The sequence below is a fragment of the Chishuiella changwenlii genome (genome assembly GCF_900142565.1).
In the GTDB taxonomy this organism is placed as follows: Bacteria; Bacteroidota; Bacteroidia; order Flavobacteriales; family Weeksellaceae; genus Empedobacter; species Empedobacter changwenlii.
In genome coordinates this window covers 1-57671 of sequence record NZ_FRBH01000007.1, presented here as the reverse complement: position 1 = coordinate 57671, position 57671 = coordinate 1, and the positions used below count along the sequence as shown (strand labels likewise).

Here is a 57671-nt window from a genome sequence, read left to right as displayed (position 1 = left end):
TTTAGGTAATATTTCTCATGAATTAAAAACTCCATTATTTTCTGTACAAGGTTACCTTTTAACATTAATTGAAGGTGGAATTGATGACGAAAATATTCGAGACAAGTATTTAAACAGAATTAATAAGTCTGTTGATCGACTAATATATCTTGTAAAAGATTTAGATATGATTTCTGAATTAGAAAAAGGTCGTATCAATATAGAATTCTCAACTTTTAATATAACAGCTCTTACTCAAGATGTAATTGATTTATTAGAGATAAAAGCAGAAAAAAACAATATTAAATTAACACTTAATCATCCTGCTAATCAGCCCGTAAAAGTCGTTGGTGATATTCAGAAAATACAACAGGTTTTAATTAATTTAGTCGTTAACGCTATTAATTATTCTAATGCCAATACCGAAGTCGTTATTGACTTTACGAGTGTAGATGATAAGATTAAAATTTCTATAAAAGATCAAGGCGTTGGTATTAAACAAAATGATTTAGACCGAATTTTTGAACGTTTTTACCGCGTAGATAAATCACGAAATCGAAACAATGGAGGTTCTGGTTTAGGTTTAGCAATTGTTAAACATATTCTTGAAGCTCACAAAGAGCGAATTCATGTAAACAGTAAAGTAAATATTGGTTCTACTTTTTATTTTTTCTTGAAAAAGGGTTAGCAGATTCAACAAATTTTAATGTTGTTCCATTCTTAAAAAACTTTAATGTATCATTCTTAGCTTCTTTCCAAATATAGAATGGAGGCTTAACATTTAATGCACTTCCTTTATTTACAATTAAAGAATCGCTAAATAAATCTGCATATAAAATAGAATCTTTTTCTTTTAAAGAGCTTTCAGAATTATCGGCTAAATAATAACCTTTTCTCAAATAAAGAGGATCTTTTATTCTTAGAGTAGAATCTCTTTCATCAACAGACCATTTAATGTAAATAGGATTAAATCCATCATTGTATCCGACAAAAACACGTGTTGTATTTACTATATATCTCACAGAGAAGATTAATACAGTAAAAAATACGAGTATTCCAATGTAGTAAATTATTAATTTCTTTTTCATATTGAGGTTTATTAGGTGTTGATTATTAGTACACAAATATCGTTAAACTAACCATAATGACACATAAAAAATGTAAATTTGTGAAAATTATTAAACTTAATATTACATAATGCAATATAATCCAAAAGAAATCGAGCCAAAATGGCAAAATAATTGGATCGATAAAAAAACTTTTAAAGCTGATAATGAATCTGATAAACCTAAATTTTATGTCTTAGACATGTTTCCTTATCCGTCTGGTGCAGGATTACATGTTGGTCATCCATTAGGATACATTGCTTCAGATATTTATTCTCGTTATAAGCGACTAAAAGGTTTTAATGTTCTTCACCCACTTGGATACGACTCTTTTGGCTTACCAGCAGAACAATATGCAATTCAAACTGGTCAACATCCTGCAGTTACAACAAAAGTAAATATAGAAGGTGGAGTTGATAAACAAGGAAACGAAATTTCTGGTTACGAAAATCAATTAAAGAAAATTGGTCTTGGATATGATTGGGACAGAGAAATTCGTACTTCAAATCCAGAATATTACAAATGGACACAATGGATTTTTAATCAATTATTTGATTCTTATTACGATAATGATACAAATAAAGCTGAATCTATTAGTCAATTAACTAAAAAATTCTCTGTTGAAGGAAATGCGAGTGTAAATGCTGTCGCAGATGAAGATGTAGAAATTTTTACAGCTGAACAATGGAATACTTTATCTGAAAAAGAGCAACAAGCAATCTTATTAAAATATCGTTTAACTTTCTTAGCAGAAGCAGAAGTTAACTGGTGTCCAGATTTAGGAACTGTTTTAGCAAATGATGAAGTTATTAATGGATTATCTGAGCGTGGTGGTTATCCTGTTATTCGTAAAAAAATGACACAATGGATGATGCGTATCACAGCTTATGCAGATCGTTTATTAAGCGGATTAGATACAATTGATTGGTCTGATGCTATAAAAGAAGCACAACGTAATTGGATTGGAAAATCTCAAGGTGCTAGTATCTTTTTTGGAATTGATGGTCATGATGAAAAAATAGAAGTTTTCACAACTCGTCCTGATACTGTTTTTGGAGTTTCTTATGTTACTTTAGCTCCAGAACATCCTTTAGTATCTGAAATAACGACAGCAGAAAATAAAGAAAAAGTGGAGGCTTATGTTGATTATACTTCGAAACGTTCGGAGCGTGATCGTTTAGCTGATGCAAAAAATATTACGGGAGAATTTACAGGCGCTTACGCTATTCATCCATTCACAGGAAAACAAGTTCCTATTTGGATTGGTGACTATGTTTTAGCTTCTTACGGAACGGGAGCTGTAATGGCTGTTCCTTGTGGTGATGAACGTGATTTTGCTTTTGCTAATCATTTCGATTTACCAATTATAAATATCTTCAAAAATCAAGATATTTCTGAGGCCGCTTTTACAGAAAAAGGTGGTTTCGAATTACAAGATTCTGATTTTTTAAACGGATTAAGCTATAAAGAAGCTGTTGCAAAAGCTATTGCAGCATTAGAAGAAAATGGTTTTGGAAAAGGAAAAACAAACTTCCGTTTACGTGAAGCTGTTTTCTCTCGTCAACGTTATTGGGGTGAGCCAGTTCCAGTTTATTTTAAGGACGAAATGCCTTACACAATTCCAACAGAGGCTTTACCTATTATTTTACCAGAAGTTGACGAATATTTACCAACAAAAGATGGTGAGCCACCATTAGGTCGAGCAACAGAATGGGCTTTTGATACATTAACTAATAAAGTTGTTGATAATAGCTTAATTAATAACGAAACTATTTTTCCAATAGAATTAAATACTATGCCAGGTTGGGCAGGTTCTTCTTGGTACTGGTTACGTTATATGGATGCAGATAATGACAAAGAATTTGTATCTAAAGACGCCGTAAATTATTGGGAAAATGTAGATTTATACATGGGTGGTTCTGAGCATGCAACAGGACATTTATTATATTCTCGTTTTTGGCAAAAATTCTTATTCGATAAAGGTTTTGTTCCTACTGACGAATATGCTAAGAAACTGATTAACCAAGGAATGATTTTAGGGATGAGTGCATTTGCTTACCGTATTAATGGTACAAATACTTTTGTTTCTAAATCTTTAAAAGATCAGCACGAGACAACTCCAATTCACGTAGATGTTAACATCTTAAAAGACGGTGGAGATGAATTAGATTTTGATAAATTTAAAGCTTGGCGTGAAGATTATGCAAATGCAGAGTTTATTTTAGAGGATGGTAAATACATCACTGGACGTGAAGTAGAAAAAATGTCAAAATCTAAATACAACGTTATTTCACCTGATACGATTTGTGACGAATATGGAGCAGATTCTTTACGTTTATATGAAATGTTTCTAGGTCCATTAGAGCAAACTAAACCATGGAACACACAAGGTTTATCTGGTGTTTATTCGTTCTTGAAAAAATTCTGGCGTTTGTATCATGGAGCAGAAAACGAAGCATTCTTTGTTTCTGATGACGAGCCAACGAAAGAAGAAATGAAAGTTTTACATCAAACTATAAAAAAGGTAGATGAAGATGTTAACAATTTCTCATTTAATACTTCTGTTTCTACATTTATGATTGCTGTAAATGAATTAGGAAAATTAAAAACAAATAAACGTTCTATTTTAGAGCCTTTAGCAATTATTATTTCTCCTTATGCACCACACATTGCAGAAGAATTATGGGAGAAATTAGGTCATGAAACATCTATTGCGAATGAAAGTTTCCCAGCTTTAGAAGAGAAATGGTTGGTTGCAGATGCAAAAGAATATCCAGTTTCTTTTAATGGTAAAATGAAGTTCTTATTAGAATTACCTTTATCATTATCTAAAGATGAGATACAAGAAATTGTAATGAAAGATGAACGTACAATTAAACAATTAGGAGATCGTACACCAAAGAACATTATTATTGTTCCTGGAAAAATTATCAACATTGTTGGATAAGAAGTTCTAATAAATATAAAAACCCCCAATATCTTTAAAAGATATTGGGGGTTTTATTATGTGTTATTTTAATTGTATTAACGACTAATTTCCAACCGTAGAATCTCGTCGGATTCGAGCAATTTTATAGATAGCTATTAGCCCGAATACTAACATTGATATAACTTGAGCTAAGTAAAGTATCAATCCAAAATAGTCTCCAATAGCTCTTCCCTCTTGCTCATCTCCTCCTTTTGTAAAATAAACAGCAGAAAATGCAATGGACATAACATACGGATAAGCTAAACCTCCAGAAACGGGTAAAATCATTCCTAATGAGCCTGCTATTAATAAGAATAATCCTTCTGGAATTCCAAAGTTTTTAGTATCGGGAAATGCAAAAAAGACAAGGTAAGTCATTAAGAAATAACATATCCAAAGTGCGAAAGAATAAAAAATAAATAAACCTCTTTTTTCTAGTTTAGAAATAGATTTTATTCCTTCCCAAAGACCAAGTAAGAATTTTTTTATTTTTTCAAAAAAGGATAATTGAGTTATTTTTTTCCAGAAAAAAGTGATGATTAAAACTCCTAAAACCAGAATCCCAATAGCGATGTAATATTTTACATAAGATGGCTCTTTTGTATCAATTGATGAGTTTTCTTTATCGCCTAATTTTATAAAGTGAATAAGAGTTTCATAATTAAATAGAAGTGTTAAACCGAAAGACAATCCTAAAAATAAAAGATCTATCACACGTTCCAATACAACAGTCCCAAAAGATTTTTCGAATGGAACTCTCTCCATTTTATATAAACTTGTTGCACGCGCTACTTCCCCACTTCTTGGAATTGTTAAATTCATAAAATAAGCAAAAGAGATTGCCCAAAACCCTGAAGATGTTTTGGTGTGATACCCCATGGGTTTAAGAAGAAGATTCCAACGAGAAGCACGAATACAATAGGTTAAAATACTAATTGCCATTGAGGCAAAAATCCAAAAATAATTGGTTTCTTTTAAAACGGATGCAACTCGTTCGAAATCAATTTGCTTCACTGTTATTACAATAAAAAAAATAGCTAACAGCGAAGCAATGATTAAGAAGAGTGATTGTTTAATCTTACTCTTCATGTATAATTAAAAATTAATTTCTTTAATCTAAACGATTGTTTTCGTTCGGAAAAACAATTGTCGGTTCGTAGGTTTTAGCCTCTTCAAAATCCAACATTGCATAAGTAATGATAATAATTGTATCACCAACTTGCACTCTACGAGCTGCAGGACCATTTAAACAGATTTCTCCGCTCCCACGTTTACCTTTAATAATATATGTTTCAAATCGTTCACCATTGTCTTGTACAACGATTTGCACTTTTTGCCCAACAACCATATTTGCAGCATCAATTAAATCTTCATCAATTGTGATACTTCCAATATAGTTTAATTTTGCATCTGTTACCTTAACTCTATGTATTTTAGAGTGAAAAACTTCTACCATCATAATTTTACAAAGTTACGTTTAACAAAATAAATTCAAAAGCTATTCTAAAAATTTTAAAATATTTTAATATAAAAAATTAATTTATTTAAAATTTGATGTTATCTATTAAACGAATATCTCCTGCATAAGCCACAACAAATCCTCTAACATTTTTTGCCTCTTCAAAATGCTCTATTGATAATAATGTTTCTTCGTTTGTTATTTCAAAATATTCTAATTCGAATGGAGATTGAGCAAATTCTTTCTCAACAAAATGTTTAATTTCTGCAACATCTTTCCCTTCACTTTTAAGTGCGACTGCTTTAGAAAGAATTTCATAAATCTGTGGTGCATCATTTAATTGTTTCGAAGATAAACGAGCATTTCTAGAACTAAGTGCTAAACCAGAAACAGCACGATATATTGATACAGGGACAATTTCTACATCTAGTTTTTCTTGTTTAACCATTTCTTGAATAATACGAATTTGTTGAAAATCCTTTTCTCCAAAGTAGGCTTTTGTAGGTTGAACAATGTTAAATAATTTAGAAACTACTGTTGCTACTCCATCAAAATGTCCAGGTCGAGAAGAACCTTCCATTACTTTATCAATTGTACCAAAATCGTAATGTTTTGCTTTCTCATTTTCCTCATATAAATCGCTAACAGATGGCATATAGACAAAATCACAGCCATTTTTTATTAACAATTCGATGTCTTTTTCTTCTGTTCGAGGATATTTTTTTAAATCATCTGGATTATTAAATTGAGTAGGATTGACAAAAATACTTACAATTGTATAATCATTTTGGGCTTTAGAAACATTTAATAAAGACATATGTCCATCATGCAGAGCGCCCATTGTAGGGACAAAACCAATCGTTTTGTTTTGTTTTTTTAACTCGATAATTGTTTGAGTTAATTTTTCCTTTTCGTTAAATATATCCATGATGTGGATTTGTTAAAAAAAAACTAATATAGGCGCAAAGCTACTATAAGCAAATAATATATCAACATTTTTTTGTAAATTTGTGCCTTATTATTCATTAGGAAAAGAGAGTATAGAAATTATGGAAGGAAAGCGCATATTGTATGTAACAACAGAAATGGTACCTTACTTTCCTGAAAATCCGATGTCTTCACAAGCATTAGACTTGCCAAAAATCATGCAAAGTAATGGCGCAGATGTAAGAATCTTTATGCCAAGATTTGGAGCAATAAACGAAAGAAGACACCAATTACACGAAGTAATAAGACTTTCAGGTATGAACATGATTATTAATGATTTGGATCAACCATTAATCATTAAAGTAGCATCAGTTCCAGGAGAGCGTTTACAAGTGTATTTCATCGATAACGAAGAATATTTTAAAAGAAAAGATGTTTATGGAGAAAACAATACTTTGTTTTCTGATAATGATGAACGATCTATCTTCTTCGCAAAAGGAATTTTAGAAACAGTAAAAAAATTAAACTGGAAACCAGATGTCGTTCATGTTATGGGATGGATGTCAAGTTTAGTACCTTTATATCTAAAAAATTATTATGCTGACGATCCATTTTTTCAAGATGCTAAAGTTGTCGTTTCTTTATTCGACAATGCTTTTGAAGGAGAGTTAGACAAAGAATTAGTTAATAAATTAGCTTTTGACAATGTTGAGGCTGATGTAAAACAGTATTTAGAAAACCCTACACATTTAGGAATGATTCAAGCTTCTTTGCATTATGCTGATGCAGTTGCAAAAGGAGAAGATGTAATTCCAGAAGATGTAAAAAATTATATCAACCAACAAGGTATTCCTTTATTAGAAAATTGTTCTAAAGAGCAAGCAAAAGAAGTTTACAATAACTTTTATGTAGAAGGAGTATTAAACTCTAATTAAAATCTGTTGAGATTAATGAAAAAATTTTTGAATATCCTATCTGTATCTATCGCAATGATGATTGGAATGGGAGCAATTGTTTCATGTGAAGATGAAACATTAGGTTTAGGTAATGGTGTTATCGGAGGCGAAGCCGAAGGAAATGTTAAAACATTAGATGTTATTGCCTATAACAGTAAGTTTGATACTTTACGAACAGATAAGTTTGTTTTAAAAAATGGTGCTTTTGGTGCTTATAATGAAAATGTTTTTGGAACAACTTCTTCTAAATTCTATACACAATTAAGACCTACAACTATTGGAAATGCAGATTTTGGAACAGAAACAAAAATAGATTCAGTTAATTTATATATTCCTGTTTATTTTAATGCTTCTAAAGATCCAGTATCTAAAGACACTATTAATTTATCTAAGCCTAATCAAAAAGCAACAGATAACGATACAATATTAATTACAACAAAGTATGCTGTTGATTCTTTATATGGAAAAAAAGACATGAACATGACTTTGAAAGTTAGAGATATTAATACACCTATGTATACAAGCTCTAAGTACTTTTCAAAATTAGATGGCTCTGAATCTTTATTTTCTGTTAATTCACCAGTAATTGGAACTGCAACTATTGGTAAAACAGTTAGTAATAAAATTGTAAAAGTAAGAAGTGCTACAACTAATATTTTTCAAGAAACTGTAGGATATAAAGTAACTTTAGATAAGCAATATTTTGATGATAAAATCATTAAAAATGCGAAAACAGGTTTACTTTCTGATTATTCAACATTTATTCGTGAAAATATAAGAGGTTTTGAATTCTCTGTTGATGAAACAGATGGATTTATTGTTAATTTTAATCCAAATGGTTTAAACTTAAACATGTATTATTCGTACAAAAATCCTACTGCTAAAACAGAAGGACAAACGAATTACAAAGAAAGATTAACAGGTACTTATGGATTTGATTTTACAAATATATGGAATGCATCACTTGCAGGTTCTAATGTAACAGCAAGCCAAATTGTAAATAATTACGCTGGTACTACATACGAAGCTGCTATGGCAAATGTTAATACAGAATTAGGAGATGCACGCATATTCTTAAATGGAATGAGTGGTAGTTATGCTAAATTACGTTTTAATCAACAACAATTAAGTGATTTGAAAACAGAAATGTCTTCTAAAAACATTACAATTATTGGTGCTAAATTAAAATTCTTTATAGACGACGCATACAAATTAACAAAACCTCCATACATTGTTGCTTGGAATGAATATACAAAAGATGGTAAAGCTATTAGCGAATTATATGCTGATGTTTTAGAGTTTTATAATGCTTATCCAAATTCTGTTCATTTTAATCCTATTGTAACTGGAAGTACGGATTTTTATACTATTGATATTACAAAACATTTAAAAAGCATGTTAGAAAAGAATAATGAATTCCAAAATCAAACAATGCTAATTACAATGGGTAATTTTGTTACATCTTCTAGTGATGCAACTACTATTAATAGTACAAATCCTTACCAAAATAATAGAGCATACAATCCTTATAGAATTGTATTACATGGAAATAACTCAGAAGTTGAAGCTAAAAAGCTAAAGCTTTTAGTATATTATTCTGAGAGATAATAAATTAACTAAACTATAGAATATTATGTGTGGAATTGTAGGATATATTGGACACCGAGAGGCGTATCCAATTATTATAAATGGCCTTAAAAGACTAGAATATCGAGGATATGATAGCGCAGGTCTGGTTTTATCAACTGGTTCTGATTTTGAATTAGTAAAAACAAAAGGAAAAGTTTCTGATTTAGAAGAGAAATCTTCAGGCTTAGACAAAACTCCACATTTAGGTGTAGGACATACGCGTTGGGCAACACATGGTGTTCCTAATGATGTAAACTCTCATCCACACATGTCTAATAATGGGCGTTTGGTTTTAGTTCACAATGGAATTATTGAGAATTACGAAGCTATTAAACAATTATTGTTAGATAAAGGATACGTTTTTCATAGCGATACAGATACAGAAGTTCTAGTTAACTTTATTCAATTGTTCCAAGAAGAGCAAGATTTAAATTTAACAGATGCTGTTCGTGTTGCACTTAATGAAGTTATTGGAGCGTATGCAATTGCTGTTCTTGATAAAGAACAAGCTGACACAATTGTTGTTGGTAGATTAGGTTCTCCATTAGCAATTGGAATTGGAAAAGATGAGTTCTTTGTAGCTTCTGATGCTTCTCCATTTATTGAATTTACAAAAGATGCCATTTATTTAGAAGATGGTGATATGGCAACAATTACTTTAAATAAAGATGTTGACATTCGTACAATTCAAAATAATGAGCCAGTATCTTTAGATATTCAAGAATTACAAATGAATATTGAAGCAATTGAAAAAGGTGGTTTTGAGCATTTCATGTTAAAAGAAATCTACGAACAACCTCGTTCTATTCGCGATACAATGCGTGGACGTCTTTTAGTAGACGAAGGAATTATCAAAATGGCTGGTATTTGGGATCATCAAGAAAAATTCTTAAATGCAAAACGTATTATAATCGTTGCTTGTGGTACATCATACCATGCAGGATTAGTTGCTGAATATATGATTGAGGATTTTGCTCGTATTCCTGTTGAAGTTGAATATGCATCAGAATTCCGTTACCGTAATCCTATCATTAATAAAGAAGATGTTGTAATTGCTATTTCTCAATCTGGAGAAACTGCAGATACTTTAGCAGCATTAAAGTTAGCAAAAGAAGCAGGTGCGTTTATTTTTGGAATTAACAATGTTGTTGGTTCTTCTATTGCACGTATTACTGATGCTGGAGCTTATACACATGCTGGACCAGAAATTGGGGTTGCTTCTACAAAAGCATTTACTGCTCAGTTAACTGTTTTAGCTCTTATTGCTTTAAAATTAGGAAAACACAATGGTCAATTATCAACAGAAAAATTCACTGTGTTAACAAGAGAATTAGAGCGTATTCCAAATTTAGTACAACAAATTCTTGATAACTGTGAAGGGGTAATTGATAGAATTGCTGAAAAATATAAAGACAACAAAAATGCTATTTATTTAGGTCGTGGATATAACTATCCATCTGCTTTAGAAGGTGCATTAAAATTAAAAGAAATTTCTTATATCCATGCAGAAGGATATCCTGCTGCTGAAATGAAACATGGACCAATTGCTTTATTGGATGAAAATATGCCAGTTATTGTTATTGCTCCTAAGAAAGGATATTATGAAAAAGTAGTTTCTAATATACAAGAAATCAAATCTCGTAGTGCAAAAGTAATCTCTATCGTAAACGAAGGAGATACACAAGTTGTTGCTATGTCTGATGATTATGTAGTAATCCCAGAAACTGTAGAAGAATTTTCTCCTATTTTAACAGCTATTCCATTACAATTATTATCATATTGGATTGCAGTTAAATTAGATAAAAATGTTGATCAACCTCGTAACTTAGCAAAATCTGTTACAGTAGAATAAAAAAAAACAATTTTTATTAGAATACAAGATAGGGATGATGTTAAAAAATCATCCCTATCTTATTTTATATTTGTATAATTAATCATTATTTTCACAAAAAAAATTAATCATGTTTACCGGAATTGTAGAAAGTTTAGGAAAACTTGTTAAAATAGAACAAGAGCAAACAAATTTGCATTTATGGATAAAAGCAGATTTTGTAGATGAATTAAAAATCGATCAAAGTGTTTCCCATAACGGAGTTTGCTTAACTGTTGTAGATTTTAAAGACGACCTTTATAAGGTTACAGCTATAGAAGAAACGATACAGAAAACAAATTTTAACACATTAAATATTGGCGACTCGATAAATTTAGAACGATGTTTGCAGTTTAATGGTCGTATAGATGGTCATATTGTTCAAGGTCATGTAGATCAGACAGGAAAAATTATCTCAATAGACAACCAAGAAGGAAGTTATTTTATAACAATTGCTTACGATGAAGACAGTACAAAAAATGTAACTGTAGAAAAAGGATCTATTTGTTTAAACGGTATTAGTTTAACCGTAGTAGATAGTAAAGTAGGAGAATTTTCCGTTGCCATAATTCCTTACACATGGGATTTTACTAATTTAAGTAATGCAAAGGTTGGAGATACATTAAACTTAGAATTTGATATCATTGGAAAATATGTAAAAAGATTAGTCCAAAAGTAAGATGAATAAAAAAAATAATAGTTTTTCGCTACCAGTTCGAATTATCATTTATATGGTAACGATATTGCTATTTACTGCAGGAGCTATTTTATTAATTACTGCTAATCATTTTAATAATCAGACTAAACAATATCACGAAGATATTTTAAAACGTAAAGTAAGAGCTGTAGAAGCTGCCTTGGATTATGAAATGGATAATTTTCCCGGAGTCGCTACAAAAGAAAATATACACAATATTCTTGAGGAAGGTTTCCTGAGAATTGGAGACATCAATAAAACAGATATTGTTATTTATGATTTACGTGGAAATAAGATTTTAACTACTCAACCAGTTTCTACAACTTATAACGTTTTACCTCAAAAAATCCTTGATAGGCTAAAGAATAACAACGAGATTATTATTACCAATAAAGACACAAATAACGAGAATGATATTTATTCATCTTACAGCAATATAAAAAATTATTACAACGAAAATATTGCTATTCTATGTTTACCATATCAATCTAATCAAGACTTTTTACAACAAGACATGTTTACCCTAATAGGAAGTTATGGGTTAGCATTTGCCGTTATTATTTTATTTGGAACATTGGCTGTATATTTTGTTACAAAGAAAACTTTAACAAGATTATGGTCTTTTGCAGATCGCATTAGAGAAACCGAAGTTATTGTAAATAACATGCCCATTCGTTATGATGGGAACGATGAAATTAAGGTTTTAGTTGATTCGTACAACGACATGCTGAAAAAGCTAAAACATCAGTCAGATTTAATTGCAAAACAAGAGCGAGAAGAAGCTTGGAGAGATTTTGCAAGGCAAGTTGCACATGAAGTAAGAAATCCATTAACGCCAATGCGATTAATGATTCAGAACCACATGCGTAAATTTGATATTAATGATCCCAATTTAGAAGAAAAAACAATGCGAACAGGAAACATCTTGTTGCAACAAATAGATACCATATCAAGTATTGCAGAAGCATTTTCTGATTTTGCAAAAATGCCTTCTCGTAATGATGAAAAGATTGACATTATAGATGTTATAAAAAATGCTTTATACGTTTTCCCTGCAGAATATGTAGAATTTAACTATTCGCCAAAAGCAATAATGATGCGTTTTGATAAGCAATATTTGAACAGGGTAATTACAAATATTACTAAAAACGCATTTCAATCCATTCCACACACGCGAAAAGCTAAAGTGAAGGTAGATGTTATGTTATTAGATAACTTCGTTCACATCACTATAAAAGACAACGGAGAGGGAATTCCTGTTGAAGCTCAAAGTTCTATATTTGTACCTAAGTTTACCACTAAAAATAGTGGAATGGGAATTGGTTTACCAATGGTGAAGAAAATTATAGATGATTACGATGGTACAATCCGTTTCGAATCTGAAGTTTCTGTTGGTACTACATTCTATATTTTGATTCCATACCATGAGTAAAAAACCTTTTCGATTTAAACAATTCGAAATTCTACAAGATAAAACAGCAATGAAAGTTGGAACAGATGGTGTTCTACTTGGCGCATGGGCAAACCTATATAAAGGAAAAACAATTCTAGATGTTGGAACAGGCACAGGTTTAATTTCATTAATGTTAGCACAACGATTTACAGATACAGATATTGATGCTGTAGAAATAGATCATGAGGCGTATTTACAAGCAAAATCTAATTTTGAAAATTCTACTTTTTCTTCGCAATTATCAATTTATGAAAGTTCATTTCAAGATTATTCCACATCAAAGAAATATGATTTGATTGTAAGTAATCCACCATTTTTTACCGTGAATAATTTGGTAGATTTTGATCAAAGAAAACAAGCTCGCCAACAAGAAACATTAAATTTCGACGATTTAATTCATAAAACAGCTTCACTCTTAAACGAGACGGGTTCTACATGTTTTATAATTCCTTACGATCAGTGTGTTATTTTTACAGAAATAGCATCTAAGAATAAGCTTAAATTGAATAAAACACTTTATATAAAAGGGAATAATACTTCACCTATAAAAAGAGTTTTACTAGAATTTTCTTTTCAAGAAAGAGAAACTACAGAAGAAACTTTAATTATTGAAGAAGAAAGACATCAATACACACAGAATTATATAAAATTAACAAAGGATTTTTATCTAAAAATGTAATAAGTGGCTCATTTAGAAATTGATTCCGTATGTATTTTTAATTTCTGCCATTACAAAAGAACTATGTGTGCTTCCTATGCTTTCTAAGCCTCCTAGTTTATTAAAAACAAAGTCTTGGTAATGTTTCATATCTAAGACCTGTACTTTTAAAATAAAGTCATATTCACCCGAAATATTGTAGCATTCTACAACCTCATCAATTAAAAGAATATCTTCTACTAATTTATTTCCAATTACTCTGTCATGTTGTTTTAATTTTATACTGCAGAAAACCATAAAACCTTTGTTTAATTTTTCCGCATCTAAAACAGCTCTGTAATTTTTTATGTAACCTTGTTGTTCTAATCTTTTTATTCGTTCGAAAACTGGAGAAGGTGAAAGATTTACCATTTCAGCAATCTTCTTAACAGTCAATTTCGAATCTTTTTGTAAGATTCTCAATAATTCTAAATCAATTGTATCTAAAGAGTCCATCTAAATATTTTATATGAGACAAAGAGTGTTTTGTTTCTCAAAAATAAGCTTAAAAAGCTGAATTATCTTACTTTTTACTTTTCAACAATTTAATATCTTAAATAATTGTCAGAATCAAGATGAAAAGAGGTTTGCATAAGCCTACTCTAAAAATAGTAAATCGACCTATTTACATTAAACTTTGATACGCCATTTGATGTTATTTTAGCTTTTATCCAATTTCCTTTTTCATCGTAATCATAGGTAACCTTGTAATTTGTAAGAGTTGACTTTCCCACTATAAAAGATTGAGTTTTTAATGATTCAATTTCATTATTAGAATTATATAATGCCTCGTAATTTAAATTTTTATCTGTGTCAAAGGATTGAATTTTAGAAATTGAACCTTTATCATAAAAAGTTATAGAACTTAAACTTCCTGCAATTTCTTCTTTATATATTGGTGTTTTATTATCGTATAAATAATATGATTTTCGACCTTTCTTTCCATCAAACGATGTTGATTCATTCAAAACTAAAAACCCATTTTTATTGTAAGTTAAATTATTCTCTGTAGAGATAGAGTTTTCGACTTTAGTAACAATTTTATCTAATCTGTTCGAATAAATAAAATTCGTTTCATAAGTAGATTTCGAAGACCTACCTTCTACCTTATCTATAAGTTTTATTACTTGATTTTTATTGTCGTAGTAATATGATTTGTTTGATGCAACTCGTTTAGGATCCTCTCCGTTATTAACAATTGTATTAACTTGATTATCTAACAAATAAGATGTTTTATACACGTAATCAACATAGTTATAAACACCTAATTTTCCTCTATAATCTAAATAATTAACTCGCTTATCTAAAAGACCTTTTTCATTAAATTCTAAAGAAACTTGATCATAATATTCATTTTCATACAATGGTAAAGTAGCAGAATTCCCATTAGAATCTGTTGCTGTTGAAATGACTTTTTTTACTTTTCCTTTTAACCTAAAATCGTTTAATGTTATTTTCTGTTCATATTCATCTGTTAAGATTTTTTGAGAAAAACTTAATTGAGATAACAGAATACTAAAACCTAATGTGAGCGCTAATTTCATTTAATTAAATTGATATTAATGTCTATTTATCAAATGTAAGATTTCTATTCTAATCACAATTTTTCAAAAACTTAAAGATTTGTTTACAAAAAGTTAATTTATCTTATTTTCAATTATTTATGCTTTATAATTTTTACCTTAATAAAATTATCTAACTAAATTTTTATTATTTATGAGTATAAAAGATCAATTATTAGATTTGGCAACTAAAAGAAACTCTCCATCGGTTACGATTGCTTTCAATACGCATAGAAGTTCGCCCGATAATCAGAAAGATGTTATTCAACTTAAAAACCTAGTAAAAGAAGCCGAAGAAAGAATTCTGAAAGAATATGATAAAAAAGAAGTTCTAGATGTTTTAGAAAAATTGAATCAATTACCAGACGAATTAGAAGTTAATAAAAACTTAGAAAGCTTAAATATCTATTTATCTAAAGATACTTTCGAGTTTATACGAACAACTTGGCCATTAAATCAGGAAGGGGTTTGGATTGATGAATCTTTTGCTATTCGCCCATTAATAAAAGAAATTAACCGAAATAAAGAATATCTTGTTCTTTATCTTACACAAAAAGGGGTTCATTTATACGAAGCATTAAATGACTCTATTGTAAGAGAAATAGAAAACGACGACTTTCCTTACACTGAGGAAGCTTACAACTTGTCTCATTTATTCTCTAAAGGAAATAGACAATCCAATCAATTAAAAGAATTTTATAATCAAGTAGATAAAGCACTTATAAGAGCTAATCCAGAACACGCTTTGCCTTGTTTAGTTGTTTCTACAGACGAAAACTACAGTTTATTATTAACTGTGGCAGATGTTCCTTCTCTATATATTGGCAGTGTTTCTACTGATTTTAATTCGCCTACTCAAAAAAATGAGTTCATGAAATTAGCTTGGGATTGTATAAAAGATAAACAACACAAAGAGAGAGAAAGTTATATAGCAGAAATGCATGAAGCTGTAGGAAAAGGTCAGGTAATTACAGATTTACAAGAAATTTATCAAGCAGCGATTGATGGAAAAGGAGAATTACTAATTGTCCATCAAGATTTTCATCAAGCTGTTCAGATGTTAGATGACAGAACTTTTGATATTGTAGAAGATCCTACAGAAAATGGCGCAATTGACGATATAACAAGTACGATTGCTTGGGAAGTAATAACTAAAAAAGGAAAAGTATTTTTTACGAGTCAAGATGAAATTAAAGACATCGGGAAAATTGTTTTAAAAACGAGGTATTAAATACCTGTTGTGAATTTTAAATAGAATCGGGAATAAAGTTTTAAAACTTTATTCCCGATTTTAATTCATACCAAAAACAATCAATTTCCCATAAGTCAAAAATGAATGTTTCGGTTACTTCGAAACCAATTTTTTCAAGAACATTTCTTGATGCTTTATTTTCGATATGTGTTAAGGCATTTAATTTAAAATGTGTCATTTCTTTCCAATAATAATCCATACAAGCTTTTGCTGCTTCGGTTGCATATCCTTTTCCCCAAGCCTCTTTTTTATATCGATAACCAAAATCTAAAAATCCAAACTGATTATTTATTGCTTCCTTTTCTTCAATAAATTTAAACCCTGTCCAACCAATAAATTCTCCTGACTCCTTTTCGATAACAGCAACTCTTCCTACTCCAAAATTTTTATATTGGATTTGTATAGACTCAATCATTTTTTTTGATTCTTCTATCTTTTGTAATGGCTCGGCTCTAAGATAAGTATGCACCTCTGGTTGAGAATCCATACTAAAATGTCCTTCAACATCATCTAAAGTCATGGGACGAATAATTAATCGGTCAGTTTCTAAAATTGGTGTATAATTCATTTTATTGTATGTTAAGCGTTAAGCAAATTTAAATTTTGGTTTTACTTCTTCTCTATCATGTTTAAATAAGTTGAAGCTTGCTCTTTAAAAACCTCCTCTATTCTTTCGTATTTATTTTGCTTAACTAATTTCTCAATCTCAAAATTGCTGTAACAATATGTTACAAAATCATTTACTTTATTTTCGGGAATGTTTAAACTTTCAACAAAATATTCTGTAGTAAAATAATCTTCAACAGCTTTTATTTTCTCTACACGTTTAAAATATTGGTCTTGTTTTTTAGCTTTTTTCTTTTGTCCAGAAATCATCGATATCCATTGTGTAGGATCTAAAGGACCATTTCCATTAAGAACAGAACTTGCATTAGGATTTACCTTTTTATATTGCATATTAGGGTCTAAACCTAGTCCTTCATAAAGTGCTGTCTCTTTTGTTTTACTATCCTTTACATTGTTTTTCCAATTCTTATCTAAAGTATTTACGGTTGTTTCTGCAAGCTCTACAACCTCTATATTAAGATGGACAATTATAAATCCTTTCTTCAGCATTTCTTGTGAAACTTTTACTGATCTTTCTTCATAAAAATCATTACTAAAAGAAAGTTCATCACCAACAGAAGCTTTTATTGAGAACATTCCTTCTGCATTTGTAGTTGCTTTGGCGTGTGTTTTCTGATTTTCTACAATAATTCCTTCCAGTGCATCTTGTCCAGCAACAGCATCGTCAATTACAACTTTTCCTGTTATAAGATTAGTTTGTGCAATGGAAAACAAGCTTATTAAACTGAAAGCTATTGTGTATAATATTTTACTCATCATTTTAGTATTTGTTAGTTTCTATTTTTTTTTAATAAGTCAATACTTGTTATCTAAAGTTACAATTATTTCGTTAAATACATTCTTTCAAAAATTGTTCTAAATTAGTATTGTTGCATGATTTTTTTTAAAGCTCATCGAATTTATATCCATTAATCATAAATAGAAATTTATTCTTCTGATTTTAATTTGGTTAGATATTTTGGAGCTTGCTCTTCTATTGTATTAAGAATTTCATCATAATTATTCTCATTCAAGAGTTTACCAAAGTTGTATTTAGTGAAGCAGTAATCAATGAATTCAGTAACTTTTCCTTTCGGAATTTTTAAATCTTCCACAAAATAGTTTTCGGTATAAAATCTTTTTAAATCATCTATTTGATCTTGTTTAGATTTCTGAATTTTAGGAAGTGGTTTTATCTTTTTATGAGCGCCAGTAATGGTTTTGAACAAGCCTATTGCACTTAGTCCTCCAACTTGACCAATTGTTCTTCTTACACTTGTTTCAGTTTCTTTAAGGTTTAATTTTGCTTTAAAGTTATGCGTAACAATTCCCATTTCATCATTCATCTTCTCTTGAAATGATTTTTCTTTACCAATATTCTTCAACATATCTTTATTAAGTGTGAATACTTTAGCCTCATTCAACTCAATCACTTCAACTGTAAGATGTATGTTTATAAAACCTTTATTAAAAATAGCTTCAGTTATTTTTAATGTTCGTTGCTCAATCCCTCCACCAATAAAGCTTAATTCATCATTTAAATTAACTTTTATAGAGAATATTCCATCAGAATTTGCCGTTGTTTTTACATCAGAATTAGAATTGAGAATATTAATTTTTTCAAGATTTATTAATTCCTCATCTCCATCAATCATTATTTTTCCGGAAATTAATTTATTCTGAGCCTGTACGAAAGAAAGTATAAAAGTAAAAAAGAGTAAATATTTTTTCATTCACGTTTAATTTTGATTTAAAAGTAATTTACATTTTTATTGATTTTTAATATTTAACGCAACTTTATCTAAAGCTCAGAATTTGTTAAAAATTAGATTTATTTTTTTAACTCTTTTATTAGTTGTCTACTAACTTCAAATTTTAAACACCATTGTTTGTCGTTCTAAAACATTATTTTTGTTTTCAAAATAGATACAATGGCTAAAACAAAAACGACCTATTTCTGTCAAAACTGCGGAACACAAACTTCTCAATGGATGGGACAATGTAAAAGTTGTGGTGAATGGAATACCATTGTAGAAGAAATTGTAGACAAAGGAGAAGAAAAAAAGTTGTGGAAAGACAAAGCAGATAAAAAAGAAAAAACATTTGCTTTGAATATTCGCGAGGTTAATCCTCTTGGTGAAACTAGAATTTCAACAAAAAATCAGGAATTAGATCGTGTTTTAGGAGGCGGAATTGTTCCAGGATCAGTTATTCTTGTTGGTGGAGAACCTGGTGTTGGAAAATCTACTTTAATGCTACAAGTGGCTTTAAAATTAGATACTATAAAGATTTTATATGTATCTGGTGAGGAATCTGTTTCTCAAGTAAAACTTAGAGCAGAAAGAATTGGAATAGAATCTGACCAATGTTTTGTTTTACCCGAAACCAACACACAAAAAATATTTGCACATGCAAAAGAAATTCAACCTCAATTAATCGTTGTTGATTCTGTACAAACATTACAAACATCTTATGTAGAATCTTCTCCTGGAAGTATTTCTCAGATTAGAGAAACAACTTTTGAGTTGATACAATATGCTAAAGAAACTAATACACCTATTATTTTAATTGGTCACATTACAAAAGAAGGCGTAATTGCTGGACCAAAAATTTTAGAACATATGGTAGATGTTGTATTACAGTTTGAGGGAGATAGAAACCATATTTATAGAATTCTTCGCGCCAATAAAAATCGTTTTGGTTCTACAGCAGAAATCGGAATTTACGAAATGCAAGGTGCTGGTTTAAGAGAGGTAACTAATCCGTCTGAAGTTTTAATTACGAAGAAAGATGAGTTACTAAGTGGAAACGCCATTGCAGCTACTTTAGAGGGTGTTCGTCCTATGTTAATAGAAATACAAGCTTTGGTTTCTACGGCTGTTTATGGGACACCTCAGAGGACTGCAACTGGTTTTGATGCAAAACGTCTTAATATGCTCTTGGCTGTATTAGAAAAACGTGCTGGTTTCCGATTAAATATGAAAGATGTTTTTTTAAATATTACTGGAGGAATAAGAGTTGATGATCCTGCGATTGATTTGGCTGTTATAGCTGCAATTTTATCTTCTAGTGAAGATTCTGCTGTCCCAGACAATTGTTGTTTTGCTGGCGAAGTTGGTTTAAGTGGAGAAATTAGAGCTGTAAATCGTGTTGAACAACGTATTACTGAAGCTGAAAAACTTGGTTTTGATGTAATTTTTGTTTCAAAATATAATAAAATTAAAGATACTGACTACGGAATAAGAATTGTTCGTATATCAAAAGTAGAAGATTTATATCGAATGTTATTTCAATGATAATTTAAAGATTTGATAAAGATTTATTGACTAAAATATTCTATTTTAGATTTCTAAATAAATTTTACTATTATGGATTATACTGATCAATCAACACAATCTTCTTTTGAAGAAATTCGTCCAAAACCACAAAACAATTTAGTTTTGGCTATCGTTGGTACTGTTTTAGGGATTTGTTCACCTTGTTGTATCGGACTTATTGTTGGAATTGTTGCTATTGTATTTGCAACTCAAGTTAACTCTAAATTTGATGCTGGTGACTACATTGGAGCCGATAAAGCAGCCAAAAATTCTAAAATTCTTTCTTATGTTGCAATAGGTTTAGGAATTATCGGATTTATTATTAGTCTTGTAACTATTATAACTGGTGGAACTGAGGCTTATATGGAGCAATATAAATCTGTTTTAGAAAGTGCTCAATAAAATATTATAATATACAATGAAGCAGATTTTGGTTTATGGATTGGCAACAATATTGCCTCTTATTGTGATTATTTATTTTTATGCTTTTTATTCTAATCAAAATCCGTTTGCATTAAAGTGTATTTTTCATTCTGCTACAGGATTGTGGTGTCCTGGTTGTGGTGGACAAAGAGCTTTTTCTTTGTTTGTACATGGGCATATATTATCTTCATTAAGGCATAATCTTTTATTACCTTTTGCTTTATACATTACGATTTATACTTATTATGCGATAATTGGAAATATTTTTCTTAAAATTCCTTTTGGAAATAAATTTCACCTTCCTCCTAGTTTTGCACGAAATTTTTTAATTTTCTTATTTGTGTACGCTATTTTGCGTAATATTCCTGTTTCACCATTTATTTATTTAGCGCCAGAAAGCTAGATGAAAATATTTAGTGATAATTTTAAGTAATTGACAAGGGAAAATAACTGATAGAAACTAATATTAATTTAAATTTTAAAAACATACAGATAATAAAAAAGCGAGCATAAATGCTCGCTTTTTTATTATCTTCTTAACCCATTTCCGCCAGTATTCATACTGTTACCTCTTGAATTATTGTTATTATTTCTTGAGTTAGGATTCTGTCGTTCCTCGTCCTCTTTTAGTTCTCCATTTTTTAATCGATTCTTATCCGAATCTTTTTCATCGCTTGGTAAGAAAACTGGTTGATTAGCCTCTCCTAAAATCCAGGTTTCAGCAGAATCCCACATTGCACGGGTCTTTATAATCTCAGGATACAAATAAATTGCTTCTGGTTGTTTTCCTGTAAGAAAATCTCCACTATCCCACTCTCCATTTTCGTTTTCATCTACCAACAAACGGAATAAATATTCTCCTGGTTCTATAAAACCAAATTCGAAATAATTTTTATTTGCAGGACTGTAAATCTCATCTATTACAGTAAAGTCTTTATCATGCTTCAGAAACTGTAAAATAAACGGTTTTGTTGGTGCATTTTGAAGTGTTAGTTTTAAATGTCCAAAATCTCCTCTTACACCCATTTTTATAGGATATGCAAGCGTATCATTCTTTTCTCCTAAGACATCTACAAAAGCATTTGGATAGATATTCGCTTCAAAAGATTCGTCTAAGTTTTTATCGAATGCAAAATTTATAATTTGTGGATTTAAAGAATCTATTGTTGCTTTAAAAGGAACTTCAATAGTATCTTTAAACATAAATATTTTACTCGTATTTATCGTTTTAATTGGAACATTCGCTTGTAATCTAAAGTTTTTATTAGGCGCTAACTTCTGATCATTAAGTGGTTTAAATTCTAATTTATGTTCTGTGTTTGATTTTGAATATAATGCACTAATTGTATCAACTTTATCTTTGTATTGTACTTTAAAATTAATTTTTGCAGATCTACCTACTATTGTATCAACTTTAGGGTTGAACCAAAAATTAACTGAATCCTTTCTAGAAAAACGTTGAATATATGCTGTTTTAAATTCCTTAGATATTGGCGTTATTGTAGCATTTTCCTTAGCTCCTGTTAATTGAAATGCAATTAATCCTTCTTGTTTAGTACTTGCTTCTGGTTTACGATAATCTGCCTTTTGATTAAATAAATTTAAATTGACTTTTTGATTCTCTTTTAACTCGATTGGATCATTATGAAAAGCTAATCGTTCTTTACCATAATCAAATTTTACATTTTCTACTTTATCTTCAAATGCAATTAGTTTATACTTACCTGATGCTAAATAATTCAACTGATAATTTCCTTCTTTATCAACACGAGTTATATAATATGGTTTTTCTTTAAGTACAACACTGTCTTTATATTCTTCGTCCATTTTATATAGCCCGACTAATATCTTTTCTGGTAATTTGAAATCATAAGAAGAATTTACTCGTCCTGTAACTTTCAAAGAATCTATAAAAGCCCCAGTAGAAAAAACATACTGAAAGTTTGATAACTTATTATTCTCATTAAAATCCTGAATGGCATCACCAAAGTTGAAACTATATGTCGTATTTGGTAACAATGGTTCTTGAAATTTAATTGAAACAAACTTTTTGGCTAAAGCTTGTGGTGTTACAATAGGTGGAATCTGAAAAGATGGCGAAACCACAACATTCTTACTATATTCTTTTAGTAAAACATATTCATCAAAATTTATAATGGCTTCTTTTAGATTAACATCAACATTTGTTGCCAATGTATCTGGATCAGCTGTTATAAAAACTGGTGGTGTTTCGTCTTTTGGTCCTCCTGTCGGAGTACCTTGTCTAGCACACGAAACAATCAACAAAATAAAGCAAATTAAAAGCGATATACGAGTCGTCTTATTCATGCGTGCAAGTTAATAAAAAGCTTCTTATTATGCACATGCTATTGTGATTACACTTATCTTAAAGTTTTCTGAAAAATTAAACTTTTTAATCGCAGAAGATAATGTAGCTCCAGTTGTAATAACATCGTCCACTAAAATGTAATGACCAAAAGGCAAATTAGAATCAATTTCAAATGAATCTTTCAAGTTTTGCATGCGGTGTTTTTTATCTTCTTTAACTTGAGATGAATAATATTTTGTACGAATTAACCCATCAGCATAATAATTGATTTGATTAATCTCTGCTAATGTTCTTGCAAAATCATCTATTTGGTTGTAACCTCTCGATTTTATTCGTTTCGTGTGTAATGGAATAGGAATTATTCCATCATAATTACTTAAGTCTACTTTTACTAAATGAGCCAAATCGATTCCTATTTCTGGTCGATTTTTATATTTCATTTCATGTAAAAGTTTTTGTGTAATATTTTTATGTTTAAAATGAAGCAGAGAAAATGCATTATCTATTACACAATTATTTCTTAGTGTATTGAAAATAATGTTATTCTGATTTAAATTCCAATGTGTAAAAGGTAATTTTGTAGAACATGAAACACATAAAATTTGTGATGATTGTACAACCTCTTGACAATCTAAACATCGCATTGGAAAAAATAAATCTACCAAAGAATTTACGATTGTTTTGATTTCCATTACCTTTGCAAATTATAGTTTAGATTTAAATTTAATGAAAATTATACGACTTACAAAAGCTTTTACTTTTGAAACTGCTCACGCATTACATGGTTATGATGGAAAATGTAAAAATATACATGGACATTCTTACAAACTTTTTGTTACTGTAAAAGGTATTCCATCTGAAGATGTTAACGATGTAAAGTTAGGAATGGTAATGGACTTTGGTGACTTAAAAAAGATTATTAATAAAGAAGTTGTCAACTTATTTGACCATGCTATTTTATTAAACCAAAATTCACCACACAAAGCATTAGGAGATAAATTAATTGCAGAAGGTCATCATGTTGTTTTTACAGATTATCAGCCATCTTGCGAGAATATGATTTTGTGGATGGTAGATAAAATAAAAGCACAATTGCCAACAAATATAGAATTGGTTGCGCTTAAATTACACGAAACAGAAAACTCTTACGGAGAATGGTTAGCGGAGGACAACCAATAACAATTAATTTAGAAGCGAATAAAAAAGCTTACTTTTCTTCGGATCATCATTTTGGTGCGCCAAATGAGAAAGATAGTTTAGTACGCGAAAAATTATTTGTGAAATGGTTAGATGAAATAAAAGACGATTGTGGTGTTTTATTTCTTATCGGAGATTTATTTGATTTTTGGTTCGAATATAAGTATGTCGTACCAAAAGGATTTGTTCGTGTATTAGGTAAACTAGCAGAGTTATCGGACAAAGGAATTCCAATTTATTTTTTTGTTGGTAACCATGATTTATGGATGAAAGATTATTTAGAAGAACAAATAAATGCAATTGTTTTTCGAGATAAACAAGATTTTATCATCAATGGTAAAGAGTTTTTCATTGTACATGGCGATGGAAAAGGTCCTGGAGATAAAGGCTACAAACGCATGAAAAAAGTCTTTACAAACAAAGTTTGTCAATTCCTTTTTTACCTTCTTCATCCAGATTTAGCTATGTGGTTAGGTATTACTGTTTCCCGAAAAAATAAAATGATTTCGGGAGATGAAGATGTAAAGTTTCTTGGTGTAGAAAACGAATGGTTGGTAATGTATAGCCGCCAACAATTAAAGAGAAAATACTACGATTATCTTATTTATGGACATCGTCATTTACCAATGGAAATTACAATTGGTAATGCTAAACACATTAATCTAGGCGACTGGATAGATTATTTTACTTATGGTACTTTTGATGGTAATAATTTCGAATTAAAGACTTACTTCAGTGATGAGGGAGTAGAACCTAGGAATTCTATCATAAAAATTATAGATTAATAAAGAAATCATATAAATCCAAAGTAAAGCTTCATTTAGCCATTCTATTTTTGGTTTACTTTCTAGAAAATATCTTGACAACATTGTCATAATACTATAAGATAAGAATGCTAAAAATACATCTTTATTTCCTCCAAATAGAACAAATGTTATCAGTATAGTGATAAACATAAGATGAATTAAACTGTAAATTCTTTTCTTCTGAGCAGTTAATTTATTAACGTTCTTTAAATGATTAAGAATAGACAAGACCAAAATAACTGCAGTTGGAGCTAAGAAAATATACTTCAATTGCGGTTGTATAATATTTAGAGTGAACTGTTCTTTATAAAAATCTAAAATAAAATAATAGTCTAATAAAAAGCTAATTTGTGCCACAATTAATATTGGTACAATAAATCCTAAAACACCTAATATAGGAACTTTGGGTTCTACAGCTTTTAAGGTTAAGAAGTAAATAAAAATAATTATTCCTAAAAAGATTAAGATAGGATTAAGTAATATTGCAAAACTTAAAAATACACCAATATCAAATGCACTATAAGGATCATTTTTTTCTGATTCGAAGTAAAGCAGCTTTGTAGAAACATATGTTACTAAAAGTAAACTTCCTATCATCCTATAGTCTATCAAATCGCCAACAAAAGGCATTAGAAAAAGCATATATGTAAAAATAGAATAGGCAGATTTACTGATTAATACATTTAAATAATCCGTGTATCCAACAAAAGCAATCAACAAAAGAGTTAAAATTGCTCCTACCTTTTCTAAATCGTTCAAGTAAAAACTATTATATTCTACTGTTCCAAGCAAGGTGAACAATACAATGATAAATATTTGTTTAAAAAAATTTCGTTTCTTAAGTAGATTAACCAACATTTTATTAACTTTGATGCAAATTAAGCAATAAACTAGAATATGGGAGTTATAACTGATTTATTTTTTGCAATTGGTGATTTTTGCAAATGGACTTTCGAGAATTTATTATCTCCAATAGGTGTTATTTTTGGATGGTTATTTACATTCATTGGTATCGCTTTAATGGGCTGGTGGTTAAACAAATTAGCTAAATTTGGTAATGATAATGAGAAAAAATATGACGAAATTTAATTTTTCGATTATTTAAAAAAACATATTTTCGAATTATTTTCGAAAAAACCTTTCATTTACATGAGAGGTTTTTTTATATCGCATTCTCATCTCCTTTAATAACTAACATTAAGGTTTGATATAAAATTTGAACATCTAAAAGTAAAGACCAATTCCTTACATAATAAATATCTGTTCTTACTCTTTTCTCCATATCAACAATAGAATCAATAGCTCCTCTATGTCCTTTTACTTGAGATAAACCTGTAATTCCTGGTTTAACGTAATGTCTAATATTATATCTGTTTATAATCTCTCTGTAGTGATAATCTTCTGTTGGCATTTGTGGTCGTGGACCAATAAACGACATATCACCTTTTAAGACATTAATAATTTGTGGCAATTCATCTAAACTATTTTGTCTTAGAAATTTTCCAAATTTTGTAACTCTAGGATCATTTCTTTCTGTAATCTTTGTTGAATAAACATTAGAAACAAACATCGTTCGGAACTTGATACAATTAAATTTATTTCCATTTAATCCATTTCTTTGCTGTACAAAAAATATTGGTCCTTTATTATCATAATAAATTAATAATGCAAGTATTGGAAATAACCAACTCAACACAAAAATTAAACATAAAACTGCCAATAACAAATCTATCATTCTTTTTACAACTCTATTAATAGATAAGTCTAATGGAAATCTTTTTACTTCAAAAATTGGTAGTGTATCAATATAAGTCACTTTTAATTCTGTTAATCCGTTATAAATAGAATCGGGTATATAAGAAACTGGAATTAAATTAGCTTCCGATAGCCTAGCAATTCTATTCATTATAACTGGTTCCAATTCTCCTTTTTGTGAGACAAAAACTTTTTTAATTCTATTTTCTAATAAAAATAGATTAAACTCAAGTCCATTAATCATCAAGTTTCGATTTTCGAAAACTAAATCTTCTTTCTTTAATTGTTTAAAAAATTTAATTCCTAAATCTTTCCTATCCGATAAAACATTTATAAAATTTTGTGTGTTATTATTTTCATCTATAATTAGAACATTAGCCAAATTTTGACCATTTCGATGTAAGTTTTTAAAGTAATAGAAAATTCCTAATCTCGAAATTACACCAAGTATAAAAAGTATTTTAACATAAATAAACCCAATATTTCCGATAAATATATCCGTTTTGTTTAAACCAGAAATTGCGAAAAAGACGATAGAGAATAGTAGAATTTGGAAAAAAAACTTCCTTAGTAATACAACAAATTTTGTATTTCTTTTCGTAGAATATAATTGTATATTATTGCTTATCATAAACCAGCTCAACAAAAATAAAAACAGAATTTTATAATGTGACCTTATCAAATTAATAAGACTTTGCGTATTTAGTAGATAATTTACCTCTTGGTCAAAAGATAAATATTGTATTTTAAGAAAAATAAAAAAGAAAATAATTAAAACACTAATATCAATCATTTGTTGCAAGAAATAGAACTTTCTTTTTCTTAACTTTTTCATTATTCTAATTATAAAAGTGCGTCATTTACTTTGTGTTAATCGTTATTAGTATGCTCTATAAACTTAACAACGTTCTATTTAATCATTTCTTATAAAAACATCTTTGTATTTTTACTTTTCTCATCTAATTAATTGCTTAAATTTGTTTCCATATATTTTTTAATTAAACTTTAATACAATTATGTTCCTCGAAAATACCTTTAATCATCAACAAAAAAGTGGTTGGATAGAAGTTATATGTGGCTCAATGTTTTCTGGTAAAACCGAAGAACTTATTCGTCGTCTTAAACGTGCTGAATTTGCGAAGCAAAGAGTTGAAATTTTTAAACCAACTATTGATACTCGTTATGCAGAGCGCGAAGTAGTTTCTCACAATAAAAATTCTATTTCTTCTACTCCTGTGGAATATTCTTCTGCTATTTTATTATTAGCCGAAGATTGCGAAGTTGTAGGGATTGATGAAGCGCAGTTTTTTGATGAAGGAATTGTAGAAGTCGCAAACGAGCTTGCTAATCAAGGTAAACGTGTTATAGTTGCTGGATTAGATATGGATTTTAAAGGTCGTCCTTTTGGACCAATGCCTAATTTATTAGCAACCGCAGAATACATTACAAAAGTACATGCAATTTGTGTAAGAACTGGTAATTTAGCTAACTACTCGCATCGAAAAATTGATAGCGAAAAGTTAGTAGAACTTGGAGAAACATCAGAGTATGAACCTCTAAGTAGAGCTGCTTTTTGGGAAGAAATAAATAAACTAAACGTTGAAAAATTATAAGCTAAATCAAATTTCAAGTATCGTAAATGGTACTTTATTTGGCGATGAAAATGTCATTATAAATCAAATATTTTTTGATTCGAGAATGATTGTTCATCCTGCGAATGGAATCTTTTTTGCGCTTAATGGCAATCAAAAAGATGGACATCAATACATAGAAGATGCTTACCAAAAAGGTATTCGAAATTTCGTTGTTCACGAAAAATTAGAACATTTTGCAAATGCAAATTTTATCTTGGTTAATAATCCTTTGCAAGCTTTACAAAATTGGGCGAAATACCACCGTAAACAATTTAATCTTCCAGTTATTGGAATTACAGGTTCTAATGGAAAGACAATTGTAAAAGAATGGTTGAATCAATTATTATGGAAAAATTTTTCCATAGCAAGAAGTCCAAAAAGTTATAATTCTCAATTTGGTGCTGCCCTATCTATTCTACAAATTACAGAAAAAAATAATCTAGGAATTTTTGAAGCTGGAATTTCTCTTCCTAACGAAATGGAAAAGTTAGAAGAAATTATTCAACCTACAATTGGTGTTCTTACAAAAATTGGAGAAGCACATTTGGAGAACTTCGAAAATCAAGATGAATTGATTCAAGAAAAACTAAAATTATTTACACATGTAGAAAAATTAGTTTTCAATATCGAGAATGAAAAAGTTTATCAAGCTATTTTAGAAAATGAACATTTGTCTAAAATTGATAAATTTTCTTATGGTTATTCCGATTTTGCCACAGTAAAAATTGAACACATAGAAAGTTCTTTAACAAATACTGAGATTTCTATTTTACATAATCAAGAAAAATTTACTTATTCAATTCCTTTTACAGATGATGCTTCTATAAAAAATAGTTTAATCTGTTTAACGACTTTAATAGCTTTAAATGTTGATTATAAATTAATTAAAGAAGAATTTTCTTTGCTTTTACCAATCGAAATGCGTTTGGAAATAAAGGAAGCTATTAACCATTCTATTTTAATTAATGATACCTTTAATTCTGATCTAAATTCTTTAAGAATTGGTTTAAATGTATTAAATCAACAACCAAAAGAGAAAAAATCGCTGGTTTTAACTGATATTTTACAAAGTAACTTATCTGATAAAGATTTATATCAAGAAGCAGCCAATTTAGTTAATGCTTATCATTTTGATGAAATTGTTTTAATAGGTGAGAAAATTACATTGTTTAAAAATTTATTTCAATCCTATGTGCGTTCATATAATTCTACCGAAGAATTTTTAGAACAGTTTAAACATCAGAATGTAGATAACGAAGCAATTTTATTAAAAGGTGCTCGACCTTTTAAATTAGAAAAAATATCAAGTGAACTCGAGACTCGTTCCAACGATTCTGTTTTAGAAATTAATCTTCAGAATTTAGTAGAGAATATTAATGTTTACAGATCTATGCTAAGACCAACCACAAAATTAATGTGTATGGTAAAAGCAAATAGTTATGGAACTGGAAGTTTTGAAGTTGCTAAAACCTTACAGAATAATGGTGTCGATTTTTTAGGAGTTGCAATTGCTGACGAAGGAAAAGAATTAAGAGAAGCTGGAATAACAATTCCTATAATTATTATGAACCCTGAGCAAAGCAGTTATTCTACTGTAATAGATTATCAGTTAGAACCTGAAATTTATAGCTTAAGAGTTTTAAAATTATTTATTCAGAAATTACAAGAAAAACAAATTTCATCTGCTTATCCTATTCATCTAAAATTAGAGACAGGGATGAATCGTTTAGGTTTTCATGAAGATGATTTCGATGAATTAGTTACGATACTAAAAAATAATTCTCAGGTATATGTTCGCTCTATATTTACACATTTAGCAACAGCAGATATGCCAGAGGAAGAAGCGTATGCTAAATACCAATTAAATCGTTTTGATAAGAGTTACGAATCTATTACAAAAGCTTTAGACATAACTCCTATAAAACATGCTTTAAACTCTCCAGGAATAGTTGCCTATAAAGAACATCAATATGATATGGTTCGTTTAGGAATCGGAATGTATGGCTATTCAGAATATACAGATTTCATGGAGAAATATTTAAAACCTGTTGTTCGTTTTAAAACTGTTATTTCTCAAATATCAGAATTAGAAGCAGGAGAGACGGTTAGTTATGGTCGTCGTTTTACTGCTGAGCGTAAAACAAGAATAGCAACATTGCCTGTTGGTTATGCAGACGGAATTAGACGCTCTTTAGGAAATGGAAAAGCAAGTGTTGGTATAAATGGAAAATTAGCTAAAATAGTTGGTTCTATTTGTATGGACATGATGATGGTCGACGTTACAGATATTAGCTGTAAAGAAGGTGATGAAGTAACTATCTTTGGAAATTCACCTAGTATAGCAGACGTAGCTAGATGGCTAGAAACAATTCCATACGAAGTTTTAACCTCTGTTTCACAAAGAATAAAAAGAGTCTATTATAAAGAATAAAAAAAGAAGAGTTGTCTACAGATAACTCTTCTTTTTTTATTATAATAACTAATTGCATCATACAAATTAAAATTTGGCGTATCTTTATTCATCAATTAAAATAGCTTTTATGCGTATTTTTTTAATTTTCAGTTTTTTTATTTCCACATTTTCTTTTGCACAAGAAAGTGAAAAAGATACTCACCGATTAAAAGTTGGTGTTGTTCTAAGTGGCGGAGGAGCAAAAGGCTATGCACACGTTGGTGCTTTAAAGAAAATAGAAGAAGCAGGAATTAAAATAGATTATATAGGCGGGACAAGTATGGGCGCTATAATTGGTGGCTTGTATGCTGCTGGTTATACACCAGATCAACTTCAGAAAATAATGTATCAATTGGACATTACTTCATTGATTACACAAAATAAAAACCGTGCAGAAATTCCATTTTTCGATAAATCTTATAAAGAAAAATATATTCTAGAGTTACCTTTTGATAACTTTAAACTTACCATTCCAAATGCATTTTCTAAAGGTCAAGGACCATTAGATTTATTAACTTATTTATTTCGTCCTGTTCATAATATTGACGATTTTAATCAACTTCCCACACCTTTTGTATGTATTGGTACCAATATAGAAACTGGTGAAGAGAAAGTTTTCCGTTCAGGATTTCTTCCACGTGTTGTTTTAGCTTCGGGTGCATATCCGACGATGCTAGATCCTGTAAATATTGACGGAAAAATATATGTAGATGGTGGCGTTGTAAATAATTTTCCTGTAAAGGAGGTAAAAGATATGGGCGCTGATATTATTATTGGTGTGGAACTAGGTGATGGATTACAAAAAGGTGACGAATTAAATTCTGCAATTGGTGTCTTAACTCAAATTATGACCATGAGCATTGTTAAAAAAACAGACGAGCAAAAGAAAATGGTCGACTTATTAATTAAGCCAGAACTTAAAAACTATGCCGTAACAAGTTTTAATGAAGTTGATGCTATCTATAAAAAAGGTGTTGAAGCTTCGGACAAAGTTTTTGATCAATTAAAAGAAATCGCACAGAAACAAAATGCGCAAAATAAAAGTAGAAAAGAAATAAAATTAGAAGATTATGTCTTAGTAAAAGATTTAGAAGTTGAAGGTTTAAAGAGTTATAATGAAAATTTTATTAAAGGTAAATTAGGTATTCGTACTCCTGAATTAATTAAATATGATGATTTAAAAACAGGTGTAGATAAATTATATGCCTCTGGAAACTTTAATAATATTACATATAAAATATCTCAGTTAAACGAGAATGATAATCTTTTAACCTTAAAAGTTCAAGAAAATAAGAACAAACAATCTGTTCGTTTTGGTTTACATTATGACGATTTATTTAAAACGGGATTACTTTTAAACTTCACATCTAAGAGTCTTATCTTTAAAAACTCTATTCTATCTGCCGATGTTGTTGTTGGAGATTTCGCTCGTTATAACCTAAATTTCTTTATTGATAATGGTTATATTCCTAGTATAGGATTTAATTCTTATTCCTATTATTTTGATAAAGAAATAGACTTAAAAAATGTATCGGGTAATAATTCGCCTTATAATAAAGTAAATTATAATTTCAGAGAATTTACTAACCAATTATACATTCAATCTACAATAAAAGAAAAATATGCGATTGGTATAGGTTTAGAACACCAATACACCAAAGTTTTTACAAATAATTACATTGACGAGTCAACAAATTTTCCTTCATTATCTGAAGGTTATTTTTGGAAAGCATACGGATATATAAAAGCTGATAATAGAAATAACGCCAACTTTGCTCGAAGAGGATTTAAATTTAGTGGTGATTTGAAATATCTATTTGATTCTAATGTTGCTGGCTTTGAAACTAACTATTTATTAGAAGGAAGCTTAGAAGCAAATTTTCCGTTAAATAATTTCCTAAGTTACAGATTTACTGCTAACTTTGGAACCTTTTTTAATGAGAACGTTACAATCCCTCAAAAATTTTATTTAGGAGGATATGTTGAACAGAAATTTTTCAATTATATGAGGTTCTATGGACTTCCTTTTGGATCTGCTTTGGGGAACAATCAATTAATTTTTGGTTCTCATGTGCAGGCTAAAATTTTGAAAAATCATTACACAAGTGTGTTTATGAACATTGCAAATGTTACAGACAGAATTGAACAAATACGTTTAACAAATTACAAATATCTTGGTTACGGTGTAACTTATGGTTACGATAGTCCATTAGGACCTCTTAACTTTATGTGGAGTTACTCACCTAACACTAAAAAAGGATTATTTAATTTAAGTTTAGGATACTGGTTTTAGAACAATGATAGAATTATTTTACGAAACAGATTTTGAGATTACAGAAGCTCAACAATGGATTAATTGGGTCGTAGAAAGTATGAAGAATGAAGGAAAAACTATAGAAGAATTAAACTATATTTTTTGTGATGACGAATACTTACTAGAAATTAATAAACAATATTTAGACCACGATTATTATACAGATGTTATAGGTTTTGATAATTCTGTAGAAGATGAATTAATGGGCGACATTTTTATTAGTGTTGAAAGAATAAAAGATAATGCTGAACAAAATGGTGTTTCTTTCGAAAATGAATTAGCTCGTATAATGATGCATGGTATCTTACATTTTGCAGGTTACTTGGACAAAGATCCAGAAGATAAAGAGTTGATGACTTCGAAAGAAGATCAATATTTAGCAACATTTAGTTTATTAAAAGCATAATGTTCCACGTGGAACATTTGTTATTTTTAGTCATAATATAGAAATAAAAAGAAATGATATTTCAATCAGAATATGATGTAATTGTAGTTGGAGGTGGTCACGCTGGTGCTGAAGCAACAGCTGCTGCTGCAAACTTAGGAGCAAAAACGCTTCTTGTTACAATGAACTTACAAAGCATCGGACAAATGTCTTGTAATCCTGCTATGGGAGGAATTGCAAAAGGACAAATTGTAAGAGAAATTGATGCATTAGGAGGTTACTCTGGTGTTATCACAGATAAAACAATGATTCAATTTAAAATGTTGAATCAATCTAAAGGTCCAGCAATGTGGTCTCCAAGAGCACAATCGGACCGTATGCGCTTTGCAGAAGAATGGAGACTATCTCTTGAACAAACAGAAAATGTAGACTTTTTTCAAGATATGGTGAAAAGTTTAATCATAGAAAATGGAAAAGTTTGTGGTGTTAATACAGCTATGGGAATGAGCATTCGTTCTAAAGCAGTTGTTTTAACTAATGGAACATTTCTTAATGGTTTAATCCATATTGGAGAAAAACAATTTGGAGGTGGACGTATGGGAGAAGGTGCTGCATTTGGAATTACTGAACAATTAGTTGATTTAGGTTTTGAAGCTGGTAGAATGAAAACTGGAACTCCTCCTAGAGTTGATGGTAGATCTATAGATTATTCTAAAATGATCGAACAACCAGGAGATGAAAACCCATCAAAATTCTCTTATACCAATACTCCTAAATTAACAAAACAACGTTCTTGTTGGATTACATATACGAACCAAGAAGTACATGATTTATTAAGAGAAGGATTCGACAGATCTCCAATGTTTAATGGAACAATTAAATCTACTGGACCAAGATATTGTCCATCTATAGAAGATAAAATTAATCGTTTTGCAGACAAAGACCGTCATCAAATTTTTGCTGAACCTGAAGGATGGAATACAGTAGAATATTACATAAACGGATTTTCTACATCTTTACCAGACGATGTACAAGCAAAAGCATTACGTTCTATTCCAGGATTTGAACATGCAAAAATCTTCCGTCCAGGCTATGCAATAGAATACGATTTCTTTCCACCAACACAATTAAAACATACATTAGAAACTAAACTAATTGAGAACTTATATTGCGCTGGTCAAATTAATGGAACAACTGGTTACGAAGAAGCAGCATCTCAAGGTTTAATGGCTGGTATAAATGCAGCTTTAAAAATACAAGAAAAAGATCCTTTTATCCTTAATCGAAATGAAGCTTATATTGGTGTTTTAATTGACGATTTAATTACTAAGGGAACAGAAGAACCTTATAGAATGTTTACATCTCGTGCAGAATATAGAATTCTATTAAGACAAGATAATGCTGACGAACGTTTAACAAGAAAAGGATTTGATATTGGTTTAGCTTCTGAAGATCGTTTAAAACGTATGGAAGAAAAGTTTGATAAAGCTGAAAAGCTTGTTCATTATTTTGAGGAGAATTCTATCAAACCACAAGAAATTAATGATGTAATTGAGGAACGTGAAGGAACACCTTTAAAGCAACCAAATAAAATGATTTCTGTAATCTCTCGTCCAGAATTAAAACTTTCTGATTTTACAAAATTAGATAGAGTAAACGAATTCATTGAGAATAATAATTACGATCAAGAGGAATTAGAGCAAACAGAAATTCAGATAAAATACAAAGGCTACATTAAGAAAGAACAACAGAATGCTGACAAACTACATCGTTTAGAGAATTTAAAAATTCCTGTAGATGTAGATTACAGTTCTTTTGTTTCGATGTCTATTGAGGCTCGTCAGAAATTGACAAAAATAAAACCCGCTACTGTTGCTCAAGCATCAAGAATAAGTGGTGTATCTCCAGCAGATATTAGTGTATTATTAATTTACATGGGTAGATAAAATGGAAAATGTTTCACGTGGAACATATTTAGAAAATCCTTCAAAAGAAGGATTTTCTGGTATAAAAAAACTAGAGTTAAAAGATTATTTTTTAACAGGAGAAGATTTCGAATTGTATGAAGATTCAGAAACTGGTGTGTTATACACTCTCCCCCAACCTATCGAAACTTTAGGAAAATATTACGAAAGCAAAAATTATATTTCTCACACAGATGGAAAGAAATCAATTTTTGAAAGATTTTACCAAATTGCAAAAGCAATTAACTTAAACGAAAAATTAAAATTAATTGATAAAATTTCGTCAGGTAAAAAAATATTAGATTACGGTTGTGGTGTTGGAGATTATTTAGAAATGATGCAAAAAAATGGCTACGAAGTATTAGGTATGGAACCTAATGATTCTGCTCGTAGAATTGCACAAACTAAGATTGGTATAAATAACGTTGTTTCTACACAAATAGAACAAATAAAAGATAAATTTGATGTAATTACTCTTTGGCATGTTTTAGAACATATTCCAAATTTAAATGAAGTCATATCACATTTAAAAAATCATTTAAATGAAAATGGTATTTTAATTATAGCAGTTCCAAATCATGAATCTTATGATGCAAAATATTATGGTAAATATTGGGCAGCTTATGATGTTCCTAGACACTTATGGCATTTCTCTGAAAAGAGCATGAGAAAGCTTTTTGATAAGTTTGGTATGAAAATTGAAAATGTTAGTCCAATGAAATTAGATTCATTTTATGTGAGCCTACTTTCTGAAAAATATAAAGGAAATAAATTAGGTTTTCTTAATGCTATTCGAATTGGATTAAAATCAAACAATCAAGCTAAAAAAACAGGTGAATACTCATCTTTAATCTATACAATTAAGATTAAAAGCTAAAATTAAACGATTTAAGCAGTTTTTTTATATTAAAATGATTAACACCATTAAAATTTAATTTTAATTGATTAAATTTAATCTATGAATGTCATTTATTAACCTAAAAACTAAAAACAAATAAATTGCTATGAAAAAAGGAATCTTATTATTTGGAATTGGAGCAGCCACTTTACTTGGCTCTTGTGCTTCTACAACGACCGCAAAACAAACAACAGGAATTGGTAAAGATGTACGTGGTTCTTGGACATTAACTTCTGTAGATTACAATGGTTTTTCTAAGAATGAAGTTAAAGGAAATGTAAAGGTAAACGAAACCGTAGCAAATGTTTTTGATACAGCTAGTCCTGAATGTTATGAAGGATCTACATGGAGTTTAGTACAAAACAATAAAAAAGGTACTTATACTTTTAATAGTGCCGGAGCATCTTGTCCACAAGGTACAGCAGATATTATTTGGGATGTACAACAAGATGGATCAGCAACTTATTTTATCTTTAAAGATGTAACTGGAATTAAAGCAAAACAAAATACTGCAGGTTACAAATTAAAAATTAGTCGTGTAGATGCAAACTCAATGCAATTAGTGCAAGATGTAAATACAAGTGGAAAAATTGCACAAGTAATTTATAACTTTCAAAGATAATTAATCAATCAAAAAACTTAGCGTTATGAAGAAAATAAACACTAGAATAGCTGCAATGGTATTAGGAGGAACATTTATATTGTCTTCTTGTACTGCAGTACAAAATGCTAATAATACCCAAAAAGGTGCCGGAATTGGTGCTGTTGCTGGTGGTGTTATTGGGGGAATATTAGGAAATAACATTGGTAAAGGTGGTAATACTGCTTTAGGTGCTGTAATTGGTGCTGCTGTAGGTGGTGCTGCTGGTGGTGTTATTGGTAACAAAATGGATAAACAAGCTCAAAAAATTGAACAAGTTTTACCTGGTGCTGAAGTTGTACGTACAGAAGAAGGTATTAACTTAATTTTAGATGAAAACTCTAGAGTAACTTTCGATTACAATGCTTCATCTTTAACGTCTACTGCTAAAACTAATTTAGATAAGTTAATCGAAGTATTTAAAGAATATCCAGACACTAACTTATTAATTGTAGGACATACAGATAATAAAGGTTCGCAATCATATAACTTACCATTGTCACAAAAACGTGCACAATCTGTAAAAGATTATTTAGTATCTAAAGGTGTTTCTTCGTCTCGTTTAACATCACAAGGGAAAGGATTAGAAGAACCAATTGCTGATAACAATACAGATCAAGGTAGAGCTCAAAACCGTCGTGTAGAGATTGCTATTACAGCTAATGAAAAAATGAAAGCTGATGCAGCAAAAGAAGCTGGACAGTAACATTATACAAAATATATAAATTAAAAAAGTCGCTTTATAAGCGACTTTTTTAATTTATATCTCTATCTGTTATTTAAAATTAACGATAAACCATTTGTTGTTTATTTTTTCTAAAGTTAATTGGTAAGATTTAGCACTCTCATCTTTTAAATTTGCATTTACTTGTACTAGAGCTACTTTTTCATCTGCATCTAAAACTTTGGCATCACTAATCGTTGCTTGATCTAAATTTTTAACCTCATCCATAGATGAAAACTTCTGAAATGTAGACCATTCATTACTTCTTGTTAAAGCAAAAGCTCCAGAATAATTCTTCTTCGTTAAATTGTTGATAAAACGATTTGATAATGATTTCAACATTTCTGCCTCTTTACTTACCTGTGCAGGTGATGAAGCAACAGCAAGTGAATCTGAAGTAGACACTGCTCCAATTAAATTCATAGGAATTTGTACTGCTTTTCTGTTCGTTAAATAACGTTCAGAATTAGGTACTCTAATTAAAATATCTAATCGATCTGTTTTTATTTTTGATGCATCTAAAAGAGCATATTTTATTGCAATAGCATTCTTTCTGTATAAATCATCCATAGAGTTAGGATCAATTTTAGAACGAAAACTGTAAACAATACTTCCTGAATTAAAAACTTCTATAGTAGCTGTTACTGGTTCTGTTAACTGAATTTCTTCGCCTTGAGCATTGTAGAAAAATGGAGAAATATTTATTCCTTCATCATCTTGTTTTAAACTAAAATCAAAACGTTGCACGTTAGAAGTAGGTTCTGTTACGACCTCCTCAGTAGGGACAGCATTTGGTTTTGGAATACCGTTTACAAGAGGAACTTGGTTTCTGTTCCATGTAAATTTATTTTCTAATGCAACTTGTTCAGCTATATCAAAAACTTCATCTACAGTTTTACCATTTAACAAAGTTCGTACAGTTAACCAACGAGATTCATTATCCATTGATTGACTTGTTTTATATTCAAAAACAATCTGTAATGCTTCTTTAAATTTATCTTGTTGTAATAGTGGTAATCCTTTGGAAATTTCATCAACAGTCTCACTAAATGTTTGAGCAGAACTCGAATCAATTTCAAGCTTATCATTCTTGCAACTAATAATCATTAATGCAAAAGAAGCTATAATAAATAAACGTTTCATAATCTTCTAATTAATACGTTTGTACTTCTATAATTTATAAGAAGTAAATATAGTAAAACTTGAGTTGATAATGAATATTTATAACAAAAAAGCAAACTTCTTGCGAAGCTTGCTTTTTTAATAAAAACAACTAAAACAAAAAATTTAAACGTCCATTGGGACTTCTATTAACATGACGTGTGAATTAGGAGAAACCACAAAAGAAAAATCCTTCGTATCTTTTATTTCAACAGCGTCTCTACGTTGCAGTTTTTGATTATCAAATTCTACCTCTCCTTCAACAACCATAAAAAACACACCATTGTTAGGATTTTTTAATTGGTAAGATTCTTTTTTACTTTCAGAATATTTACCCATAAATATCCAAGCATCTTGGTGTATCCAAACACCTTGATCGTTTGCATTTGGAGAAAGTATTTGATATAACTCGTTCTCTTTAGCAATATCTCTAATAGAAATTTGATCGTAACGAGGTTCAACATTCATTTTATTTGGAATAATCCATATTTGGAAAAATTGTCCTTCTTGGCTTTCGTAAGCATTCATTTCACTATGAAAAATTCCTGATCCTGCACTCATAACTTGGATATCTCCAGTTTCTACTACAGAACCATTTCCCATAGAATCTTCATGAGAAATACCACCACTTAAAGGAATAGTAATAATCTCCATATTATCATGTGGATGTTTACCAAAGCCCATACCTCCACTAATAATATCATCATTAACAACTCTTAAAGCTCCAAAATGAACACGATTTTTGTCATAATAATTAGCAAAACTGTAAGAATGACGAGTGTTTAACCAACCATGGTTTGCTCCTCCTCTAGTTTCTGATTTGAATAATTGATAATTCATAATAATAATTTTCTACAAATTTACGGTCGTACAAAAAAATATTAATTGATTTGTGATAAGTAATAGAAACTTATTAGCTGATTAGAAAATAGTGTTAATTATTAATGAAATGTTAAAAAATATTCATAATTTAGCATTTATTAACACATGAGAATATGCTAGCAAATTTAAACGATTGCTCAATAAATACTATTATTTGGATTTTGGTTCAAATCGTTTTGGTTATTCTAGCTGCAGTTATTTTGTATAAAGTCTACAAAAAACTAACAAAATAAAAAAGGCTGTTTTATGAAAATAAAGCAGCCTTTTTGCTATAAATAACTTCTCATTATCTTACCTATTATAATCAAAATACATTATTAATGTAATTAAAATTGGAATTAATTTTCTTTTTGAAAAAGAGTTTAGATTTTACTAAAAGCTTATCGCCTATAAAGCGATACTATTAATTAAATACTAACATAAAGACAAAAGAAGTTATACAATCCTTTTTAATAATTCCATTCAAATTCGTCTCTTGGATAGAATAATAATTAATATTTCTTCGAATTAGTATTTTAAGAACTGATTAACAATCAATTAATATAACTTTATATCAATTTTCCTACTATGGCACAACGTTTGCTAAATGCAGAAAAATCAATCTATTAGATTGAATAATAGCTTACTAGAATTATGTAGTAATGCTAGCTAAATAAACCAAACCTAAAAAAAAATTAATGAAAAAAACAAGCTTAGCCTGTTTTGCTCTACTAGTTGGTTCAAGTTTTTCATTTGCACAAGAAAAATTTACAATTAGTGGAACAATAAAAGAAAAGTCTTCTGGTGAAACTATGAATGGAATTAGAATTTTAACTGTAGAACTTCCAGATTTTACTGCTACATCAAATTCCTATGGTTTCTACTCATTAACATTACCAAAAGGAGAATATAACTTAACTTTTAATACTACAGATACAATCTCTGTCGCTTTAAATGATAATGTAAAGTTAGATCACCATATTATTTCTTTTAAGGCAGATGAAACTGAATTAAAAGAGGTTGTAATGACTGTCAATAAAAAGAATAATAATCTTAATAAGACAAGTATTGGTGTAGAAAAATTAGATATAAAAGAGATTGATAAACTTCCAGTAATATTTGGAGAAAAAGATATCTTAAAAACAATTCAATTAATGCCTGGTATACAATCAGGTGGTGACGGAAACAGTGGTTTTTTTGTTCGTGGTGGTAATGCTGATCAAAATTTAATTTTATTAGATGAAGCTCCTGTTTACAATGCGTCACATTTATTAGGCTTCTTTTCTACCTTTAATAGTGATGCTTTAAAAGATGTTACTATAATAAAAGGAAATAATCCTGCTCAATATGGAGGAAGGCTTTCTTCTGTTTTAGACGTATCTATGAAAGAAGGAAACAATCAAAAATATAATGTTTCTGGAGGTATAGGGCTTATTAGTAGCCGTTTAAGCATTGAAGGTCCAATACAAAAAAGTAAATCGTCATTTATCGTTTCTGCAAGAAGAACATATGCAGATATGTTCTTGAAATTATCTGACACTTATAAAAATAATAGCCTATTTTTTTATGATTTTAATGCAAAAGCTAATATTTGGATTAATGACAATAACCGTATATTTATTTCAGGATATTTTGGAAAAGATGTATTAGGATATGGGAAAGAATTTAATAATAATTGGGGAAATACAACTGGAACAATCCGTTGGAATAGTATTATATCTCCAAAATTATTTTCAAACACATCTTTAATATACAGTAATTATGATTATAAAATTAGTCTAAATGAGGCTGGTTCAAATTTAAATGTTAATTCAAATATTCGAGATTATAATCTTAAACAAGAGTTTGAATACAATATTAATACAAAGAATAAATTAAGTTTTGGTTTTAACACCATACATCATACAATTACACCAAACAGATTCCAAGGAAACGAATCATTAAAAGATGAAAATAAAAGACAAGGCTTAGAAAGTTCACTATTTGTTAGTAATAACAATAAAATAAACAAAAAGCTAACTTTAGATTATGGTATTCGACTTTCTTCATATTCAATAATAGGAAAAGGAAGCTATAATGTTTATAATAAAGATAGTGAGTTAGTAAATCAAATTAATTTATCTTCTGGTAAATTTGGTAAGACTTATTTTAATGTAGAACCTAGACTACAATTTAGCTATATGTTGAATAATTATAGTAGTATAAAAGGTGGTTATGCTAGAAATACTCAACATTTACATTTACAATCAAATAGTACAGCTGGTTTTCCTACAGATCAATGGATTGGAAATTCTTATAATATAAAACCTGAAATTAGTGATCAAATTAGCTTAGGATATTTTCGTAATTCAAAGAATAGAAAATATCAGTTTAGCGGAGAAGTTTATTATAAAAGCTTACAAAATCAAATTGATTACAAAGATGGAGCAGATTTAATAGCTACTGCTGATATAGAAAGCGAATTTGCATATGGAAAAGGAAGAGCATATGGTCTTGAATTATTAGCGAAAAAAACTAGTGGTAGATTAACAGGATGGATTGGTTATACACTTTCTAAAACAGAAAGAAAAATAGATGGTGTCAACAACAATAATTGGTACCGTGCAAGACAAGATAGAACGCATGATTTATCCATTGTTACAATGTATGATTTAACTAAACGTTGGTCATTATCTAGTGCTTTTGTTTATAGTACTGGTAATGCAGTTACTTATCCAAATGGAAAATACGAAATAGAAGGTCAAACAATATACAACTTTAACGAAAGAAATGCTTCTAGAGTACCCTCTTATCATCGTTTAGATATAAGTGCAACTTATAAAAAACCACATAAAGGAAAATATGAATCTTCTTGGAATATTGGAGTTTACAATGTTTATGGAAGACAAAATCCATATATTATAAATTTTGAAGATTCAGGAAATCGTTCTAGATCAGTACAGACATCATTATTTAAAATGATCCCTTCTATAACATACAACTTTAAATTTTAATTACTAAGTCATGAAAAAAATACTAGCAATCATACCATTACTTCTTCTATTTATTTCTTGTGAAAAAGAAATAGAATTAGATTTAAAAAATACAACACCACAAATAGTTGTGGAGGGTGCAATAACAGATGCTGAAGGACCTTATTTTGTAAAACTTTCTAAAAGTATAAACTTCTACGATCCAAATAAATTCCCTGCTGTAACAGGAGCTTCTGTAATTATAACAGATAATTTAGGAAACTCAGATGTTTTAACAGAGTTAGAAGATGGTTTATATAGAACTAATAATATTGTTGGTTTTCCTGGAAATACATATAATCTAAGCATTACTGTTGGTGAAGATAAATATTATGCAACTTCTACAATGCCACAGAAAGTGAATTTAGATAGCATAAGATTTGAACATGGACAAGATACAGAAGGAGAGGATTATTATTCTATAATTCCTATCTACAAAAACCCTTCTACATTTGGTAATTATTATAGGTTTGTTACAAAAATTAATAACCGTACCGATGATACATATTATTTAAAAAATGACACGAATGGGATTGACCAGATAAATGATAGTCCTATTTATAATTTAGATTATACATATATCAATAAAAATGATCTTGTAGAAGTAGAAATGCGTTGTATCGATAGAATTACTTATAATTATTTTAATACAATTTTACAAGTAATTAATGCTGGTCCTAATGGAGGAATAACACCAACTAATCCACCAAATAATATAACAGGAAGCCCTGCACTAGGTATTTTTTCTGCTTATACAACACAAACAATAAAACAAAAAGTCGAATAAGTATATAAAGCAATTTTCATTATCAAAAAAACCGATAACTAAATTTTAGTTATCGGTTTTTGTATTATTTATAAGTTAGCTTACATCTTATCATTTTGCCAAGCAATTATTTTATCACGAATAAACTGTGCTAATTTAATTTTACTTTGATGTGTCCATCCTGCAATATGAGGAGCTAAAACAACATTGTCTGCTTGGATTAAATATTGAAATTCTTCTGGTAAATCAGAAGCAACTAAACGTTCAAAACTAGATTTTTCAAATTCTAAAACATCTAAAGCAACACCTAATACTTTATTCGTTTTCATTGCTGCAACTAAATCCTTTGTTACAACAGATTTTCCACGAGCGGTATTCACAAAGTAAAAAGGTTTTTTAACTTTTGCTATAAATTCAGCATCAATCATTTTAGTTGTTTCAGGTGTTTGTGGTGTATGCAAACTAATTACATCTACACGTTCTAAAAATTCTTGTAACGTAACTTGTTTCGCGAATTCATTTCCTTTTTCTGGTAATATATCATAACAAATTACATCAACATCAAATCCTTGTAAACGTCTAGCAAAGGCATTTCCCATATTTCCATAACCTATAAGACCAACAGTTTTTCCTTTTAATTCATCTCCTCTGTTTTCTTCACGTTTCCATATTCCGTTTCTTACTTCGTTATCTGCTCTTCGTAAATGATGCATCAACATTAATAACATACCAACAGCATGTTCTCCTAAAGAATCTCTATTTCCTTCTGGTGAATTAAAAAGAACTATTTTACGCTCAGCAGCATAATCTTCATCTATATTTTCTAATCCTGCCCCTACTCTACCAATAAATTTTAATTGAGTTGCCTTCTCTAAAAAAGATCGATCAATAGGAAAACGACTTCTAACAATCATTCCATCATAATCAGCTATTTTTTGCTCTATAATTTCTTTTGGAGACGTATAATCCTCATCAACAATAAAACCTGCATCTCTTAAACCGTCATTTAAACACTCATGATTAGAATCTATTGCTAATATTTTATAAGGAGTTTTCATTTTATATATTTTAAATCAAAGTTACGACTAAACACTAATTATGTTTGATAAAATCTATCAAAATAGAATAATATCAAGGTATCAACAAAACGTTTATAAAGTCGTTCATAACATCTTAATTAGCTAATATTAAATATTATATATTGTTAATTAATAGATTATTTTTAATGCTTTTGGAAGTACTTCAACTTTTACTTTAAGTGAATGTGTTGTTTGAAATTCACCATCTAATTGATAAGAAATCTTATTCCCATCTAAACTTTCAATTGTAAATTTCTTTACTTGTTTATAACGTGCTTTGTCTAATAAATCTATTTTCTTTGCTAGCACTAAAACAGAAAAATAGAACTGTTCAAAAACATCTAAATCCTCAATCATTAATAAATCGAGTAAACCATCTTCTAAATCTGCTTGTGGCGTAAAAGATATCCCATAACCTGCAATGTTAGAATTAGAGCAGAACAAATAATAAAAATCTTTCTCTATAATAGCATCATCTATATAAAGGCGAAATAATTTTGACTTATAATTTAATAACGTTTTTACAGAAGCATCAAAATATCCAGCGATAGTACGTTTTTGATTTTGTTCATAAGCCTGTATAACTTGTGCGTCTATACCAAAACCTAGATTACTAAAAAAATAGTTATCCTCCACTCTACCAACATCTATTGTACGAATAGAATTATTTTTGATGATATGAATAGCCTTGTTAATATCTTTCGGAATATTAAGATTTGCTGCTAAACCATTTCCAGATCCGGCAGGAATAATTCCTAATGGAATATTTTTATTTACTAAAGCACTTGCAACTTCATTAATTGTTCCATCACCTCCACAAGCAACAATTACATCTGCATTTTCATTAATTGCTTCTTGTACTAATTCTTTAGCATGAAATTGATAAATGGTTATCTTTAAAACAATTTCGTCTTCAGAAGAAAACATTGATTGTAAAAAGCTAAGAGAAATTTCGTGCTTGGCGTTTCCAGAATTAGGATTGACAATGAAAATATATTTCATTTTTAGTTATTTGATTATAAAGTGTTACAAAAGTAAGAAATCTTAAATAATCGAAATATTAAAAGATTTACACACAAAAACTTTCTAAATTTGTAGTATGAAAATTAAAGATATCCAAAACGAAATAGTTGATGAATTCTCATTTTTTGATGATTGGGAACAACGATACGAATATTTAATTGAATTAGGTAAAAGTTTAAATACTTTAAGCGAAGAAGAGAAAACTGACGATAAAATTATAAAAGGTTGTCAATCTTCTGTTTGGTTAGATGCAGAAATGAAAGGTGATATAATTGAATTTAGAGCTGATTCTAATGCTATTTTACCAAAAGGGATTGCTGCACTACTTATTCGTATGTACAACAATCAAACACCAAAAGATATTTTAGATTCAGATACAGATTTTATTAGTGAAATAGGTTTATCAGAATTCTTATCCCCTACACGTGCAAATGGATTATTAGCAATGGTAAAACAGTTCAAATTTTACGCTATAGCTTTTAATGCAAAACAAAATACATAATTAGCAAAATCTACAAAAAACACTTATGAATGATTTTCTAGGACAGGCGTTTATTTTTCTATTCTCTGCAGTAATATGTGTTCCAATTTCTAAAAAACTGGGAATGGGTTCTGTTTTAGGATATTTAATTGCTGGTGTTTTAATTGGTCCATATGTTTTAAAATTTGTTGGAAACGATGGAACAGACATTATGCATGCAACGGAATTTGGCGTTGTGATGATGTTATTTCTAATTGGACTTGAACTTGATCCCAAAGAGTTCTGGAAAATGAAAAATAAAATTATTAATCTTGGAGCAATGCAGGTAATAGGAACAATACTAATTGTAACATTAGTTGGTATTTTTCTATTGGATATGAAGTTTCCAAGAGCAATGTCCATTGCTTTTACAGTTGCCATGTCCTCGACAGCGATTATTATGCAAACTTTAAACGAAAAAGGTCTTACTAAATCAGGAATTGGTAAATCTACATTTTCTGTTTTACTGTTTCAGGATATAATGGTCATTCCAATTTTAGCAATTATACCTTTGTTAGTTGGAGATTCATTAATTCAATCCATAGGAGATGATTCTAAAAGTTTATTAGTTGGTGGTCCTGCTTTTATGAAAACATTGGTTATTGTAGGAGCAATTACTTTTATTTACGTTGTTGCAAAATACATCATAACTCCTTATTTTAAATATGTTGGACAATTACAAGTAAGAGAAATATACACCGCATCTGCTTTATTATTGGTTATTGGAGTCTCTATTCTAATGCAAAAAGTAGGAATATCGCCTGCATTAGGTGCATTTATAGCTGGAGTTGTTTTAGCAAATAACGAATATAAACATCAATTAGAAAGTGATATAGAACCTTTTAAATCATTATTATTAGGTATTTTTTTTATAGCTGTTGGTTCTACCATCAATTTTAAATTAATAGGAGAACAACCACTAATGATTCTTGGATTAACATTCGGAATTATGGGAATAAAGGCACTTGTTTTATGGATAATTGGAATTAAGTATAAATTTGATTTTGATCAAAAAATGCTTTTCGTTTTGCTTTTATCACAAGTAGGAGAATTTGCCTTTGTTATTTTATCTCTAACTAGAAACTTAGATATATTAAATAAAGAATGGTACGATTTGATGTTAGCAACGACTGCTATAACAATGACTATTACTCCACTACTTTTAGTTTTAAACGAAAAATTAATTCTGAAATATTTTGGTGTAAAATCCAAAGGTGAATCAATAATAGAAAGTGATGATATTAATCCTAATTCATCTGATGGAGAAATAATTATTGCAGGTTTTGGAGACTTCGGAAACACGATAAGTCGAGTTTTAAGAAGTACAGGAATTAAATCTATTATTTTAGATAACGACAGCCAAAGGGTCGAAAAAATGCGTAAGCATGGTTTTAATGTCTTTTATGGTGATGCAACAAACATTAATTTATTAAAATCTGCTGGTGCAGATCATGCCAAGTATTTTGTGGCAGCATTGGATCCACCAGAAATTAATCAGAAATTGGTTCACATTGTTCGAAAAAACTTTCCTCATTTAGAAATAATCGTACGAGCAAAAAATCGTAGTTATGCCTACAACTATTTAAAAGAAGGTTTAAACGAAGTTTACAGAGAAAACTTTTTCTCATCTGTTTATGTTGGTCGACAAATTTTACTAAAATATGGTTTTAGTTATGAAGAAGCATCTAAAATAGGTGAAATATTCATAAAAAGTGATCGTAAATCTTTGCGTAAAATCGCAAAACATGCAGAAAATACAGACCAATATTTTGAAGCTTCTAAACAAGAACTAGAAAAACAGATGAAATTGGTTGCAAAAGAAATGAGTAGTAGAAATGATATCGAAAAAGAATAAAAAAAGGCTCTTAGTTTTAAGGTTTTCTGCATTAGGCGATGTAACTATGATTGCGCCTGTTCTAAATGAATTATTAGAACAAAATCCTGATGTTGAAATTTATGTTGCCTCTCGCCCATTTATGGAAACTATTTTTAAGCAGTTTCCACAAATTAATTTTATTCCAGTAGATTTAAATAAGCAATACAAAGGCTTTTTCAGTCTCTTTAGCCTATATAAAGAATTAAAAAAATACAAGTTTGATTACGTTGCTGATCTACATAATGTAATTAGATCTAAGGTTATTACATTTTTATTTAAGATTAATGGAATAAAAACTGCAACTTTAGACAAAGGTCGCGCAGAAAAAAAAGCATTAGTTAATCAGGAAAATAAAACTTTAAAACAATTAAAGTTAACGACAGAACGCTACGCAGATGTTTTACGAAGTTTTGGTTTCCAATTAACATTAAGCCATCAATTAAAATCATTTATCAAGAAAGAGGAAAAAACGATAGGAATTGCTCCATACGCTGCTTTTTCTAGTAAGATGTATCCTTTAGAAAAAATGAAAATAGTTGCTGAAAAGCTAGCAAATGATGGTTATACGGTTTATTTATTTGGTGGAGGCAAATATGAAGTAGAAGAATTAAAATCATGGGAGAACCTCAACCCTACTATAAAATCATTAGCAGGTGTAATTTCTTTTGATGAAGAATTACAACAAATAGCAAAGCTAGAAGCAATGATTTCTATGGATAGCGCCAATATGCATTTAGCTTCTTTAATGGGTACGCGAACAATTTCTATTTGGGGCGGAACGCATCCGTATGCTGGTTTTTTAGGTTACGGACAATCTATGGAAGATGTTATACAAGATGAAACATTAACTTGTAGACCTACTTCAATTTTTGGTAAAGATCCAGAAGAGTTTAAAAACTTCGATTATTTTCAGAATTTGAGTGCTGAAGATGTTTATCAACAAATTAAAACAAGATTAGTAAAATAGTGTTTTAAAAATACTATTTAATCTATATAATAATAAAAGCGAACCAGTTAGGTTCGCTTTTATTATATATGATATGCTATTATTATGCGTTGAGGATATCCATTAATTTTACCACATCTTTATGTGAAGTATTATCGTCTTTATATTTATTTATAAACTCATCAATAACACCTAATTCATCTTCGTTGTATTCGTCTATCTTATAGTTGTAGATATAAATGCACATCGTGAATAAAATCTCCCTATAAAAATATTCTTCGTATAACTTCGAAAAATTTTTTGATGTTTTTGTTTCTCCAAATACTTTTACTACCGCTTTTTCAAATTTAGGTTTGGTTACATGGATTTGTTCGCTAGTATTCATTGTAAATAAAGATTATTTTTTAAAATTTCTTGTTTAGTAGTATTTACTTTCATTACAAATAAAAGGTAGATACATAAATTTTACAATGTGTTAAAAGACAATTTTATGTTTATTTAATAAATTGGGTATATTTTGAGTATCCATGAGTGTTCAAAAGGTATTTTAAAGGATTAAAAATTTATAAAAATAGAATTATTCTTCTGGCATTGCTTGCCAATTTTTATAAAGATTAATAATAAAATAAAAACTTATGATATATAAAATTGGATTAACATAAATAAAAATATCTGCAATTTGTTTCAATAATCTTAATTCTGCATTCTCCTCTCTTAATTGATAAATACTTATTTTACTTGTCGGATCATATAACATATCAGCTCTTATATCTGTGTAAAATCCTAACAAAACAATTCCAATAAAAATATTAGTAGCAACAAACCAATTAAGATTAACTCCTGTAATCAATTTATATTGTTTAGTTCGTAATCCAGAAGACATAATTACAATAAATAGTATGTAAAATAATATCAGTATAATATATGGCGTATAATTATTATAATTAAAAACTGATGAAATTCCCAAACCTAAAACACTTCCAAGAATACTTAAAATACCTGCTCCTACAATAGAAATTAACCAAACTTTGAAAGAACTAAATCTAAATGTTACAAGAAAAACTGCAAACCCAATTGCAAACATCATATAATATTCAATATTTTCTAACCAACTAGATTGAAATTTTGCTTTTTCAAAATTGTTATAAACTTCATTTAGTGAACTCTGATTAATATAATCTTTTTCTATTTCTCCATTTGGATAACTATTATTTTTTCCTAATTGATAGTCGATAAAATAATACGGATATTGAGGTATATAATTTAACCAAGTAGATTTTTTAAACTCATAACCAATTTCATTTTTATCTAATAGTTTAGTGTAATCAACTAATAGTGTTTCTATCGCTTTACGATCATTTTTCTGTAATAAAGTAATTAATTCTTTATCGTAATACGCATGATTTTTTGCTGTATCATTTTTATTTTCAAAAGCTAGTCTACTGTAATTGTATAAACTTTCTAAATGATAATATTCTTTTACAGAGTCTGCTTTTTCTTCAACTGGTGGAATATATCCCCCTACATATTCAGTAGCATATGAATTAGGAGCTACATAAGAATCATAATCATTTGGATCTTTTTCATTTAAACGAACATGATTAGTTGTAAAACCGCTTGGTTGATAATTCTTTCGTTGAGGAAAATGCTTTTCTAATAAAATCTCAAATTCAGGATTACGGAAATAAGGTTCTATAAAATGCTTTTCTGCTTTTGGATATTGCTTTTTATAAGCAATAAAATTTTGCTCAAATAACTGTTTCGTTTCTTTTTCAGATACTAACGAGTCGAAAACTGGAACAGCTAAATTTCTTGATGAGTTATTATAACCAAAGTTAGGTTGTAAAGTAAATGCCTGTGCACGGTTTATAATATCAATATCTTTAAAATATTGTTCATTACTTATAGTGTTGGCAACTCTGTATTTTATTCCTAATTTAAAAGAATTAGGGATATATAAAAACACAAAGAATAAGAAAAATAAAGCTAAAAACTCTTTAAACAAATAATTTCTAGATGTAGGGTAAAATGACTTAAAGCGATTATTCTTAATGTAGAAATACAACCATATAATGATAATAATGATGCTTGCAAAAATGTAATTAACAAACGTTCCACCTTCTGTAAAACCATCAAAAAGTCTACTTTCTTGTAATTGATTTCTTTTTGAAAAGAATAAAAATCCATTGATAAATGCAATGATATTAATACTGATTGCAGCAAGTAAAATCCAAATGTATTTAAGATTCCATATTAATGGATATTTTGTTATTAAAGTTTGATTTAATTTTTTAAACATAGCGAACAAATTAATTAACAAAGAAACGACGACTAGATTTTGAAATATCTCGGATGTATTTTACTTGTAAAGATGATTTTCCTATTTCGATAAAAATTGTATTTATAGAAACTGATTCATCAAAATAAGCAATAAAAGAACCTCCATTAAATTTTAGTTGAATTAAATTAAGATTAGATAAAGCTGTTAATAACTCTTCTTTGTCATTAATAACATCTATTTCAATAATTGTAAAATTCTGGTTTAATTCTTCCTTATCTTCCTGTAGCTTAAGCTTTCCTTGCTCTAAGAATAATACTTCTGTTGATACTTTTTCAACTTCATACAATTGTTGAGAACTCAAAATAACACCAAATGGATTTCTGATAGATTGCGATAGATACTTTAAATCTTCCAAAATAATTTGCTGCGCTAAAATATCCAAATTAGCCAAAGGTTCATCTAGTAATAATACTTCTGGACGGCGTAATAAAGTTTTTGCAAGCTCAAACCTCATCTTATAACCAGAAGACAATTGTTTCCATTGTAAATCTTTATAAGGCCAAAGACCTAAGCGTGCTAACATTACATTCGCTAATAAAATATTTTCTTTATTATTTATTCCGTAAGCTGTTAATGTAAACTGTAAATTGTCTAATAAAGAACCATATAAAACGTCTATTCTTTGAGGAACATAAACCAATTTTGTTCTTAATTCATAACTGTAAGGTTTAGCTTTCGTAAAATGATAATTTATTTCGCCATCTGTAGGTTTTAATTCACCACAAATTAATCGTAATAAAGTTGTTTTACCATTTCCATTTTCACCTACTAAACCAACAACTTCTCTAGATTTTATATCGAAAGTTATAGGGTGAAGTCTAAATTTTCTTTTATTATAAGTTTTTTCAACTTGTGTTGTTGATATTAAGACTTCTTCTTGTTTATATTCTGGTGGAGAAACTGTTTTTAACGCTGTTAATATCTCTAATGCTTTCTCTTTCTTTAACTCATCCGAGGAAGATTCATTGTAATATAAATCTGAATAATGAATTATCTCTTGATAGAAGTTTAATTCACCTAAATCGAGAATTAAATCAATTAATCGACGATAACCTAAGTCGAGATCATTTTGTAAAAAATGGTTTTCGACATCTTTTAGTCTTTCTTTAAATTCATTCATAGTATTAATAAGTAGTTTCTAATAGATTGTAAGATAACATGTTTTTAGCAATTAAAGGTATATTGATTAATAAATTATGTTTTCAACATTCTTTAATAAACTATCTTAATAAGATATTAATTAACTGATAACCAATAGTATTTTTTCAACAATTTTATTAAGCTATTGAAATAGGAACATCATACTAATGACATATCATCTTTAAATTTCTATTCGTTTATGCTTATTAACAAAGTTAACAAATAATGATGTTGATATATAGTTAATTAACTTGTTATCAATATTTTATTATTAACAAAAAAAGCTCATTTAATAAATGAGCTTTCTAAAAATAATTGATATTATAATGAATTAGATTTTTTCTTTTATTTCGCTAATCCAATCTTTAAACTTACCTAAATGTTCGTGTAAAAAAGATTCTTTTTCTTCGTGATGATTATCTTCTGGCAAAATATGTTCAAAATAAGTATTCTTTAAAACTTTTCTCAATACTCCTTCTCCAACAAATGGTTGATCATCATTTAACGTTGATGATGCTTTAAGTAATTGACGAATATCGTATTGTAAAGGATTAATATCTGGAACTTGTTTCGTTAAATTTAATAATTCATAAACGGCAATTCGTGCTGTTCTTATAGAACTTTCCATTGTAAAAACAACATCATTATTAGTTTCTACAAACTGTCCCACTAAACCTAAATTTTTACAACCAGCTGGAACAACATTTGGTCGATCTCCTTTTGCGCGTGGCATAAACATAGAAGTAATGTAAGGCATAAAAGATGTACGAACAATTGTATTTTCTATTACGTTATCTATTTTATCTTCAATTCCTAAATGATAACATAATTCATTTAATATCTCATTACCTGTACATTCTGGCATTTTCTTTTTAATGTAATTCCCTTCTTTGTCCATGTACAATGCATATACCCAAAGAACTAAAATATCATTTGGTTGAGTAGGAAAATGAGGCTGACGATTACATGTAAAACTCATTAACCAATTAGAATCTGTAATCGTAATAATTCCTCCAGTTGCAGTTTTACCAGAATAAGGATCATTAACCGTATATTCTTTTAATTTTTCTGTTAATACAGACGGTTTACATGTTAATGTAGCAGATTCCCAAGATGACTTTTCTATGTTAGAACAAAATTTATCTGGTTTTCCAAATATTGAAGATTTAGCTGCAAGGTTTTTCCACAATTTCCAACCAGGACTCATTCCACTAGTAGAATTATCTATTTGTAAAATTGGTGCTTCTGTATTATTTCCATAAGCAGTATCTTCTGTCATAGATCCTGTTGTTATAATCACATAATCATCTTGTGTAATTGGAATAATTTTTTCGGCTCCATCTCGTTCTGTTATAATTCCTTTTACAAGTTTTCCTTCTATATCACTATGTAATTCTAAATCTTTAACAAGCGTATTAAACTGTAGTTTTACACCTCTCTGTTGTAAAAATTCTCTTAGAGGTTTTATAAACGTATCATATTGATTGTATTTAGGAAATACTAGACAAGAGAAATCTCTCATACCATCTATAGCATGTAAAAATTTGTGCATGTATAGTTTGCATTCCAACAAACTATGCCAATTTTCGAAAGCAAACATTGTTCTCCAAAAAGTCCAAAAATTACTTTCTAAGAATGTTTTACTAAAATATTGTTCAATTGTAATATCATCTAAATCTTCTTTCTTTTTCAATAATAATTTTACAATAGAAAGTTGATCTTTTTTGTTTAAACCAAATTTACTAAAGTCTTTAATTTGTCCTCTGTTATTAATTAATCTAGACTTAGAATAATTGGGATCATTATCATTTAATAAACGATATTCATCTAACACACTATAAGGTTCTGGTAATTCAACAGCTGGAATATCTTGAAATAAATCCCATAGATTTTCATAAGAAAAATCCATTTCTCTTCCTCCTCGAATAATATAACCATCTTCTGCATTTCCTGCTCCATCCATAGAACCTCCTTCAACATGAAGTTGTTCTATAAATATGATATTTTCTCCAGGAATTCTTCCATCTCTAATAAAATAATAAGCCGCAGATAAACCTGCTATTCCACTACCAACAATGTAAACTTTACTTTTATCAAACGATTTTAAGGGAACAGCTTTGTTACGTTGATAATTCCCTACTTGGTCAGCAAACGGGAAAGATTTCTCTTTTGTGTTACGAACAATTTCCTTGCTTGCATCTGGTGCGTGAACAACTTTTACATTTGAAGCATTTAAAACTTTGTCAAATTTTGAAGTTAATTTTTCCATTTAGTATGTTTTAAAGATTGTTCTTAAAGTTAATATTATTTTACATTAACAATAAACTATTTAAGTTAAATAAATACATTTATGACAAATATTATATAATGAAAAAAGTCGGACACTTGTCCGACTTTAAATTTATAATTGATTGTATTTCTTACTTTAAAATTGCAGCAACACCTGGTAATTCTTTTCCTTCTAAAGATTCTAACATTGCTCCACCACCTGTAGAAACATAGCTTACTTTATCATCGTAACCAAATTGTTTTACAAAGGCAACAGAATCTCCACCACCAACTAAAGAAAATGCTCCGTTTTTAGTAGCTTCTGCAATAGCATCACCTAAAGCAATTGTTCCTTTTGCAAAGTTTGGCATTTCGAAAACACCTAAAGGACCATTCCATAAAATAGTTTTTGATGCTGCGATAACCTCTGCAAAGTTTTTAGAAGACTCAACTCCAACATCCATTCCCATCCAATTATCTGGAATTTCGTCTGACTTAACAGTTTGAGAATTTGCATCGTTATTAAAATCGTCAGCAACAACATTATCTATTGGTAAGTATACCTTTACATTATGTTTTTCACATTCTGCTAAAATTTCTTTTGCTAAATCTAATTTATCATCTTCAACTAAAGAAGTACCAATTTTTCCTCCATTAGCTTTTACAAAAGTATATGTCATTCCACCACCAATAATTAAGTTATCAATAGCAGGTAATATATTGTTAATAATTGTAATTTTAGATGATACTTTAGAACCTCCAAGTACCGCTGTTACAGGCTTTTCACCATCAGTTAACACTTTGTTGATAGCAACTAATTCTTGCTCCATTAATAAACCAAAACATTTATTTTCTGGAAAAAATTCTGCTATAATTGCAGTAGAAGCATGTGCACGGTGAGCTGTACCAAATGCATCATTCACATAAATATCACCAAAACTAGCTAATTGTTTTGCAAAATCTTTATCACCATTTTCTTCTTCGTTATGAAAACGAACATTCTCTAATAATAAAACTTCTCCAGCTTTTAAATTCGCAACTTTCTCTTTTGCATCGTCACCAATAACATCATTTGCAACGATAACATTAACACCTAAAATTTCAGATACTTTTGGTGCAATATGTTTTAAAGAATATTTGTCATTAAATTCTCCTTTAGGACGTCCTAGATGACTCATTAATATCACAGCTCCTCCATCTTTCAAGATCTTATCAATCGTTGGCTTAGCAGCTTTAATACGTGTATCATCAGTAACATTTAAGTTTTCGTCTTGTGGAACATTGAAATCAACACGAATTAATGCCTTTTTGTTTTCGAAGTTGTAATCGTTAATCGTTTTCATTTATTTTGAAATTTTGAATTACACAAATGTAATCAAACTTTAATTTTCTGATGTAAAATGATTGTATACAATTTTCAACTATTAACAATTCATAATAATTAGAATAGATTAAAAATTTTTAAAATTTAAAAAAAAGAAAAAAATGCTATTATAATTAGCACTGTTAATATGTGGATAACTAAAGTGAGATAAATTTTATTTAATGTGAATTAACAAGCTATTATTCGTAATTTTGTTTTGTAATGAAATAGTTAGATGTTGTATTAACATTTTGTTAAATTGGTTGATAAACAACTTTTGTTAAAAAGAAGTTTGGTTAAAAGTATTCATAACGATGTGTAAATCTTTCGTGCCAAAATGAAAAGTTTTTCTTGACTCGTATTAAATATTTTCTAATTGGAATTTGAAATCACATTTCCAAATATTATATACAAAAAGTTATGAGTTTTATTCAGTCAACTTTTAACAATTTGTTACTTTAATTTAACAATTGATTTACAATTATTTAAGCATAAACAACAAAAACAGCTGTTAATTAGTATGAAAATAGCAATAGGATCAGACCATGCAGGGTTTGAATATAAGGAGAAATTGATACCTTTTTTAACAAGTCAAGGTTTTGAGGTAGAGGATTTTGGAGCGTTCTCAACAGCAAGTGTTGATTACCCAGATTTTGCTCACCCAACAGCACAAGCTGTTGAAGATGGAAAAGCAGATTTCGGTATTTTACTTTGTGGAAGCGCGCAAGGTGTTACCATGACTGCAAATAAACATCAAGGAATCCGTGCAGCTTTATGCTGGATGACAGATATAGCACGCTTATCACGTCAACATAATAATGCAAATGTGTTAACATTACCTGCACGTTTTATTGCCTATGAATATGCAGAAGAAATAGTAAAAGTATTTTTAGAAACTGAATTCGAAGGTGGAAGACATCAGAATAGAGTTGGTAAAATAGCTTGTTCTTAATAAAATCATAAAAACTATAAAGGGTATTCGTATTAACGAATACCCTTTTTTATTCATTATTATAGTATTAGATTAAAGGACTATTTTATAACAAATTCAATACCTTAAAAAACTATAGATTTTAGAGTTTTTTATAATGTATTTATTTAGACTTCCATATGGCTCATCTTAATCATTTAGCTAATTTTCCTTTTTAAAAGGATTAAAAAAATGGTATTTAAATGTTTGACGTTAATAAAATTGAAAAAGTGAAGGATAAAAATGATTTAATGAACGAATGTGAATTTTTAAATCATTCCGTAACGTTGATAATTTTTAGTCAAAGATTTACGACCTTGATTTTTTTGTTTCGTTTTTGTATCAAG

At 29.2% G+C, this 57671-nt stretch carries 51 protein-coding genes (1 of these 51 running past the window's edge); 29 read left to right on the top strand and 22 right to left on the bottom strand.

Going from position 1 to position 57671, the window contains the following annotated elements:
• Nucleotides 1-667, top strand: partial view of a sensor histidine kinase gene (locus tag BUA86_RS09430; protein WP_083580338.1) — the 3' portion only. 362 nt of this gene lie to the left of the window's left edge; 667 of the gene's 1029 nt are visible here — the last part of the coding sequence; its start codon lies off the left edge, out of view; it ends in the stop codon at nt 665-667.
• Here the strand turns inward: BUA86_RS09430 and BUA86_RS09425 are convergent.
• Nucleotides 636-1067, bottom strand: coding sequence for a hypothetical protein (locus BUA86_RS09425; RefSeq protein WP_072932153.1), 432 nt, complete (start codon nt 1065-1067; stop codon nt 636-638). The genes BUA86_RS09430 and BUA86_RS09425 overlap by 32 nt on opposite strands.
• 109 nt (nt 1068-1176) lie before the next feature.
• Between BUA86_RS09425 and leuS the strand changes: the two genes are divergently transcribed.
• Nucleotides 1177-4032, top strand: a complete 2856-nt coding sequence (leuS, locus tag BUA86_RS09420) for a leucine--tRNA ligase (RefSeq protein ID WP_072932151.1) — start codon at nt 1177-1179, stop codon at nt 4030-4032.
• Nucleotides 4033-4116: 84 nt separating this feature from the next.
• On the opposite strand, the gene BUA86_RS09415 is transcribed toward leuS, so the two are convergent.
• The 3 genes from BUA86_RS09415 to panC all read right to left on the bottom strand — a co-directional run bounded on the left by BUA86_RS09415 (nt 4117) and on the right by panC (nt 6440).
• A complete protein-coding gene (locus BUA86_RS09415; RefSeq protein WP_072932150.1) occupies nt 4117-5142 on the bottom strand; it encodes a lysylphosphatidylglycerol synthase transmembrane domain-containing protein in 1026 nt (341 codons plus the stop codon).
• Nucleotides 5143-5164: 22 nt separating this feature from the next.
• Entirely contained in the window at nt 5165-5512 is a 348-nt protein-coding gene (gene panD, locus BUA86_RS09410) for an aspartate 1-decarboxylase (protein ID WP_072932148.1), read from the bottom strand.
• Nucleotides 5513-5597: 85 nt separating this feature from the next.
• Nucleotides 5598-6440, bottom strand: coding sequence for a pantoate--beta-alanine ligase (gene panC / locus BUA86_RS09405; RefSeq protein WP_072932146.1), 843 nt, complete (start codon nt 6438-6440; stop codon nt 5598-5600).
• A 121-nt stretch (nt 6441-6561) separates the two neighbouring features.
• On the opposite strand from panC, the gene BUA86_RS09400 reads away from it, so the two are divergent.
• The 6 genes from BUA86_RS09400 (at nt 6562) to BUA86_RS09375 (ending at nt 13723) form a co-directional block, all read left to right on the top strand.
• On the top strand, nt 6562-7374 hold the full coding sequence (locus BUA86_RS09400; RefSeq protein WP_072932520.1) for a glycogen/starch synthase: 813 nt from the start codon (nt 6562-6564) through the stop codon (nt 7372-7374).
• Nucleotides 7375-7389: 15 nt separating this feature from the next.
• Entirely contained in the window at nt 7390-9003 is a 1614-nt protein-coding gene (locus BUA86_RS09395) for a DUF4270 family protein (RefSeq protein WP_083580337.1), read from the top strand.
• 25 nt (nt 9004-9028) lie between these two features.
• Nucleotides 9029-10876 carry a glutamine--fructose-6-phosphate transaminase (isomerizing) gene (gene glmS / locus BUA86_RS09390; RefSeq protein WP_072932142.1) on the top strand — a complete coding sequence of 616 codons (1848 nt, stop codon included), beginning with the start codon at nt 9029-9031 and terminating at the stop codon, nt 10874-10876.
• A 109-nt stretch (nt 10877-10985) separates the two neighbouring features.
• Nucleotides 10986-11573, top strand: coding sequence for a riboflavin synthase (locus BUA86_RS09385; RefSeq protein WP_072932140.1), 588 nt, complete (start codon nt 10986-10988; stop codon nt 11571-11573).
• A gap of 1 nt (nt 11574) precedes the next feature.
• Nucleotides 11575-13023 (top strand): ATP-binding protein, encoded by a 1449-nt coding sequence (locus tag BUA86_RS09380; protein WP_229731734.1) that lies wholly within the window; start codon nt 11575-11577, stop codon nt 13021-13023.
• Nucleotides 13016-13723 (top strand): tRNA1(Val) (adenine(37)-N6)-methyltransferase, encoded by a 708-nt coding sequence (locus BUA86_RS09375; protein WP_072932136.1) that lies wholly within the window; start codon nt 13016-13018, stop codon nt 13721-13723. Before BUA86_RS09380 ends, BUA86_RS09375 begins: the two co-directional genes overlap by 8 nt.
• 12 nt (nt 13724-13735) lie before the next feature.
• On the opposite strand, the gene BUA86_RS09370 is transcribed toward BUA86_RS09375, so the two are convergent.
• Nucleotides 13736-14197: an Lrp/AsnC family transcriptional regulator gene (locus BUA86_RS09370; RefSeq protein WP_072932134.1), complete on the bottom strand. Its 462-nt coding sequence runs from the start codon at nt 14195-14197 to the stop codon at nt 13736-13738.
• 146 nt (nt 14198-14343) lie between these two features.
• A complete protein-coding gene (locus tag BUA86_RS09365; RefSeq protein ID WP_072932132.1) occupies nt 14344-15285 on the bottom strand; it encodes a hypothetical protein in 942 nt (313 codons plus the stop codon).
• A gap of 172 nt (nt 15286-15457) precedes the next feature.
• On the opposite strand from BUA86_RS09365, the gene BUA86_RS09360 reads away from it, so the two are divergent.
• The gene (locus BUA86_RS09360; RefSeq protein ID WP_072932130.1) at nt 15458-16534 is read left to right on the top strand and encodes a baeRF3 domain-containing protein; all 1077 of its coding nucleotides are present in this window, start codon (nt 15458-15460) and stop codon (nt 16532-16534) included.
• A gap of 40 nt (nt 16535-16574) precedes the next feature.
• Here BUA86_RS09360 and BUA86_RS09355 read toward each other — a convergent pair whose 3' ends face one another.
• The 3 genes from BUA86_RS09355 to BUA86_RS09345 all read right to left on the bottom strand — a co-directional run bounded on the left by BUA86_RS09355 (nt 16575) and on the right by BUA86_RS09345 (nt 18894).
• Nucleotides 16575-17123: a GNAT family N-acetyltransferase gene (locus BUA86_RS09355; RefSeq protein ID WP_072932128.1), complete on the bottom strand. Its 549-nt coding sequence runs from the start codon at nt 17121-17123 to the stop codon at nt 16575-16577.
• 41 nt (nt 17124-17164) lie between these two features.
• Complete coding sequence (locus BUA86_RS09350) at nt 17165-17941, bottom strand: hypothetical protein (protein ID WP_143147290.1); 777 nt, start codon at nt 17939-17941, stop codon at nt 17165-17167.
• 167 nt (nt 17942-18108) lie between these two features.
• A complete protein-coding gene (locus tag BUA86_RS09345) occupies nt 18109-18894 on the bottom strand; it encodes a hypothetical protein (protein ID WP_072932124.1) in 786 nt (261 codons plus the stop codon).
• 198 nt (nt 18895-19092) lie between these two features.
• On the opposite strand from BUA86_RS09345, the gene radA reads away from it, so the two are divergent.
• From radA to BUA86_RS09330, 3 genes are all read left to right on the top strand, one after another.
• Nucleotides 19093-20457 (top strand): DNA repair protein RadA, encoded by a 1365-nt coding sequence (radA, locus tag BUA86_RS09340; protein WP_072932122.1) that lies wholly within the window; start codon nt 19093-19095, stop codon nt 20455-20457.
• A 72-nt stretch (nt 20458-20529) separates the two neighbouring features.
• Nucleotides 20530-20880: a CD225/dispanin family protein gene (locus BUA86_RS09335; protein ID WP_072932120.1), complete on the top strand. Its 351-nt coding sequence runs from the start codon at nt 20530-20532 to the stop codon at nt 20878-20880.
• Nucleotides 20881-20896: 16 nt separating this feature from the next.
• Nucleotides 20897-21304, top strand: a complete 408-nt coding sequence (locus BUA86_RS09330; RefSeq protein WP_072932118.1) for a DUF2752 domain-containing protein — start codon at nt 20897-20899, stop codon at nt 21302-21304.
• A 125-nt stretch (nt 21305-21429) separates the two neighbouring features.
• Here BUA86_RS09330 and BUA86_RS09325 read toward each other — a convergent pair whose 3' ends face one another.
• Entirely contained in the window at nt 21430-23229 is a 1800-nt protein-coding gene (locus tag BUA86_RS09325; protein ID WP_083580336.1) for an Ig-like domain-containing domain, read from the bottom strand.
• Between the two features lie 27 nt (nt 23230-23256).
• The gene (locus BUA86_RS09320) at nt 23257-23922 is read right to left on the bottom strand and encodes a ComF family protein (protein ID WP_072932116.1); all 666 of its coding nucleotides are present in this window, start codon (nt 23920-23922) and stop codon (nt 23257-23259) included.
• Between the two features lie 40 nt (nt 23923-23962).
• Here BUA86_RS09320 and BUA86_RS09315 point away from each other — a divergent pair, with 40 nt between their 5' ends.
• Together BUA86_RS09315 and BUA86_RS09310 are read left to right on the top strand one after the other, a co-directional pair.
• Nucleotides 23963-24409, top strand: coding sequence for a 6-pyruvoyl trahydropterin synthase family protein (locus BUA86_RS09315; protein ID WP_072932519.1), 447 nt, complete (start codon nt 23963-23965; stop codon nt 24407-24409).
• On the top strand, nt 24385-25212 hold the full coding sequence (locus tag BUA86_RS09310; protein ID WP_072932114.1) for a UDP-2,3-diacylglucosamine diphosphatase: 828 nt from the start codon (nt 24385-24387) through the stop codon (nt 25210-25212). The genes BUA86_RS09315 and BUA86_RS09310 overlap by 25 nt, the downstream gene beginning before the upstream one ends.
• Here BUA86_RS09310 and BUA86_RS09305 read toward each other — a convergent pair.
• On the bottom strand, nt 25147-26091 hold the full coding sequence (locus tag BUA86_RS09305; RefSeq protein ID WP_072932112.1) for a DUF6427 family protein: 945 nt from the start codon (nt 26089-26091) through the stop codon (nt 25147-25149). The genes BUA86_RS09310 and BUA86_RS09305 overlap by 66 nt on opposite strands.
• Nucleotides 26092-26130: 39 nt before the next feature.
• Here BUA86_RS09305 and BUA86_RS09300 point away from each other — a divergent pair, with 39 nt between their 5' ends.
• The gene (locus BUA86_RS09300) at nt 26131-26322 is read left to right on the top strand and encodes a hypothetical protein (protein WP_072932110.1); all 192 of its coding nucleotides are present in this window, start codon (nt 26131-26133) and stop codon (nt 26320-26322) included.
• A gap of 73 nt (nt 26323-26395) precedes the next feature.
• Here the strand turns inward: BUA86_RS09300 and BUA86_RS09295 are convergent, their stop codons facing one another.
• Nucleotides 26396-27781: an exopolysaccharide biosynthesis polyprenyl glycosylphosphotransferase gene (locus BUA86_RS09295; RefSeq protein WP_229731736.1), complete on the bottom strand. Its 1386-nt coding sequence runs from the start codon at nt 27779-27781 to the stop codon at nt 26396-26398.
• Nucleotides 27782-28004: 223 nt separating this feature from the next.
• Between BUA86_RS09295 and BUA86_RS09290 the strand changes: the two genes are divergently transcribed.
• From BUA86_RS09290 to BUA86_RS09255, 8 genes are all read left to right on the top strand, one after another.
• Nucleotides 28005-28601: a thymidine kinase gene (locus tag BUA86_RS09290; protein WP_072932106.1), complete on the top strand. Its 597-nt coding sequence runs from the start codon at nt 28005-28007 to the stop codon at nt 28599-28601.
• Nucleotides 28588-31053 (top strand): bifunctional UDP-N-acetylmuramoyl-tripeptide:D-alanyl-D-alanine ligase/alanine racemase, encoded by a 2466-nt coding sequence (locus BUA86_RS09285; protein ID WP_072932104.1) that lies wholly within the window; start codon nt 28588-28590, stop codon nt 31051-31053. Before BUA86_RS09290 ends, BUA86_RS09285 begins: the two co-directional genes overlap by 14 nt.
• A gap of 109 nt (nt 31054-31162) precedes the next feature.
• Nucleotides 31163-33367 (top strand): patatin-like phospholipase family protein, encoded by a 2205-nt coding sequence (locus BUA86_RS09280; RefSeq protein ID WP_072932102.1) that lies wholly within the window; start codon nt 31163-31165, stop codon nt 33365-33367.
• Between the two features lie 4 nt (nt 33368-33371).
• Complete coding sequence (gene ybeY, locus BUA86_RS09275; RefSeq protein ID WP_072932100.1) at nt 33372-33794, top strand: rRNA maturation RNase YbeY; 423 nt, start codon at nt 33372-33374, stop codon at nt 33792-33794.
• A gap of 53 nt (nt 33795-33847) precedes the next feature.
• Entirely contained in the window at nt 33848-35719 is a 1872-nt protein-coding gene (mnmG, locus tag BUA86_RS09270) for a tRNA uridine-5-carboxymethylaminomethyl(34) synthesis enzyme MnmG (RefSeq protein WP_178300412.1), read from the top strand.
• A gap of 1 nt (nt 35720) precedes the next feature.
• Nucleotides 35721-36614, top strand: a complete 894-nt coding sequence (locus BUA86_RS09265; protein ID WP_072932098.1) for a class I SAM-dependent methyltransferase — start codon at nt 35721-35723, stop codon at nt 36612-36614.
• Nucleotides 36615-36741: 127 nt separating this feature from the next.
• Complete coding sequence (locus tag BUA86_RS09260; RefSeq protein ID WP_072932096.1) at nt 36742-37257, top strand: lipocalin family protein; 516 nt, start codon at nt 36742-36744, stop codon at nt 37255-37257.
• Between the two features lie 25 nt (nt 37258-37282).
• On the top strand, nt 37283-37981 hold the full coding sequence (locus BUA86_RS09255; RefSeq protein ID WP_072932094.1) for a YiaD family glycine zipper/OmpA-like lipoprotein: 699 nt from the start codon (nt 37283-37285) through the stop codon (nt 37979-37981).
• A 69-nt stretch (nt 37982-38050) separates the two neighbouring features.
• Here the strand turns inward: BUA86_RS09255 and BUA86_RS09250 are convergent, their stop codons facing one another.
• Together BUA86_RS09250 and BUA86_RS09245 are read right to left on the bottom strand one after the other, a co-directional pair.
• Complete coding sequence (locus BUA86_RS09250; RefSeq protein ID WP_072932091.1) at nt 38051-39142, bottom strand: hypothetical protein; 1092 nt, start codon at nt 39140-39142, stop codon at nt 38051-38053.
• A gap of 144 nt (nt 39143-39286) precedes the next feature.
• A complete protein-coding gene (locus BUA86_RS09245) occupies nt 39287-40000 on the bottom strand; it encodes a pirin family protein (RefSeq protein ID WP_072932089.1) in 714 nt (237 codons plus the stop codon).
• Between the two features lie 719 nt (nt 40001-40719).
• Here BUA86_RS09245 and BUA86_RS09240 point away from each other — a divergent pair.
• Nucleotides 40720-43014 carry a TonB-dependent receptor gene (locus BUA86_RS09240; RefSeq protein WP_072932087.1) on the top strand — a complete coding sequence of 765 codons (2295 nt, stop codon included), beginning with the start codon at nt 40720-40722 and terminating at the stop codon, nt 43012-43014.
• Between the two features lie 10 nt (nt 43015-43024).
• A complete protein-coding gene (locus tag BUA86_RS09235; protein ID WP_072932084.1) occupies nt 43025-43819 on the top strand; it encodes a DUF4249 domain-containing protein in 795 nt (264 codons plus the stop codon).
• Between the two features lie 80 nt (nt 43820-43899).
• On the opposite strand, the gene BUA86_RS09230 is transcribed toward BUA86_RS09235, so the two are convergent.
• Both BUA86_RS09230 and BUA86_RS09225 read right to left on the bottom strand, forming a co-directional pair.
• Nucleotides 43900-44856: a 2-hydroxyacid dehydrogenase gene (locus BUA86_RS09230; protein ID WP_072932082.1), complete on the bottom strand. Its 957-nt coding sequence runs from the start codon at nt 44854-44856 to the stop codon at nt 43900-43902.
• Nucleotides 44857-45006: 150 nt separating this feature from the next.
• Nucleotides 45007-45879, bottom strand: coding sequence for a diacylglycerol/lipid kinase family protein (locus BUA86_RS09225; protein WP_072932080.1), 873 nt, complete (start codon nt 45877-45879; stop codon nt 45007-45009).
• A 97-nt stretch (nt 45880-45976) separates the two neighbouring features.
• Between BUA86_RS09225 and BUA86_RS09220 the strand changes: the two genes are divergently transcribed.
• From BUA86_RS09220 to BUA86_RS09210, 3 genes are read left to right on the top strand one after another with little or no spacing between them, the layout of a single operon-like run.
• Nucleotides 45977-46402, top strand: coding sequence for a SufE family protein (locus BUA86_RS09220; RefSeq protein WP_072932078.1), 426 nt, complete (start codon nt 45977-45979; stop codon nt 46400-46402).
• Nucleotides 46403-46427: 25 nt separating this feature from the next.
• Complete coding sequence (locus BUA86_RS09215) at nt 46428-48275, top strand: monovalent cation:proton antiporter-2 (CPA2) family protein (RefSeq protein WP_072932076.1); 1848 nt, start codon at nt 46428-46430, stop codon at nt 48273-48275.
• Complete coding sequence (locus BUA86_RS09210; RefSeq protein WP_072932074.1) at nt 48256-49263, top strand: glycosyltransferase family 9 protein; 1008 nt, start codon at nt 48256-48258, stop codon at nt 49261-49263. Before BUA86_RS09215 ends, BUA86_RS09210 begins: the two co-directional genes overlap by 20 nt.
• 82 nt (nt 49264-49345) lie before the next feature.
• Here BUA86_RS09210 and BUA86_RS09205 read toward each other — a convergent pair whose 3' ends face one another.
• The 5 genes from BUA86_RS09205 to BUA86_RS09185 form a co-directional block, all read right to left on the bottom strand.
• Nucleotides 49346-49627, bottom strand: coding sequence for a hypothetical protein (locus BUA86_RS09205; protein ID WP_072932071.1), 282 nt, complete (start codon nt 49625-49627; stop codon nt 49346-49348).
• A gap of 192 nt (nt 49628-49819) precedes the next feature.
• Complete coding sequence (locus tag BUA86_RS09200; protein ID WP_072932069.1) at nt 49820-51541, bottom strand: APC family permease; 1722 nt, start codon at nt 51539-51541, stop codon at nt 49820-49822.
• 10 nt (nt 51542-51551) lie between these two features.
• Nucleotides 51552-52703: an ABC transporter ATP-binding protein gene (locus BUA86_RS09195; RefSeq protein ID WP_072932067.1), complete on the bottom strand. Its 1152-nt coding sequence runs from the start codon at nt 52701-52703 to the stop codon at nt 51552-51554.
• Nucleotides 52704-53054: 351 nt separating this feature from the next.
• Nucleotides 53055-54992 (bottom strand): oleate hydratase, encoded by a 1938-nt coding sequence (locus BUA86_RS09190; protein WP_072932065.1) that lies wholly within the window; start codon nt 54990-54992, stop codon nt 53055-53057.
• Nucleotides 54993-55143: 151 nt separating this feature from the next.
• The gene (locus BUA86_RS09185; RefSeq protein WP_072932063.1) at nt 55144-56334 is read right to left on the bottom strand and encodes a phosphoglycerate kinase; all 1191 of its coding nucleotides are present in this window, start codon (nt 56332-56334) and stop codon (nt 55144-55146) included.
• A gap of 540 nt (nt 56335-56874) precedes the next feature.
• Here BUA86_RS09185 and rpiB point away from each other — a divergent pair.
• Nucleotides 56875-57306 carry a ribose 5-phosphate isomerase B gene (rpiB, locus tag BUA86_RS09180; protein WP_072932061.1) on the top strand — a complete coding sequence of 144 codons (432 nt, stop codon included), beginning with the start codon at nt 56875-56877 and terminating at the stop codon, nt 57304-57306.
• Nucleotides 57307-57671: the final 365 nt, after the last annotated feature.

Excerpts from the sequence above, each read along its gene's own strand:
- panD (WP_072932148.1), bottom strand. The coding sequence starts at position 5,512 with ATGATGGTAGAAGTTTTTCACTCTAAAATACATAGAGTTAAGGTAACA.
- BUA86_RS09255 (WP_072932094.1), top strand. The coding sequence starts at position 37,283 with ATGAAGAAAATAAACACTAGAATAGCTGCAATGGTATTAGGAGGAACA.
- leuS (WP_072932151.1), top strand. The coding sequence starts at position 1,177 with ATGCAATATAATCCAAAAGAAATCGAGCCAAAATGGCAAAATAATTGG.
- BUA86_RS09415 (WP_072932150.1), bottom strand. The coding sequence starts at position 5,142 with ATGAAGAGTAAGATTAAACAATCACTCTTCTTAATCATTGCTTCGCTG.
- BUA86_RS09205 (WP_072932071.1), bottom strand. The coding sequence starts at position 49,627 with ATGAATACTAGCGAACAAATCCATGTAACCAAACCTAAATTTGAAAAA.
- BUA86_RS09400 (WP_072932520.1), top strand. The coding sequence starts at position 6,562 with ATGGAAGGAAAGCGCATATTGTATGTAACAACAGAAATGGTACCTTAC.
- BUA86_RS09190 (WP_072932065.1), bottom strand. The coding sequence starts at position 54,992 with ATGGAAAAATTAACTTCAAAATTTGACAAAGTTTTAAATGCTTCAAAT.
- BUA86_RS09380 (WP_229731734.1), top strand. The coding sequence starts at position 11,575 with ATGAATAAAAAAAATAATAGTTTTTCGCTACCAGTTCGAATTATCATT.
- BUA86_RS09305 (WP_072932112.1), bottom strand. The coding sequence starts at position 26,091 with ATGTTGGTTAATCTACTTAAGAAACGAAATTTTTTTAAACAAATATTT.
- BUA86_RS09325 (WP_083580336.1), bottom strand. The coding sequence starts at position 23,229 with ATGAATAAGACGACTCGTATATCGCTTTTAATTTGCTTTATTTTGTTG.
- BUA86_RS09235 (WP_072932084.1), top strand. The coding sequence starts at position 43,025 with ATGAAAAAAATACTAGCAATCATACCATTACTTCTTCTATTTATTTCT.
- BUA86_RS09245 (WP_072932089.1), bottom strand. The coding sequence starts at position 40,000 with ATGAATTATCAATTATTCAAATCAGAAACTAGAGGAGGAGCAAACCAT.
- ybeY (WP_072932100.1), top strand. The coding sequence starts at position 33,372 with ATGATAGAATTATTTTACGAAACAGATTTTGAGATTACAGAAGCTCAA.
- BUA86_RS09200 (WP_072932069.1), bottom strand. The coding sequence starts at position 51,541 with ATGTTTAAAAAATTAAATCAAACTTTAATAACAAAATATCCATTAATA.
- BUA86_RS09195 (WP_072932067.1), bottom strand. The coding sequence starts at position 52,703 with ATGAATGAATTTAAAGAAAGACTAAAAGATGTCGAAAACCATTTTTTA.
- BUA86_RS09300 (WP_072932110.1), top strand. The coding sequence starts at position 26,131 with ATGGGAGTTATAACTGATTTATTTTTTGCAATTGGTGATTTTTGCAAA.
- rpiB (WP_072932061.1), top strand. The coding sequence starts at position 56,875 with ATGAAAATAGCAATAGGATCAGACCATGCAGGGTTTGAATATAAGGAG.
- panC (WP_072932146.1), bottom strand. The coding sequence starts at position 6,440 with ATGGATATATTTAACGAAAAGGAAAAATTAACTCAAACAATTATCGAG.
- BUA86_RS09360 (WP_072932130.1), top strand. The coding sequence starts at position 15,458 with ATGAGTATAAAAGATCAATTATTAGATTTGGCAACTAAAAGAAACTCT.
- BUA86_RS09215 (WP_072932076.1), top strand. The coding sequence starts at position 46,428 with ATGAATGATTTTCTAGGACAGGCGTTTATTTTTCTATTCTCTGCAGTA.
- BUA86_RS09375 (WP_072932136.1), top strand. The coding sequence starts at position 13,016 with ATGAGTAAAAAACCTTTTCGATTTAAACAATTCGAAATTCTACAAGAT.
- BUA86_RS09320 (WP_072932116.1), bottom strand. The coding sequence starts at position 23,922 with ATGGAAATCAAAACAATCGTAAATTCTTTGGTAGATTTATTTTTTCCA.
- BUA86_RS09230 (WP_072932082.1), bottom strand. The coding sequence starts at position 44,856 with ATGAAAACTCCTTATAAAATATTAGCAATAGATTCTAATCATGAGTGT.
- BUA86_RS09365 (WP_072932132.1), bottom strand. The coding sequence starts at position 15,285 with ATGAAATTAGCGCTCACATTAGGTTTTAGTATTCTGTTATCTCAATTA.
- BUA86_RS09355 (WP_072932128.1), bottom strand. The coding sequence starts at position 17,123 with ATGAATTATACACCAATTTTAGAAACTGACCGATTAATTATTCGTCCC.
- BUA86_RS09425 (WP_072932153.1), bottom strand. The coding sequence starts at position 1,067 with ATGAAAAAGAAATTAATAATTTACTACATTGGAATACTCGTATTTTTT.
- BUA86_RS09250 (WP_072932091.1), bottom strand. The coding sequence starts at position 39,142 with ATGAAACGTTTATTTATTATAGCTTCTTTTGCATTAATGATTATTAGT.
- BUA86_RS09385 (WP_072932140.1), top strand. The coding sequence starts at position 10,986 with ATGTTTACCGGAATTGTAGAAAGTTTAGGAAAACTTGTTAAAATAGAA.
- BUA86_RS09185 (WP_072932063.1), bottom strand. The coding sequence starts at position 56,334 with ATGAAAACGATTAACGATTACAACTTCGAAAACAAAAAGGCATTAATT.
- BUA86_RS09280 (WP_072932102.1), top strand. The coding sequence starts at position 31,163 with ATGCGTATTTTTTTAATTTTCAGTTTTTTTATTTCCACATTTTCTTTT.
- BUA86_RS09335 (WP_072932120.1), top strand. The coding sequence starts at position 20,530 with ATGGATTATACTGATCAATCAACACAATCTTCTTTTGAAGAAATTCGT.
- mnmG (WP_178300412.1), top strand. The coding sequence starts at position 33,848 with ATGATATTTCAATCAGAATATGATGTAATTGTAGTTGGAGGTGGTCAC.
- BUA86_RS09350 (WP_143147290.1), bottom strand. The coding sequence starts at position 17,941 with ATGATGAGTAAAATATTATACACAATAGCTTTCAGTTTAATAAGCTTG.
- glmS (WP_072932142.1), top strand. The coding sequence starts at position 9,029 with ATGTGTGGAATTGTAGGATATATTGGACACCGAGAGGCGTATCCAATT.
- BUA86_RS09210 (WP_072932074.1), top strand. The coding sequence starts at position 48,256 with ATGATATCGAAAAAGAATAAAAAAAGGCTCTTAGTTTTAAGGTTTTCT.
- BUA86_RS09225 (WP_072932080.1), bottom strand. The coding sequence starts at position 45,879 with ATGAAATATATTTTCATTGTCAATCCTAATTCTGGAAACGCCAAGCAC.
- BUA86_RS09370 (WP_072932134.1), bottom strand. The coding sequence starts at position 14,197 with ATGGACTCTTTAGATACAATTGATTTAGAATTATTGAGAATCTTACAA.
- BUA86_RS09295 (WP_229731736.1), bottom strand. The coding sequence starts at position 27,781 with ATGATTGATATTAGTGTTTTAATTATTTTCTTTTTTATTTTTCTTAAA.
- radA (WP_072932122.1), top strand. The coding sequence starts at position 19,093 with ATGGCTAAAACAAAAACGACCTATTTCTGTCAAAACTGCGGAACACAA.
- BUA86_RS09265 (WP_072932098.1), top strand. The coding sequence starts at position 35,721 with ATGGAAAATGTTTCACGTGGAACATATTTAGAAAATCCTTCAAAAGAA.
- BUA86_RS09395 (WP_083580337.1), top strand. The coding sequence starts at position 7,390 with ATGAAAAAATTTTTGAATATCCTATCTGTATCTATCGCAATGATGATT.
- BUA86_RS09220 (WP_072932078.1), top strand. The coding sequence starts at position 45,977 with ATGAAAATTAAAGATATCCAAAACGAAATAGTTGATGAATTCTCATTT.
- BUA86_RS09310 (WP_072932114.1), top strand. The coding sequence starts at position 24,385 with ATGGTTAGCGGAGGACAACCAATAACAATTAATTTAGAAGCGAATAAA.
- BUA86_RS09345 (WP_072932124.1), bottom strand. The coding sequence starts at position 18,894 with ATGAAAAAATATTTACTCTTTTTTACTTTTATACTTTCTTTCGTACAG.
- BUA86_RS09260 (WP_072932096.1), top strand. The coding sequence starts at position 36,742 with ATGAAAAAAGGAATCTTATTATTTGGAATTGGAGCAGCCACTTTACTT.
- BUA86_RS09290 (WP_072932106.1), top strand. The coding sequence starts at position 28,005 with ATGTTCCTCGAAAATACCTTTAATCATCAACAAAAAAGTGGTTGGATA.
- BUA86_RS09240 (WP_072932087.1), top strand. The coding sequence starts at position 40,720 with ATGAAAAAAACAAGCTTAGCCTGTTTTGCTCTACTAGTTGGTTCAAGT.
- BUA86_RS09330 (WP_072932118.1), top strand. The coding sequence starts at position 20,897 with ATGAAGCAGATTTTGGTTTATGGATTGGCAACAATATTGCCTCTTATT.